Raw genomic sequence first — 56,553 nt, 5'->3', positions numbered from 1 at the left:
CGGACTCCGGCTCCGGCCCGGCCGGACAACCGTGACCGAAGCGTCATGCGCCGCGGCCCTGTGCAGGCGGGCCGCCCTTGCTACCGTCCTGCCGTCACAGGAGCCGTAGGAGGGCACCCATGCACGTCAGACCCCGTCTGCTGATCGCCTCGGCGGTACTGGCGGCGCTGTCGGCCGTTCTGACGGCCTGCTCCGGTCACCCGGACACCCCGGCCGCCCCCACCCGGCCGTCGGGCGCCTCGCCCTCGGGCTCGGCGTCGCCGACGGCGACCGGGTCGGCGACCCCGGCCGTGTCCTCACCCGCGCCCACGCCCACCTCCACTCCCACGTCCCCGGCGACGCCCGCGAAGACGCCGACCGCATCGGCGGCCCCCGCCCCCGCGACCCGGCTGTCCCTGACCGCGGCCGCCGCGGGCGGCCGGCTGAACCTGGTCCGCGGCGGCCCCGCGCAGGAGTTCACGGTCACCGTCCGCAACGGCAACTCCCAGGCCTACCGGCACCTGCTGATCGCCTTCCAGATGGAGCCCCTGGCCGGCGAGCCCGGCGACCTGCCCGGTCCCGCGTCCCCGTACGTACTGGAACGGCGCGACCCGGCCACCGGCACCTGGCGCGCCGTGGACCTGCGCATGGCCACCGACGCCAAGCCGGCCCACTTCTACGAGGGCGGCGCCCCCCTCGCCCGCGACGCCGTCCGCACCGAGCGCTACCGGCTCCGCGCCACCGCCACGGGCCCCAGCGGCAGCAGCCCGCTCATGGTGTACGCGCTCGACACGGACGCAGCCGAGAGCGCCCCGCTCGACTCGGGACGCCCGGGGTACTTCTCGCTGCCGCACACCGCCCGGCGCGTGCTGTAACTCCCGTTCCCACTCCCGTACGCGTCGCGGCGAGCGCGCGTGCCGGGCCCCGTCGGCCGGACGGTACCTTGACGACACGGCCCGAGCGGCCTCCCCGAGGCGGCCCGGCCGCAGGGGCGGTGCGTACCCGACGGAAGGAGCAGTGCCATGACCGGCGGCGACGAGGTCCGGCTCCTGCGCGCGGGCGACCGCGCGGCCGTCGCGTGGAAGAACGGCGGCGGGGTGACCCGGGAGATCGCGGCCTGGCCCGAGGGCGCCGGCATGGCCGGCTTCGGGTGGCGGGTCAGCCTCGCCGAGGTGGCCGCGGACGGGCCCTTCTCGGGCTTCCCCGGCGTCGACCGCACACTGACCCTGGCCGAGGGGGCGGGCATGGACCTCACGGTGGGCGGCGCCCGCCGCCTCGTCGACGAGCGCTACGCGCCGCAGGACTTCCCCGGCGACGCCCCCACCGAGTGCCGTCTCCTCGACGGGCCCGTCGTGAACTTCAACGTGATGTACCGCCGCGACCGCGTGCACGCCGACACCGCGGTCGTACGGGGCGCCCTCGCGCTCACCGCCGCGCCGGGGGAGACCCTGCTGGTGGTCGCGCTCCAGGGCCCGGCAGAACTCGAAGCCGGACCCGCAGCAGGCCCCGTCGCCCTCGGCCCGTACGACGCCGTCCGGATCACCGGCGCCGACACCTGCCGCCTGCGTACCCCGGGGAGGGCGGCGGTGGTCAGGCTGGCAGACCGCCCCGGGCGATGACGTCGGCGTACCAGCGGGCGCTGTCCTTCAGCGTGCGCCGCTGGGTCGCGAAGTCGACGTGGACGAGGCCGAACCGCTTGCTGTAGCCGTACGCCCACTCGAAGTTGTCGAGCAGTGACCATACGAAGTACCCGCGCACATCGACCCCGTCCGCGATCGCCCGGTGCACCGCGGCCAGATGGCCGTGCAGGTAGTCGATCCGCTCCGGGTCGTGCACATCGCCCTCGGGGTCGGCGTAGTCCACGTACGCCGCGCCGTTCTCCGTGATCAGCAGCGGTACGCCGGGCAGTTCGCCACGCAGCCGGATCAGCAGCTCGTGCAGGCCGCCCGCGTCCACGGGCCAGTCCATGGCCGTCCGCGGCCCCGGCGCGGGCAGCAGGCGCACGTGTGCTTCGGCGCCCACCCATGGCGAGGGCCCGGCGGAGGGCTCCGGATCCCCCGGCTCGGCGGCCGCGACCACCGTCGGGGAGTAGTAGTTGAGGCCCAGCCAGTCGATCGGCGCTGCGGCGGAGGCCAGATCGCCGTCCCGGACGAAGGACCAGTCGGTCACCCCCGCGGTGTCGCGGACCAGGTCCTCCGGGAGGCGCCCGTGGAAGACCGGGTCGAGGAAGATCCTGTTGCCCACCGCGTCGATCCGGCGCACCGCGTCCAGATCGGCGGCGGAGCGCGTCAGCGGCCGCAGCGCGTGCAGGTTCAGCGTCAGCGAGACCTCGGCCGACCGGGGGAGGACGGCGCGCAGCGCCGCCACGCCCAGGCCGTGGGCCAGGTTGAAGTGGTGCGCTGCCCGCAGCGCGGACGCCGGCTCGGTGCGGCCCGGGGCGTGCACCCCGGACGCGTAGCCGAGGAAGGCCGCGCACCAGGGCTCGTTGAACGTGGTCCAGTCGGCGACCCGGTCGCCGAGGGCCCCGGCCACGAGGCCCGCGTACTCGGCGAACCGCTCGGCGGTCTCCCGCCGTGGCCAGCCCCCCAGGTCTTCGAGCTCCTGCGGCAGGTCCCAGTGGTAGAGGGTGGCGACCGGCCGGATCCCGGCCGCCAGCAGCTCGTCGACGAGCCGCCGGTAGAAGTCCAGGCCCTGCTGGACGGCGGGTCCCCGGCCGGTGGGCTGGACCCGCGGCCAGGCCACCGAGAAGCGGTAGTCGCTCACGCCGAGCCGTCGGAGCAGGGCCACGTCCTCGGTCATGCGGTGGTAGTGGTCGGCGGCCGTGTCCCCGGTGTCGCCGTTGCGGACCTTGCCGGGGGTGCGGCTGAAGGTGTCCCAGATGGAGGGCGTCCGGCCGTACAGGGCGGCCGCGCCCTCGATCTGGTACGCGGCGGTGGCCGTGCCCCAGCGAAAGCCGGCCGGGAAGGAGAGGTCCGTCTTCGTGACGGGAGACGCGTCGAGCGTGGTCATGGGAAGACTCCAGGAAGGTGAGGGGAAGGCCGGGCGGCCGCGTCAGCCCTTGACCGCGCCCTGCATGATGCCGCCGACGATCTGCCGGCCGAGCAGTCCGAAGACGAGCAGCACGGGCAGCGTGCCGAGCAGGGTGCCCGCCATGATCACGGACTGGTCGTGGACGTACCCGCCGCCCAGCTGGCGCAGCGCGACCTGGACGGTCGGCTCCTGCGAGGACAGTGCGACGATCGGCCAGAAGAAGTCGTTCCAGGCCGTCATGAAGGTGAGCAGGCCCAGGACCGCCATGGCCGGGCGGGCGATCGGCACGACGATCGACCAGAAGATCCGGGCGTGCGAGGCCCCGTCCACGCGGGCCGCCTCGATCAGCTCGTCCGGAAGCGACTGCACCAGGAACTGCCGCATGAAGAACACGCCGAACGCCGAGACCAGCCCGGGCAGCACGACGGCCTGCAGCTCGTTCACCCAGTGCAGTCTGACGATCAGCATGAACAGCGGGATCACCCCGAGCTGCGGTGGGATCATCATCGAGGCGACCACGGCGCCGAGCAGCGCCCCGCGGCCCCGGAACCGCAGTTTGGCGAAGGCGAACCCGGCCAGCGTGGAGCACAGCACCGTGCCGACGGTGATCGCCCCCGAGACGATGAGCGAGTTCAGCAGCGCCGTGCCGATCGCCGCCTCGTCCAGGACGGCCTGCAGGTTGTCCAGGAGCCGCGGGCCGGGCAGCAACGCCGGTACGGGTTGCGCCAGTTCGGCGTTGGATCGGCTCGCGGCGACGAGGGTCCAGTACAGCGGGAAGGCCGAGACCAGCACCGCGCAGATCAGGACCGCGTACGTCAGCCTTCCGCCGCGCCGGGCGGAGACGTGCGCGCTCATCGGCCGGCCTCCTTGAGGGAACGGCGGCGCACGGCCAGGGCGTTGGCCCCGACCAGCACCACGATCAGCAGGAACATCACCCAGGCGATGGCCGCCGCCCGGCCCAGGTGGAAGAAGCCCCAGCCCTGCTCGTACATGTACAGGCCGAGGGTCTGGTACTGGTGCGAGATGCCGCCGGACGTCGACCCCTCGAACAGCAGCGGCTCGCCGAACAGCTGGGTGGCGCCGATCGTCGAGACGATCGAGGTGAAGACGATCGTGGGCCGCAGCCCCGGCAGTGTCACGTGCAGGAACTGCCGCAGGCGGGAGGCCCCGTCGACCTCGGCCGCCTCGTACAGCTCGGTCGGGATCGTCTGCATGCCCGCCAGGTAGATCAGCGCGTTGTAGCCGGTCCAGCGCCAGACCACGATGGACGAGACGGCGAACTGGGAGGCCGCCGTACCGTTCTGCCAGTCGACCGGGTGGATGCCCACCAGATCCAACAGGCGGTTCACGAGCCCGAAATCGTGCCCGAAGAGCTGCGCGAAGATCAGCGACGCCGCGGCGACCGAGGTCGCGTACGGCAGCAGCAACGCGGTGCGGAAGAACGTGCGGGCGCGGAGCCGGTAGTTGAGCAGGTGGGCCAGGCCCAGCGCCATCAGCAGCTGGGGCACCGTGGACAGGAGGCCGATGGTGAACGTGTTGCGCAGCGCCGTCCAGAAGAACGGGTCGGTGAGCAGCGCCGTGTAGTTGCCGAGACCGCGCCACTCCAGTTCGCCGGGGGCCTGCAGTTCGGCGCGGTAGAGGGAGACGTACGCCGTGTAGAGCAGCGGGAAGATCCCGAACGCGGCGAACAGGGTGAAGAAGGGGGCGAGGAAGGCGTACGGGGACAGCGCGGCCGGCCGGGCGCGCCGCCGGGGCGGCGGGGCCGGCGGCGCCGGCGGTGCGAGGGGCGCGGGCGCGGGCGGCGCCGGCGTCGCGAGCGGCTCAGCCGAGGGCATTCTTGACGGCCTTCTTCGCGTTCGACCAGGCCGTCTCGGGAGCCGTGCCCTTCCGCTCGACCTCGCTGAGCGCGTTGTTGATCTGGTCGGCGATGTCCTTGTCGTGGAGGCCGAGCACCTGGACGGGGGCCTGCCCGGCGGCGTCACCGAAGATCCGGCCGATCGGCGCGTCGGAGAAGTAGGGGTCCTTGGCGTCGGCTATCTGGCTGATGGACTTGGTGGCGGAGGGGAAGTTGCCCTGCTTGCGGAAGACCTTGGTCTGCTGCTCGGGCGCGGTGAGCCATTTGATCAGCTCGTACGCCTCCTTCTTGTGCTTGGCGGCGCTCGGGACCGCCAGGTAGGAGCCGCCCCAGTTGCCCGCGCCGCCGGGCAGCTTCGCGACGTCCCACTTGCCCTGGCCCGCGTCCCCGGCCTGGCCCTTGATGTAGCCGAGCATCCAGGCGGGGCAGGGCAGGGTGGCGAAGGAGCCGGAGGCGAACGCCTGGTTCCACGGCGGCGACCACTGGTCCAGCTTGGCGCTGAGCCCGTCCGCGGCGGCCTTGACCGAGGCGTCCCAGGCGGCCTTCACGGCGGGGCTGTTCTCGTAGACCAGAGCGCCCGAGGCGTCGTAGTAGCGCTCCTTCTGCTGGCCGACCATGATCGCGTTCAGGCTGCCCACGCTGTCGAGCCAGGCGCTGCCGGCCGGCGCCTTCTCCTTGTACTGGCGGCCGAGTTCGAGGTATCCGTCCCAGGTGGCCCACCGCGCTGCCAGTTCGGTGCGGTCGGTGGGCAGCCCGGCGGCCTGGAACAGGTCGCGGCGATAACACATGGCCTCGGGGCCGACATCGGTGCCCAGGCCCAGCACCTTGCCCTCCTTGGTGGTCGCGCCGGACCACTTGGCGGGGGCGAACTCCTCCTTGAGCGCCCCGGCCCCGTACTGGTTCAGGTCCACGAACTTGCCTGCCTGCTGCTGGGTGACCGAGGCGATGCGGCCCACCTCGACGGCCTGGACGTCGGCCAGGCCGCCGCCGCCCGCGAGGCGGGTCTGGAGCGACTTCCAGTAGTCCTGCTCGTCCTCGGTGTCGGTCTGCTTGATCTTGACGTTGGGGTGGAGCTGCTCGTACTCGGCGTAGAGCCCGGACTCCTGGTAGCCGAACGCGCCGAACAGGTCGACGGCGAGCGTGACCTCGCCTCCTGCGGCGTTGCCGGAGGAGGTACCGCCCGACCCGGACCCGGATCCGCAGGCGGCCAGGAGGACGCCCGTGAGCGCGACGGCGCCGAGTCGGATCACGGCTCTGGGGGCGGTTCGGGGGATGGACATGGGGCAGCCTCCTTGGCCTGGACGGGCAGGGTGCGGGGGTGGGAGTGCGCCAGCGTTGAGAGCGCTCTCAGAGCGCGACTGGAGCGTGCACCCGCAGCCCATGCCCCGTCAAGAGTTGTACGCACAACAGCACGTCTTCGTCCACAATCACCCCTGCAGCACGACGAGTTCACGCCGCATCGGCCCGGCGGATCGGGCGGACGGGGAGATCGCGCGGATCGCGCGGATCACGCGGATCACGCGGAGGCGCGCCGTACCAGCGCCGTCGCAGTGACCACCGAGGCGGGCACGCTGTGCTCGCCCTGGACCTTGTTCAGGGTGCGCAACAGCAACCGGGCCATCAGACGCCCCATGCCCTCGATGTCCTGGCGCACGGTCGTCAGCGGCGGATCGGCGGTCTCCGCCACCAGTTCGGCATCGTCGAAGCCGACCAGCGCCACGTCCCCGGGCACGGCGAGGCCGCGCTCCCGCAGCACCCGCAGGGCGCCCGTCGCCAGCAGGTCGTTCGCCGCGAACACCGCGTCGAGGTCCGGGCAGCGCTCCAGCAGGCTGGCCATCGCGCGGGCCCCGCCCTCCGCGGTGAAATCCCCCTCCTCGATCAGCGCCGGATCGGCGTCGAGCAGCACGTCCCGGTAGCCGTCGAGCCGGTCCACCGCCGAGGTCTGGTCCAGCGGGCCCGCGATGTGCGCGATCCGCTGCCGGCCCTGTTCCAGCAGGTACCGTACGGCCTCGCGGGCGCCGCCGCGGTTGTCCGCGTCGACGTACGCGACACCGCCGTGCTCCCCGGACCCGGCGGTCCAGCCCGGCCGGCCGCCGTAGACCGTGGGCATCCCGATGCGGCGGGTGATCGCGGGCAGCGGGTCGTCGGTGTGCAGCGAGAAGGCGAGCGCCCCGTCCACGTGACCGCCGGCCAGGTAGCGCTCGATACGGTCGTAGTCCCCCCGGTCCTCCACCAGAAGCAGAACCAACTGTGTGTCGTGCGCGGTCAGTTCCTTGCTGATGCCGCGGATCTGCCGGGAGAAGAAGGGGTCGGAGAAGATCCGGATCTCCGGCTCGGCGATGATCACCGCGACGGCCCCGGTACGCCGCGTCACGAGGGTGCGGGCCGCGGGATTCGGCACGTACCCGAGCTCCCGTACGGCCTCGCGGACCTTCTCCACCAGATGGGCGCGGACGCCCTCGCCGCCGTTGACGACGCGGGACGCGGTGGCCCGGGACACCCCGGCGCGCTCCGCCACGGCCTCCAGGGTGGGCCGGTGACCGGGAAGCTGTTCGGGCACGGGCGCTCCTCCTGCGTGTCCGGGGGCTGTTGGCTCGCCGAACAGCAGGGTAACCCGTGCCGCCGGGAGCCAGAGAGCGCTCCCGGCGGCACGGGTGGCGGTCACCAGCCGATGCCGAGGGTCAGCCCGGTCGGCGGCGCGGCGTTACCGAGGATCTGGACGGAGGACTGGTCGTTGACGTCGTCGTAGGGGAACCCGTAGGCCCGCTTGTTCAGGCCGACGGTGTGGAAGAAGCCGGCGTAGTCGTTCTTCGCCGTCCCGCCGTAGTACGCGGCCGGGGCGTACCAGGCGGTGGTGTCGAGGGCGACACCCCGGTTGAACGCGGCGCAGAACTCCGCGCCGAGCTGCTTCTCGGTGTCGTTGCCCGAGGCCAGCGCCCCCGCACAGGCCATGACGTCCGGCGAAGTGGGCTTGCGGAGCGTGAAGGGGCCCGCGCCGTTCTTGCTGAAGGTCAGGGCGGAGCCGGAGACCCGCCCCGAGAAGGTCTCGCCGAGCCGGGTCAGGGTGAACGGGTGGGCGGTGTAGTAGGACCAGGCCTGGTCGATGGCGGCGGTGAGGTGGTTCTGCTGCGAGCCTCCCGCGAGGAACAGGTTCGAGGAGCGTGGCGCCACGATGCGGTAGCCGTTCTGCAGTGGCTTGAAGGCGGCCCCGACGGAGGCCGCGTACTGCTGCATGACCTCGGCACGGGTCCGGGTGATGCCCCGGGTGGTGTCGTAGCCGCTGGAGGTCTGGCGCAGCCGCGAGGTCATCGGGAAGCCGAACTGGTCGACCTGGGTGGTGTTCCCGCCGAAGGCGACCTGGCCCTGCACGTAGGTGTACTCGTACCAGTCGTAGTACACATCGCTGTTCGGGTCGCTGGGATTGCGCAGGTCGGGGCCGCCCCAGCCCTGGTCGTCTGGGGAGACCGGGAGGTAGAGGGGCGAGCCGAGGGAGATGTAGATCCGGCCCCCGCGGATCGATGCCGGGGAGGGCACCGTCCCGCCCGCCTGGGCCAGCGTGAAGGACATGTTGGGGTAGTTGACGCCCTTCTTGACCAGATGGCCCGGCGCGGTGGCGTCGAGGTGGTTGATGTGGGCCATGGAGCCGTCCGGCTTCATGTACGACCACTGGCCCGGGATCACCTGGCCGAGCACGGTGACGAAGATCTGTGAATCGGCGTAGGTGCCGCGGGTGTTGTTCTGGAAGGTGATCGGGAAGCTCCCGGGCCCGGCCTGCACGTGGTTCGCCACGGCTCGGGCCGGGGCCGGGGCCGGCAGGACGAACCCCAGCAGGGCGATCAGCGCGGCCAGCGCGGTCAGCGGGAGCCGTTGTCGGGTGTTCATGGGCGTCTCCTCGGTCAGCTCGGTCCGGTCAGTGGCCGAAGCCGAACCAGTTGACGTTCACGTAGTCGGCGCCCTGGCCACTGGTGAAGGTCAGGTAGACGTCGTGCGTGCCGGTGACGGCGCTGATGTTCGCCGGGACGGTCCTCCAGCTCTGCCAGCCGCCGGTGTTCGCGACCGAGAAGCTGCCGATCGGCGGGCTGGTACGGCTGTCCAGCCGGACCTCGACCAGCCCGCTGACCCCGCCGGGCGCCCCGCCGGCGACCCTTCCGTAGAACTGCCTCGCCGCGCTGGAGCCGAAATCGACGCCCTTGTACAGGGCCCAGTCGCCGTTGGCGATCGTGCTCAGGTTCTGGCCGCCACCGGTGTCGCTGGTGGTCTCCTTGGCCAGCCCGGCCTGGCCGTCGTACGACTCGGCCTCGATGGTGCCGTACGCGTCGCGGTGGCCGGACGGGGGTGTGGTGGGCGGCGTCGTCGGGGGTGTGGTGGGGGGTGTGGTCGGCGGGGTCGTGCCGCCCGCCGACTGCAGTACGGACACGTAGTCGACGACCATCGGGTAGCCGGGCTGGGTGCCCGCGTCGGGTCCGCCGCCGAAGGCGTCCGGGAAGCCGCCGCCCATGGCGACGTTCAGGATGATGAAGTAGCCGTGGTTCGTGGCGTTGGTCCAGGTGGCGGCGTCGACCTGGTTCGCCCGTACGGTGTGGAAGGTGTTCCCGTCGACGGAGAAACGTATCTCCTCAACGGCGGTGGACCGGTCCCACTCCGCGGCGTACGTGTGGAAGCCGCCCTGGCAGCTGGTGCCCGGGCAGACGCGCTGGCCGCCGATGCCGGAGGTCTCGTTGCACGGGCCGCCGGGGCTGGTGCCGCAGTGCAGCGTGGCCCAGACGTTGTTGATGCCTTGGACGTTCTCCATGATGTCGATCTCACCGATGCCCGGCCAGTTCCACCAGTTGCCGCGGTAGGGAGCGCCCAGCATCCAGAACGCCGGCCAGTAGCCCTTCGCCGCTGCTCCCGTGACGTTCGGCATCTGTATCCGGGCCTCGGTGCGCAGCTTCCCGCCCGCCGGGGGCTGGAAATCGGTGCGCCGGGTCTCGATGCGGCCGGAGGTCCAGTTGCCGGCGGCGTCCCGGCGCGGGGTGATCCGCAGGTTCCCGGCGCCGTCGAGGGAGACGTTCGCGGTGCTCGAGGTCATCGTCTCGACCTCGCCCGTACCGAAGTTGGCGGGCCCGCCGGGGTAGCTGGTCCCGGTGGTGTACTGCCAGTCGGCGGTGTTCACGCCGGAGCCCGCGGCCCCGTTGAAATCGTCCAGGAACACCTGGGACCAGCCCGCCGGGGGCGGGGGAGCGGCGGCGTTGGCGGGCAGGGTGATCACGGCGGCGGCCGCCGCGGCCACGCCCATCGCGCTGAGCGCGGCGACGACGGCCCGGCGGACGGACGACCGTTTTCTACCGGATGTGTGACGCATGGGTGTGCCTCTCTTCGGGGGGAGCGGCCCGCTGTGTGAGAGCGCTCTCAAGCGGAGCCGCTGGCCACTGTGCTCCCAGCGTCCACGGGCGTCAAGACTTCGAACCGTGAACGGCTATATGGGCGAAGGGAGTTCAATGCTTGAAGGGCGGTGCGGACACGGGCCGCGCGAGTGCGGCGCCGCCCTTCGTACGGGCCCCGTCAGGTGGGCAGCCCCACCGCCCGCTCCCCGGCACGCCGCTTCTGGATCACGACGGCCACCACGAGCAGGGCGCCCTGGGCGACGTTCTGCCAGAACGGGTTGACGCCCTGCACGGTCAGCCCGTTGTCCAGCGCCCCGAGCAGCGTGATGGCGAGCAGGGTCCCGCCGACCCCGCCCTTTCCGCCCGCCAGGAGGCATCCGCCCAGGGCGGCTGCCGTGATCGCCTTCAGCTCGAGGCCCTCGCTGCCGGAGACGGGGTGGCCGAATCCGGTCCGGGCGGTCAGCAGGACGCCGGCGACCGCGGCGACCACCCCCGCGAGGCCGTAGACGGCGATCAGGTACTTGTTGATGTGGATCCCGGCCAGCCGGGCGGCGGTGTCGTTGCCGCCGATGGCGTAGATGTTGCGGCCGATGTCGGTCGACTTGAGCAGCAGGTGGATGGCGACGGTGACCACGGCAAGCACCCACAGCAGCACGGGGATTCCGGCGATCGAACCGTTCGCGAGGAAGACGAAGACCTCGTCGTTGCTGACGTACCCCTGCGCCGCGCCCTTGGACAGCAGCTGCGCGACCCCCTTGTACGCGGCGAGGGTGGCCAGTGTCGCGATGACCGGGTTGACCCGGCCGAAGACGACGACGGCGCCGTTGAGGAGCCCGGCCAGCAGGCCCGCGCCGAGCGCGGCGGCGATGCCGGGCAGGGCGCTCCCGCCGGTGGAGGTGAAGACCATGGCGGAGACCACGGAGGCCACGCCGACCTGCGAGCCGACGGAGATGTCCAGCGCACCGCAGATGATCACCACGGTCTGAACGAGGGCGAGCAGCCCGGAGATGGTCACCGCGTCGCCGATGACCTTGATGTTGGCCCAGGTGAGATAGGCGGGGTTGAGCCAGCCGAAGAGGGCCAGCACCAGCACCAGGGCGCCGATCAGGCTGAGGTTCTGGCCGCCGACGGAGCCGAGGAGCGAGCCGATCCGCTGCCCGCGGCCCGTCGCCGGCCCGCCGCCCTGGTCGGTGGCGGCCGGGGTGGCGCCCGTAGCGGCCGTCCTGTCGGCCGTCCCGTCGGACATGCCGCCTCCTGCGGTCGCCGTGTTCGCCGTGTTCGCCGTGTCCGCGTTCACTTCGCTCCTCCGTTGCCCGTCGCCGTCGTGGTCAGGTCGTCGGCCATCGCCAGGGCGAGGACGGCCTCCTCGGTGGCCTCGGACCGGTCGAGCTCGCCGGTGATGCGGCCGCCCTGCATCACCAGCACCCGGTCGGCCAGCCCCAACACCTCGGGCAGCTCCGAGGAGATGACCAGGAGCGCCACCCCGGCCTCGGCGAGGTCCGCGATGATCCGGTGGATCTCGGCCTTCGCCCCGACGTCGATGCCGCGGGTGGGCTCGTCGAGGATCAGCACCGCCGGCCGTCGGGCCAGCCAGCGGGCGAGCACCACCTTCTGCTGGTTGCCGCCCGAGAGCGTGCGTACCTCCCGTTCCACGGACGGGGTCCGCACGCGCAGCCGGCCGGTGTACTCGCGGGCGAGCTCCTGCTCGGCAGCCCGGCGCACGAAGCGCAGGCGGCGCAGCCGGTCCAGCACGACCAGCGCGATGTTGTCGCGGACCGACCGGTCGAGGAACAGCGCCTGCGCCTTGCGCTCCTCGGGGGCGAGGCCGATGCCCGCGCGGATCGCGTCGGACGGCCGGCGCAGCCGCAGTTCCGCGCCGTGCACCGAGACCGTTCCGCCGCGCAGCGGGAGGTCGCCGATCAGCGCGCGGGCCAGCTCGGAGCGCCCGGCGCCGACCAGCCCGGCCAGGGCCACCACCTCACCCGCCCGGACCCGGAGGCTGATCCCGCGCACGTCGTCGGTGGTCACTCCGCGTACGTCGAGGACGACCCGGTCGGTGGCCACGTGCGGGCGGGCGGAGCCCCTCCGGGTGGCGGACAGGTCCCGGCCGACCATCATCCGTACGATCTCCCCCTCGTCCGTGGCGCCGGCGGCCTTGACGCCCACCAGCGCCCCGTCGCGCAGGACGGCCACCCGGTCGGCCAGCCGGAAGATCTCCTGCATGCGGTGGGACACGTAGACGACGGCGAGGCCCTGCGCGCGCAGTCTGCGGATCAGTGTGAACAGGGCCTCCACCTCGTGCTCGGAGAGGGAGGAGGTGGGTTCGTCGAAGGCCACCACCTTCGCCTCGCCGGTCAACGCCCGTAGGATCTCGACCAGTTGGCGCTGGGCCGGGGTGAGGTGGATGCCGGGGGTGTCCGCGTCGAGGACGTGTCCGAATCCGATCCGGACCAGGTCCTCCCGGAGCCGGCGGCGCAGGGCCGCCCGGTCGAAGCGGCGGCCGGCGCGGGTGGGCAGGGCGCCGAGGTAGACGTTCTCGGCGACCGTGAGGTGCGGGACGATCTCCGGCTCCTGGGGGATGAGCCGGATGCCGGCGTCCCGGGCGTCGGCCGGGGAGCGCAGCCGCACCTCGGCGCCGTCGACGTGGACCGTGCCCGCATCGGCCGGGTGGTCACCGCAGACGATCTTCAGCAGGGTGGACTTGCCGGCGCCGTTCTCGCCCATCAGCGCGGTGACGGAACCGGCGGGGAAGTCCAGGCTGATGTCGCGCAGGGCCGGGATCCCGGCGAAGCTCTTGGCGACCCCGGCCACGCGCAGTCCGGCGGCCATCCCGGTGGCGGGGGCCATCACTTGCAGCCGAATCCGGCGTCCCGCCAGGTGCCCGCGTCGACCATCCTGGTCGGGGCGAACGCCTCGGGGGCGAACTCCGTACCGTTCTTGAGCCGGTCGTACATGGCCTGGACGGCCAGCTTGCCGACCTCGTCGCCGGGGATGTAGAGCGCGGCCTTCATCCCGTTGTCGGCGCCCGCCTGCCAGTCCTTGCAGGCCAGATAGGCGCCCAGGCCGACACCGACGATGTCCGCGCCCTTGACGCCCGCGTTGTTCAGGCCCTTCACCCCGCCGGAGACGTTCTCGTCGTTGCAGCCCATGACCACCCAGTGCCTGACCCCCTGGTTGGCCGTCACCGTCGCCTCGACCTTGGTCTGGGCGCCCGCCGGGGTGTTGTCCGTTCCGAGCTCGACCGTCTGGACCCCGGGGCCGCCGGCCTCCTTCCAGGCGGCCTTGGCGCCGTTGATCCGGTCGGTGCATACGGTGGTGTCCTGCTTCCAGGCGTAGACGATCCGCGTGTCCGCGGGGCTCCAGCCCGTCTTCGCGAACTCGGCCGCGGCCCGCTTGCCGACCTCGCCGCCCATCTGGACCCCCGAGAAGCCCACGCGCGCCACCAGATCGGAGCTGCCGCACGCCGCGGGCTTGGGCCCGCTGACGCACACCTGGTCGTCGGAGGTGAGCAGCGGGATCCCCGCCTTCGCGGCCTCGGCGGCGACCTGCGGGCCGACCGCCGACTCCGGCACGACGATGATGATCCCCGAGTTCTTCTGCGCGATCGCCGACTTGACCTCGGTGATGGTCTTCGAGGCGTCGTTGCCGAGGTTGACCACGGTGAGCTTGATGCCCAGCTCGTCGGCCTTCTTCTTGGCGCCCGCGGCCTCGGAGACGAAGTACTCCTGGTCGCCCTGCTTCTGGAGGTAGGCGATGGATATCGGGCCGTCCGCCTTCTTGCCGGCGCCCGCTCCCTGGGCAGGGGTGGGCTTGCCGGAGGAGCAGGCCCCCAGGGCGAGCGCCAGCGCGAGGGCGCCGGTCAGGGCGGCGCCGCGGCGATACCGGATCTTGGACATGTGCGAGTGCTCCCTCATCGGGCCGGGTCGGTGGATCGGCGGATCAGTAAGTCGTCAATCGCCAAGTCGGCGGGCCGGCAGGTCAGTTGCAGGTGAGTCGGGGCGCCGCCCAGTCCGCGTGGTCGTAGTCGATGCCGTTGCCGCCGTCGGTGACGACGAGCCTCAGCGTCTGGCCGCCGGTCAGGTCGGCAGTGAGCTTGCGGGCCGCGTCCGCCGTGGTGACAACCCCGCTGTCGGCGACCTTCGTGGTGTCGCGGTAGATCTGGAAGGCGACCGCGCCGGTGCGCCAACTCTCGTCGTCGACACCGACGTCCACCGTCAGGGCGGTGCACCTGCCCCCGAGGTGGTAGGTCAGGGTGCTGGCCGCGTGGACGCCCAGGCCCTTGGCGTACGTGGCGCCGCCCAGGGTCAGCGTCCTGCCGTCCCCGGCAGCCTGCTCCCCGTTGCTCCGGTCCTTCTCCGCCGGGCCCCAGCCGCTGCTCACGCCTGTCCAGGGGAGGTCCGACAGGTGGGAGGTGCCGGCCGGAGGAAGCGGCGCCGGTCCCGGGGTGATCCGGTAGACGACGGTGGCGTGCGGGGCGACCGATGCGCTGATGGTGCCGCTGGTGTTGGTCGAGTTGGCCTTCGTCCACAGCTCCTTGAGGGCGTAGGGGGCGCGGTTGCCGATGCCGAGGGCGTCCGTCCCGGCGGAGATCGTGGCGGTGGAACCGGTCTCGTTGGTCAGGGAGAGCGCCCGGTCGCCGTTCGCCAGCTCCTTGGCCATCACCACCAGGCCGCCCGAGCTGGAGACCACCGTGCCCTGCTTGCCGAGGGCGTCCTGGTCCAGGGCGATGACATCCGGGTTGGAGAGGATGTCGAAGGTCTCGGCCGTCGCCTTGCGCAGGTCGCTGCCGATCAGCAGCGGCGCCGACATCATCGACCAGAGGGTGAAGTGGGTGCGGTACTCGGTGGCGGTCATCCCGCCGTTGCCGACCTCCAGCATGTCCGGGTCGTTCCACTGGCCGGGGCCCGCGTACGGCGCGAGCGGCTGGTTCTGGTGCGCGATGGAGATCATCGAGGACCAGCTGTCGCCGATGTCCCCGGTGGTGCGCCACAGATGGCCGACGCTCGACGCCCAGGTCCACGGCTGGTTCTGGCCCCACTCGCAGACCGAGAAGACGATGGGACGGCCGGTCCTCTTCAGGGCGCCCGCCATGTCCGTGTACCGCTTCCTCGCGTCCACGCCCCAGTTGTTGCAGTTGTCGTACTTGAGGTAGTCGACCCCGAAGGAGGCGAAGAGGTCGGCGTCCTGCTGCTCGTGGCCGAGACCGCCGGGGAAGCCCGCGGTGTCGCAGGTCTTGGTGCCGGCGCTGGTGTAGATGCCGAACTTCAGGCCCTTGGCGTGCACGTAGTCCGCCAGGGCCTTGATCCCGCCGGGGAAGCGGACGGGGTCGGCCACCAGGTTGCCCGAGGCGTCGCGGTTCGGCAGGGCCCAGCAGTCGTCGAGGTTGACGTACTGGTAGCCGGCGGCCTTGAGGCCCTTGGCGACGAAGAGGTCGGCGATGCCCTTGACCATCGCCTCGTTGAACTCGGCCCTGCAGTGGGTGGAGTTCCAGTTGTTGAAGCCCATGGGCGGGGTCAGCGCCTGGCCGTCGGGGACGGCGGCGGCGGGGGAGGCGCCCGCGACCACGGCGGTACCGGCCAGCGCGGCGGCCCCCGCCGCCGGGACCAGTAAGGGCAGGGCCGCGAGCGCTGCGGTCAGGCGGCGGGCGACGGCGCTTCGTAACGTGTGCACAGACGGCTCCTGGGAGGGAGTGGGGCCCGGGGAAACCGGGAGAGCGTGTGCGGAAATGCGCCCTGACGGTGCGTCGGTCCCGCAGAAGTCCTCAGGAACGAACGGACTCCAACGGGAAGGCCCACATCACACTGCCGCTGCAGGGACATGTCAAGACGGCGGACTGTGCCGATCCGCCGCAGTATCAGCGGCCGATGGGCCCCAACTGCGCCTTTGTCTGAGTCTGTTGACTTCTGTTGGATCCGTCAGGATGCTTCTGTCGACCGGGGACGCGGGTACCCCAGTGCCCCAGTGCCCCAGTGCCCCAGTGCCCCAGGAGAGGAACCGCCGCATGGCCGATCCCGGCAGTCTGCTGGCCCATCAGCGCCGTGCCCTCATCCTCGACGAGGTCCGCCGGCGCGGCGGGGTGCGCGTGAACGAGCTGACCCGCTCCCTGAACGTCTCCGACATGACCATCCGCCGCGACCTGGACGTCCTCGACCGCGAGGGCCTGCTGCGCAAGGTGCACGGCGGCGCGGTGCTCGGCGACGAGGCCAGCAGCCACGAGCCCGGGTTCGAGGCCAAGTCGGAATGGGAGACGGCGGCGAAGCACGCGATCGCCAAGGCGGCGGCCGCCCTCGTGGCACCGGGTTCGGCCATCGCCCTGTCCGCCGGGACCACGACCCACGCGCTGGCCCGGGAGCTCACCGAGGTCGCCGACCTGACGGTGGTCACCAACTCGGTCCGCACGGCCGAGGTCTTCGAGGCCGCCCGCCGGACCGGAAGCGCCGGGAGCACCGCCACCGTGATCCTCACCGGCGGAATCCGCACCCCGTCGGACGCCCTCGTCGGGCCCATCGCCGACCAGGCCATCCGGTCCCTGCACGTCGACCTGCTCTTCCTCGGCTGCCACGGACTGGGCACCGACACCGGGCTGACCACGCCCAACCTCGCCGAGGCGGAGACCAACCGGGCCTTCCTCCGCTCCTCGCGGCGCACTGCGCTGCTGGCCGACCACACCAAGTGGTCGACCGTGGGGCTCACCACCTTCGCGGCCCTGGAGGAGGTCGACGTACTGGTCACCGACTCCCTTCCACCGGAGGAGGCCGCGGCGGTCACCGAGCGGGTCGGCGAAGTGCTGCTGGCCGCCGGTCCCGCGCAGGAGCGCCCATGGTGAGGAAGACCCGTACGACCCTGTCCGACGGGCGCGAGCTGATCTACTACGACGCCGAGGCCGCTGCCGGGACTGCTGCCGGGGGACGCGTACGCGACCACGCCGACGCCCGCGGCCTGCCCCCCACTGCAACGCTCTCCGAGCGGCGCCACGACCGGCTCCTCGACGAGTGGGTGGTGATCGCCTCACACCGCCAGGGCCGTATCCACCTGCCGCCCGCGGACCAGTGCCCGCTCTGTCCGTCGGCCCCGGGCCGGCCCACCGAGATACCGGCTCCCGATTACCAGGTCGCCGTCTTCGAGAACCGTTTCCCCGCCCTGTCCGGACCGGGCGGCGGCCGCTGCGAGGTCGTCTGCTTCAGCCCCGGCCACGAGGCCTCGTACGCCGACCTCGGGCCGGCGCAGGTCCGTACGGTCCTCGCGGCCCTGGCCGACCGCACCGCCGAGCTCGCCGGACTCCCCGGTGTGGAACAGGTCTACTGCTTCGAGAACCGGGGCCCCGAGATCGGCGTCACGCTCGCCCACCCGCACGGCCAGGTCTACGCACTGCCCGTCCTCACCCCGCGCACCCGGCGCATGCTGGACACCGTCTCCCGCCACCACGCGGCGACCGGGCGCAACCTGTTCGACGAGGTCCGCGACGAGGCGCTGGCCGACGGCCGTCGAGTGGTGGTCGTGGGGGAGCACTGGAGCGCGTTCGTACCCGAGGCCGCGCGCTGGCCGTACGAGGTACACCTCTACCCGCACCGGCGCGTCCCCGACCTGCCCGCCCTGACCGAGGCAGAGCAGGCCGAGCTCGCCGGCCTCCACCTGGATCTGCTGGGCCGTTTCGACCGGCTCTTCCCCACGCCGGCCCCGTACATCTCGGCCTGGCACCAGGCCCCCGTACGCACCGGCCGGGACCTGTACGCACTCCACCTGGAGCTGTTCACCACCCGGCGGGCCGCCGACAAGCTCAAGTACCTGGCCGGGACCGAGTCGGGGATGGGCCAGTTCATCAACGACGTCACCCCCGAGCGCGCGGCCGCGACACTGCGCGAGGTCTGACGCCCGCAGGGCGTGCCCGCGCGCTGGGCGCCTGTCTCAGGCGTCCTTCTCCATGGTCGGGCGCAGGCGTTCCAGCAGGGCGTAGAGCGTCGCGCTCTCGGTCGCGTCGAGGGTGTCGAGCGCGCCGCGCGTGGCCTGCATCTCCTCGCGGACGCGCCGGATGATCTCGCGGCCCGCGTCCGTCGCCACGACGTTCTTGACGCGGCGGTCGGCGGGGTCGGGCTCGCGGCGCACCAGCTCGCGGGCCTCCAGCCGGTCCACGATCCCGGTGACGTTCGATGCGTCACAGACCAGAAGGGTGGCGAGGCCTCGCATCGGCAGCGGGCCGTCGAGCTGGGCGAGGACGCGGGCCTGCGTGGAGGTCAGGCCGTAGTGGGCCGCCGCGGCCGCGAAATCGCGCCACTGGGCGGTTCCGATGGCGGCGAGCAGTTCCAGGAGCTGGAGCTTGGTGGGGGCGTGGGGGGTGGTGGCGCTCATGCCGTCGAGCGTACTCGGGTGGTTGACATTGTCAATTGTTTACTTGACCTCCTTAACTATCGACGTTTACCGTCTACGGAGTTACTTGACGACATCAAACATCTGCGATCTGAAGCACTAAGAAGGTCCTGCCAGACATGAGCACCGCCGCCCCCATCCCCGCCGAGGCCAAGACCAGGAACGAGACGGTCATCGTCTTCGCCCTGAGCCTTGCCGCCATGGTCGTGTCGATGATGCAGACCCTGCCGGTCCCGATCCTGGGCCTCATCCGAACCGACCTGGGCACCTCGACCGCCAACGTGAGCTGGGTGACCACCGCCACGCTGCTGTCCGCCGCCGTCTTCACCCCGCTGCTCGGCCGCTTCGGCGACCAGCACGGCAAGAAGCCCACGCTGGTGGCCGTGCTCGGCGTCATGGTCGTCGGCTCCGTCATCGCCGCCATCGCGACCTCGCTCCCGCTGCTGATCCTGGGCCGTGTCCTCCAGGGCGCCGCCACCGCGATCTTCCCGCTCGCCCTCTCGGTGCTGCGCGAGGAAGTCCGCCCGCAGAAGCTCCCCGGCGCGATGGCCCTGGTCAGCGGCACCCTCGCCTTCGGCAGCGGCCTGGCGCTCGTCGCCACCGGCCTGCTCACGTCCGGCTCCGACGCCGACTACCGCAACGCCTTCTGGATGGCGACCGGCTTCGCGACCCTCGCCCTGCTCGCCGTCGCCTTCCTGGTCCCCGCGACCCGGCACAAGACCGGCGGCCGCACCGACTTCCTCGGCGCGCTGACCCTGGGCATCACCCTCCTGCTGCTCCTGCTGCCCATCTCGCAGGGCCACGAGTGGGGCTGGACCTCCGGCCGCACGCTGGGCAGCTTCGCCGGCGCCGCCGTCATGACCGCCGTCTGGGTCTTCACGGAGCTCAAGGTCAGCGAGCCGCTCGTGGACATGCGGATGTTCGTCCACCGCCCGGTGCTCATGGCGAACCTCGCCGGCATCCTCGTCGGCTTCGGCATGTTCGCGAACTTCCTGGGCGTCTCCTACCTCGTCCAGATGCCGGAGAAGCTCACCGGCTACGGGTTCGACGCGTCGATCCTGCGCGCCTCCGTGCAGTTCCTGCTGCCCGGCGCGATCGTCTCGCTGCTCGCCTCGCCCGTCGGCGGCCAGCTGGTCCGCCACCGCGGCCCGCGCGTGGCCCTCGGCCTGGCCGCCGCACTCGGCGCCGTGGGCTTCGGCTGGCTCGCGCTCGACCACCAGCACAGCTTCTCGGTGATCGGCGCAGGCCTCGTCGTCGGCGCGGCCGTCAGCTTCGGCTACGCGGCCATGCCCGCCGTCATCATGGCGAGCGTCCCGCACCACCAGAGCGGCATCGCCAACGGCATCAACTCGATCTCCCGTTCCACCGGCAGCGCGATCGGCAGCGCCATCGTCACCACGATCCTGGCGTCGAAGACCATCGAGCACCTGCCCGCCGGCGTCCCGGCCCTGCCCGCCGAGTCCGGGTTCACCCTCACCTTCTGGATCGGGGCCGTCGCCTTCGCCCTGGTCGCGGTCATCAGCTGGATCGGCCTGCGCGGAGCGCACGGCCCGCGCACCGTCGAGGTGAGCACGCCCGCCGCCGCGAAGACGGCGGAGAAGGAGTCGCAGCCGGAGCCGGCCGAAACCGTCTGACCCGGTCCTTCGAGGGGACGGCGCCGCTTGCGGACGCCGTCCCCTCGTATGCGTGGCGGTCATCGGCTAAGAAGCCGAAGCGGCAGTTCCCTTCGCGAACTTCGCCCACTGCCCGGCGACGATCTCCTGCGGCACTCCGCCGAAGTCCTTGGTGTCGATGACGTCGGACCGGAACGCGAGCGTGACCGACCCGGAGCGGACCAGCGTGAGGTACTTGTACAGCGAGATGCCCGGGTCCTTCACGTCCTGCGTCACGATGCGGTACGCGCGTGCCTCGTCGCCCAGCGCCGGAGCCTGGACCGGCTCCACCTTGAGCACCTTCGCCTCGGCGAGCGCACGGTCCTCCGTATAGCCGCCGGCGCACCGGCCGCCCGCGTCCGCCAGCGACTTCACGGCGGCGGCCGCGGCGCCGGCGTCCCGGTACGAGCGCAGCAGGATCTCGGTGCCCACCGCCTGGAACTGCCCCGGGACGCTCGCCTTGGCGTAGGCCTGGGCCGTGTGGCCCGCCTTGCCGAGACTGGTCAGCGGCTGGCAGGCCGCCGGCCGTGCCTCGTAGAGCTCGCTCATCGGCTCGTCGAGCAGCGGATCGGTGACCTCGTACGGGCCGAACTTCTCGCCCTCCGCGACGGCGAGTTCCTTGAGCCGCTCCACGCCCGGTCCCGGCGTACCGCCCGGGCTCGCGACGGCGCTGCCGGTCGGCGCACCGGCCGCGGCCTCCTCGGTTGCGGGGCCGCCGCATCCGGCCGTGCCCGCCAGCAGAGCGGCGGCGCCGATGACGGCTCCTGCCGCGCGCCTGAACCGCTGCCCGTTCCCCACCCCGCACATGTGCTGCCGTCCCCCGCGATCGTGTAGAAAACACGATTGTCGCAGGCCGCAGTGGTGTCTCGGGCGGGTCGGACGCCTCCGGGGCGAAGCCCGGGACCGCCGTACGGGTGAACCCCGCGCGCGTCACGAGGCCGGGCGGGGATGCACGCGGTACGACGGAGTCCCGGCTGATCGGCGCAGGGCCGTCGGCCGCTGCGCGAAGGGGAGAACGGTGCCGGCTCCGAAGACGTTCGATCACCAAGCCCGCGACTACAGCCCGCAGCTCGCGTACTGGATGGCGCGGGCGGCCGCGCTGGCCTACCAGGACGAGGCCCGGATCGAGGCCGAGGCGCGCGCGTGGGGCTTCGGCCAGGTACGGCACCACCACACCCGGTTCACCCCGCCCTTCCCGCTGGAGGACACCCAGGCCTTCACGATGGCCGGCGACCACATGATCGTCGTCGCGTTCCGTGGCACCGAACCCGCGCAGCTGAAGGACTGGCTCTCCGACGCCACCACCCCGCCGTGGCCCGGCCCGGCCGGGACGGGGTACGTCCACTACGGCTTCGCCCAGGCCCTGCAGTCCGTCTTCCCCGAGGTCGCGAAGGGGATCACCGAGTTCCGGGACCGCGGACAGACCGTCTTCCTCTGCGGCCACAGCCTCGGCGGCGCACTGGCCATGCTCACCGGAGCCCGCCTCCACCTCGAGGACCCGAGGCTGCGCGCCGACGGCGTCTACACGTACGGCCAGCCCCGCACCTGCGACCGGATGCTGGCCAAGGCGTACAACACCGCGTTCAGCAAGCGCATGTACCGCTTCGTCAACAACAACGACATCGTGCCGCAGCTCCCGCCGGAGCCGGTCTTCCACCACGTCGACGCCCTGCGCCACATCGATGCGGACGGCAGGCTGCGGGAGGCGATGCCGATGCTGCAGGCGCTGGGCGACCGGGCCAAGGGGATGACCGCCGATCTGTTCGCCCCCGCGAGCGACGGGGTGAAGGACCACTCCATCGCCCGCTACGTCGGCGCACTGGAGAAGAACATCCCCTGACGGTTCAGGCGTTGCCGCGGGCGGCCGCCTGGCGCTGGCGCTTGCTCAGCGGGGCCAGCGAGAGGTCCTGGGCCCGGGAGGTGAGGCGCTTGAAGCCGTAGCCGCGCTCGCCGAGCCAGCTCTCGGCCGCCAGCTCGGCACGGGCCGTCGCGTCGAGGATGTCCTCCTCGGCCTCGCCCGAATCGAGGAAGCGGAAGGTGAAGAACGGGCCGAAGGCCAGGTCGTACGCGAGGTGGCCCTCGGGGGTGTAGGCCGCGTGCAGGACCTCGTGCTCCGGTGCGGCGGCGAGCAGCTCGGCGTGCTGGTCGGCGGTGAGGGCGTCGAAGGAGCCGCGGACGGTGATCCGGAAGGTGCGGGTGCTCATCCCGGCAGCGTAGGCACGGGGGACCGGCCGGCGCACCGGGATTTCCGCGGGCAGGCGGGGGCGCATGCGCCGGAGTGAACGGCGACGAGCGCGCTGCCCCGTGCGCCGCTGCACCCCCGTGGTGCGGGTCGTCGGACACCGCAGACGGAGGGTGCCGTTCCGGCCCGGCCCGTCCGCTGCGCAGGGCGTTCCGCTTGGTGGCCGCCGGCCCGGGCCGGCCGCCGTGACCTGCGGGAGCCGCCCGCCTTGCGCGGACCGCCGCCCCACGGCCCCGGGGCTACCGGAAAGTCACATCGGAGACCGCCCCGACCATCCCGCCGCATCCGGCGCGCAGAGAATTTCACGGTTCCGCATCTGCTAGTTCATTCAGTGAAACACCTAGGTAGATGCCGGGCTCGGACCCTGTTAGAGTCCGCATGCGCGACTCCGAGACGAGGGTGGCGATATGGCCGGTCCGCACCCGTGACCTGCCCCTGAGCGGCCTACATCCGCGAAGCAGGCAGCCGTTGTGATGCCGTGGCACTTCCGCACCGACGACGTCGGCGCCCCCGTCACCCCGGGGCGCATCCGTCGTGGCGATCAGCACGTCGTAGAAGTCCGGTTCTCAGCCGCCGGACACCGAGCCATGCCGCCTTCATCGCCTATCAGATGGGGAGAACACAAGTGAAAACGGGACTTCTGCGGCGTCACGCCGCAGGCAAGGCGCTGGTCATGGGTGCCGTACTCGCCCTGGCCGTACCCGGCACCGCATATGCGAACACCGTCAGCGTCACCGTGAAGACCCCCGGGGCCACTGCCGGACCCGCGGCGACCTTCGCCGAGATCTCCACCCACGCGGACTGCAGCAGCGGCCTCATCTCCGGAGGCGGGATCAACCAGGCCATCGGCACCGGAACCTCGTCGAACGGCAACAAGGTCAACGGCACCTCGCCGAGCCCCGACGGCAGCACCGAGTACCTGGGCACGACCGGGGTCGTCGGCACCGACGTGACCCACTGGCTCGGCATCGGCGGCAGCGGCGGAGCGGTCAACGCCTCGTTCTCCAGCACCCTGTACGCGATGTGCTTCACGAGCAACCTGATCAACCACACCCAGGTGGTCATGAACAAGATCGCCGGACCCACCACCAGCGGAACGGTGGGCCTGGTCGTCGCGACCTGTCCGGCCAACACGCGCCTGATCGGCGGCGGCGCCCGGATCACCCCGGCCAGCGTCGGCAGCCTCAAGCCGATCGCCAGCTACCCCACCTTCAACGACTCCGGACACGCCTTCGGCCAGAAGGCCGCGGCCGACGGTCAGACCAACCCCGACTCCTGGGCCGCGGTCGGCTGGAACGGCGGCGGAGGCGACAGCAGCAACACGACGTACGCCTACGCCATCTGCAGCGGCAACAACATCGACATCAGCGGCACCACCGTGAAGGTCCGCTTCAGCGAGGCGAGCGGCCCGACCTCGGCGACCACCGGCCAGACCCTGACGGTCGGCTGCGGCCAGAACGACGGAAAGCTGGTCAGCGGGGGCGCCGCCATCAGCGGCGGCAGTGTGACGACCACCAACTTCACGGGCCCGGGCTCCGTCGGCGACCACCTCAACGGCAGCTACCCCAGCGACTCCGGCGGCACCCCCGTCGGTGACGGGACCACCACCGCCTCGTACTGGACGGCGTTCACCCACACCGGGGGCGGCAGCTCGCCGAGCACGTACTCCGACGTCTGGGCCCTCTGCGCCAACGACGGCGTCTGACAGATCGCCTGACACGGCGTCCGGTACGGCGTCCGATACGGCGCGTCCGGTACGGCGTCCGATACGGCATCGACCCCGATCGGCGGGCGGGCACGGCATGCACCCTGCCCGCCCGCCGGTCACCCCATCCCACCTCGGTCACCCCTCAGCGGGCCCGGAGAGGCAGCGTCACTTCCCATGAACCGCCGTTTGACCCCAGGCTCCACCCCGCGCGCCACACCTCGTACGCGCATATCCACATCGAAGACGGCGATCGTGCTCAGCGCGACCGGCCTGCTCGCCGCCGTACTCGTACCCTTCGCCGCCGCAGACCCGGCGGCTGCGTCCTCGCCCTGCGGCTCCGGCGGGGTCTTCACCGCCTCGCCGCCCACCTGTACGTACGCCACCGCCGGGACGGACACCTTCACGGTGCCGGACGGGGTCGGCGAGATCAGGGTCGAGCTGTCCGGCGCCGAGGGCGGCAGCGCGGCCGGCTTCGTCTCCCCGAACCCGCCGAACACCGGAGCCCCGGGCGGACTCGGCGGCGAGACCCGCGCGACCCTGGCCGTGAGCGCCGGGCAGAGCCTCCAGATCACCGTCGGCTCGCTCGGCAGCTCCGGCACCTCCCGGCACGGCGAGTACGCCCGGCCCGGCGGCACCGGCCACGGAGCCGGCGGCGGCGGCGCGCACGGCGGCGGCGGCTCCGGCGGCGGCGGTTCCGACGTACGGGCCGGCTCCTTCGGCCCCACCGACCGGATCCTGGTCGCGGGCGGTGGCGGAGGCGCGGGCAACGGCGGCCCGCTGCTGCACGGCGGCAACGGCGGCGGCCCCGAAGCGCAGGACGGCGGCGAGGGCGGCGGCCCGGCCGGCTCCGGTGCCGCCGGCCGCGGCGGCACCCAGACGGCCCACGGCGCCCGCAACCCGAACTCCGCCCAGGGCGGCCCGGGAGTCGCCGGCGGCGACATAGACCCCAACACCGGGCAGCCCAACCCCGGAAGCGGCGGCCCCGGCGGCAACGGCGGGCAGGGCGGCAACGGCGGCGGCGGCGGGGGCGGCGGCTACTTCGCCGGCTCGGGCGGCTCCGGCGGCGGCAACATCGGCAACCTCTACGGCGCCGGCGGCGGCGGGGGCAGCAGCTTCGCGGCGCCGTCCGCGACCGACGTCTCCCTCCTCCAGGGCGTGAACCGCGGCAACGGCAAGGCGGTGGTGTCCTTTCGATACGGGACGACGCTCTCGCTCACCGCGGACACGAACACCCCGTTGTTCGGGCATGCGGTCACGCTCACCGCGGCCGTCGACCCGGCGAACCCCGCCGCGGGAACCCCGGGCGGGACGGTCACCTTCTCCGAAGGGACGAAGCAGCTGGCGACGGTGCCGCTGACGGGCGGCCGGGCCGAGTTCAGGACCAGCGCGCTGCGCCCCGGCGCCCATGCGTTCACCGCCACCTACAGTGGTGACCCGGCGAACGCAGCGAGCGCCACGGCGGGAGCCACGAACGTCACGGTCGGCTTCAGCCGGCCGTGCATCACGACGGCCCACCGCGGCCCGCTGACCGTGGCCACCGGCGAGTCGCTCTGCATCGCGCCCGGCGGCAGCCAGAGCGGTCCGGTCACGGTCCGCTCCGGCGGGGCGCTGGCCGTGACGGACGCCGAGATCACCGGCCCCGTCTCCGCCGACGGCGCCCTGGCCGTGGCGTTCTGCGGGTCCGAGCTCACCGGCCCGGTCACCGTCGGCCGGACCACCGGCTCCGTGCTGATCGGCTCGGACGACGCCACCGCGGGCTGCGCGGGCAACACGGTCCGGGGCCCGGTGAGCCTGAACGCCAACACCGGAGGCGTCGAGCTCTCGGCCAACACGCTCGTCGGCCCGCTGCACTGCGACGCCAACGTCCCGGCCCCGCAGCAGAGCAACAACACGGTGGAGGGCCCGCGCTCCGGCCAGTGCCGGCAGCCGTGAGCCGCTGACCCGGCAGGACGGGGCCGCCCCGAATGGGGTGGCCCCGTCCCGTCTCGGACTCAGATGTCGATGTGCCCCATCAGGCCGCGCTGGTAGTCCAGCTGCGCCTGGCGGATCTCGGCGGCGGTGTTCATGACGAACGGGCCGCTGCGGGCCACGGGCTCACCGATCGGCTCGCCGGCCAGGACCAGCACCTCGGCCGCATCGCCGGGCGCCTCGACCGTGAAGCGCTCCGCGTCCCGGCCGAGGATCGCGAGGTGGCCGTCGGGAAGCTGGGCGTCGGGGGTCGCGGCGGTGCCGGACAGCACGTACAGCATGGCGTTGTGCCCGGCCGGGACGGTGAACTCGGCGCGGCCGCCGGCCCTGAGGCGGGCGTGAACGACGAGCACCGGGGTGTGGGTCTCGAACGGACCGCTCACTCCGTGCGTGGTGCCCGTGATCACGGTGAGCTCGGCACCGCCGTCCTCGGTCACGACCGTGGGGATGTCACCGGGGGCGGAGCCGTACTGGACCCGCGGGGGCGTCGCCTTGAGCCGGGCCGGCAGGTTCACCCAGATCTGGAGCAGGTGCTGCGGGCCGCCCTCGGCGAGCAGTTCGGGGGTGGGGCGGGCGAGGTGGACGAGCCCCGACCCGGCGGTGAGCCACTGCACCTCGCCGGGGTTCATGACCCGCTTGTGCCCCTCGGAGTCGATGTCCTCCATCGCGCCTTCGATGACGTACTGGATCGTCTCGAAGCCGCGGTGCGGGTGCGGCGGCGCGCCCTTGGCCTCGCCCGGGCCGAGCACGTGCGGGCCGACCTGGTCGACCATCAGGAAGGGGTCGAGGAGCGGCAGTTCCGGCTGCGGGAACGGGCGGCGGACCGGGAAGCCCTCGCCCTCGAAGGTGTGGAAGGGGCGGACGACGCGGGTGGTGGAGCGCACGGCGGCGGTGGTGATGTCCATGCACCGAATGAACGGCACGGCGAATTCCACTGTCAACGCGGACCTGTTTGGTTGTCAGGTCGTACCGGCGGCTCCAGCCACCCGTCTCCCGCCCCCGCTCTCTCGTCGCCCCTTTCCCGTGGACCTCAGCGCCTGCGGGCCCGGGCGCGCCGCAGCAGCACACCGGCGGCGGCGCCGGCCAGGGCGATCACGGCCACACCCGCCGTGGTCCACCAGACGGCGCTGTCCCCGCCTTCGCCGGCCGGGGCCGCGGACGGACCGCTCGCGGGCGACGAGCTCTGCGCCTGCCCGGGGGCCGGCGACGCGGACGACGCGGACGACGAGGAGGACACGGGCGGGACCGGCCCAGTGGACGGGGCGGCTGCGCTCGGCGTGCCCGCAGACGGCGCCGGGTCGACCACCGGAACGGCGATCTCCTTCTCTCCGTGGCCGAGCGAGGGGAACCCCACGTCGACGGTGACCTTCCAGGTGCCGGGCGGCAGCACCTCGGCCGTGCTCCAGCCGCTGCGCGAGCCCGCGTCGCGGACCAGCCGCCAGGGTCCCATCGTGCGGGAGCCGTCGGGGCTGGTCGAGTTCACCGTGGCGGCGACCGCCTCGTCGATGGCGTCCCCGTCGTTCTCCCAGGTGATCTCGGTGGTGACATGGCCCTCCCGCTGACCGGTGACCACGACCTTGACGGTGTCGCCGTGGGCGTGGGCGGCGGTGGGTACGGCCAGGGCCTGGGCGAGGAACAGGGACAGGAAGCCGAGTCCGGTGCGGACCGGGAAGGCGGGGCGTGTACGCATCGTTGGGTGCTCCTGGTGCGGTGGGATGCGATGAGCTGTGGTGCGGGAGATGAGGGGGCCGGTGGACGGCCGCGCAGGGCGGCCGTCCACCGGCGGGAGGCGTCGATCCGGGAGGTCAGCCGACCTTCTGGACCGTCCACACCTGGGACGCGCGGCCGTCCGCGCGCTGGAGGTCGAGCAGCCAGGCGCCGTAGTACGGGCGGTTGCTCACGGTCAGGGCGTAGCCGCCGCTGGAGTCCGTGACGGTCACACCGCCGCCGCGGGACGACAGCTTCCACTGCTGTGCGGAGCTGTTGCCGCACGGCTGCTGCGCGATCCACATGCCGGCGGCCGGGGCGCCGCCCGTCTGCAGGCACTTGCCGGAGACCGCGGACTTGATGCGGACGAGCCCGCCGCCCGCGTCGTCGAAGAGCCACTGCTGCTGGGCGTAGCCGTTGGAGCGGCCTCCGACGAGCACCGTGCCGTCGGCGCTGCGGCCGCCCCACAGCTCGGCGGCCATGCCGGTGCTGCCGTTGCCGAGGGTGTAGCGGGTACCGGGGGTGGTGGTGCCGCCGCCCGCGCCGGTGGTACGGAAGGCCGTGGTCGGGCCGGCTCCGCTGTCACGGCCGGAGCCGTCGCGGACCGAGACGGCGACCTTGTACTCCGTACCGGGCTGGAGGTTGTAGATGCGCAGGGCCTGGGACTGGACCCAGGTCAGGTGCTTGCCGTTCAGCAGGACCTGGTACCAGGCGGCACCGTCGACCTTCGGCCAGCTCACCACGGCGGAGTCCGACTGGATCTGCGCCGCCGTCACCTTCGGGCCGCCCGTGGGCTTCTTGGTCGGCGTCGGGGTCGGCTTCTGAGTGGGGCTCGGCGTGGGCTTCGGGTCGGGGTTCGTGCCACCGCCGCCGCCGTTGGCCTTCATCAGGAACTGGTTGTTGGCGATGTTCCAGTGCGTGGCGAGGTAGCTGCCCGCCTTGGGACTGGTGTGGAAGTAGTCGTCGTGGTTGCAGTCCAGGATGTTCTCGGCGGCCTGGTTGGTGCACACGTTGCGCATCTGCGGGTAGTACGGCGTGTCCGAGTAGCACATGACGTCCCACTCGTCCGTGCAGTGGGCGCCTCGGCTGGTGTTGGGGGCGCTGTTGTTCACCGCGCCGAGGTTGTGGCCGAGTTCGTGCGCCGCGGTGTGGCCGCCCCAGCAGCCGGAGTCCGTACGTCCGTAGGAGGGGCCGAAGTTGCTCTGGTTGTCCTGGCCGGGCCGCTCGTCGCCCGCGAAGGTACCGATGCCGCAGTAGATCTGGGTGTCCGCGAAGATCATGTACTTGCGGTCGCGGCGGTCGAGGCCCTTGCCGGCGAGCGCGTTGTTGGTCGCGCTGAACTCGGAGAGCGCGGACGCCGGGAGCTCGATGTTGAGCACCGTCGGCGTGCAGTCCGCGGCCGTCACGTAGCGGATGTGGCGGATGCCGCCGGTCTCCTGGGCGCTCGTCGAGTAGATGAGGTCGGCGTCGGCCGCCCACTTGCGGAACGAGGCGAGGTACTCGGAGTAGCGGTCGCGGTCGGAGCCGTGGACGTACACGACCTGGACGCGGTTGCCGGTGCTGCCGTCACCGTCGCACTGGACGGTCTGGCCGGCGGGACCGGCGGCGACGGCCTGGCTGCCGCCGGACGCGGCGGGCGCGGGCGCAGCGGCGGGAGCCCCCTTGGCGGAGCCGGCGTCGGCGGCGGGCGCGTCCTGAGGACGCCCGCTGCCTTCCGCGGCGGCCGCTTCGCCGGCCTCCGGCTTCGCCGGGTCGGCGGCCGGGGCCTTCGTCTTCACCACGGGGGCGACGTCGGCCTTGATGTCGACGTCCTTCGGCGGGGCGTCGGGGCCGTGCGTGCAGAGCCCGGCCTCCGTGCGGTAGACGCCGACGCAACGGTCGCCCTTCGGCGCAGCCTTGAGGCCGTCGAAGACCATGCCCTTGGCGGTCTCGTTGGCGGGCTCGCCCACGATGGGCGCCGGCTCCGCGTCGCGGGCCGGTGCGGCGGCCGGTGTGAGGGAGTCCGCGGCCGCGTCGGCCAGTACGGGCGTCCCTGCCTGAGCGTCGTCGCCGAGCCCGGAGTAGGCGATGCCGCCCGCTATCACCGCCGCCGTGGCCATGGCGGCGGTGAGGAGTATCAACCGGCGCGGTTTGCGCCGGTGTTCGCGCTGCTTCCTGCGATGTCTAGTCATGCGCACCTCAAATCCTTGGTCGGAGGAGTGGGTTCGCGGAAGCCTGCCAGATGGGCGCGGTGGAGAATTCGGACAAACGGGAATGGGCCCCGAGATATCAGACTGTTACCTGCTGGTTGTATTTGATGAACCGTCAATTCGCTTAAAAAATAGGTAAGTTACGCGCGTAGGGCGTTATTGGTCCAGGCCATTTTAAGGATCTCGTTATCAAATCGAGATATGGGCTCAACCCTTATTGACGGTAATTCAGTCGGGGATTCACCTAATTACTACCTGCCGAATTCCTCCCGTCACGAGCGGTGAGGAATCCCCTCCTCCGCTCTAGGAGCATGCCCGTCAGGGTCAGCAGGAGGCCGCAGATCTGTCGGAGTGTGAGTGTTTCTCCGGCGATCGCCGTGCCCAACAGCACGCCCGTGACCGGGTTCAGCAGCCCGAGCAGCCCGGCCGTCGCGGCCGGCAGCAGCCGCAGCCCCGTGAACCACGTGGCGAAGGCCACCGCCGTCGCGACGGCCGAGGCATGGGTGAATCCGAACAGCTCGGGAGGCCCGCCGCCCGGCAGTTGCCACGCCGTTCGACGCGAGGACGCCGACCTCCGTGCTCCACCGCGGGCCAGTCGCTGCGCGGCGACGTGGATCAGGGCGGAGAACGCGCTCGTGTGCGGGTGACGCAGCGGTCCGTACCCCATGCGAACGGCGCGATCGCCGTGACCGGCGACCACCGGCCAAACGGATCGACCGGGACGGCCTCGTCGCACGCCGCCGTTCCGCGACCGGGCGTTCACCGAGCACATGGACACGAGCGGACCCTGCTCGAGGGCCTCACCCCGCAGCAGACCGCACAGCTAGTGCTGTGACCGCAAAGGTTCGCCGGGTCGAGCCGCCGCCCGCGCCCTGAGACCGGTCCTGCCCGCTATCTGCGGCCGCCGAGCTTGACCCACTTCGCCGTGCTCGGCACTCCCTTCCCGTCGAGCAGGAACAGCATGTAGTACCCCGGCGGGGCGTCGGCCGCACTCGGCGGTGTGCGCAGCCCGATCGCGGTGCCGCGTACGCCGCTGACCGGGAGTTCCAGATGGCGCTGGCTGGTGTTCACCGCATGGGTGACGGTGGTCGGCGCCAGGAGGACGGCCCGGGTGACCCGGGCGGCGGTGGAACTGTGCACCTCGAAGTCCGCCCCGTAGCCCAGCTCGCCCCCGGGCGCCCGGTCGAGGGCCGGCCGGCTGCCCCGGTGCAGGTACGCGGGCTCGTAGAGCTCGATGCTGCCGTCCATCTCGTCCCCGATGGCGGGGTCGTTGGCGATCTGCTGGAGCTCGTCGCCGGTGACCATCATCCGGCCGTCCGGCAGCACGAGGGCGTTGGAGTGGTAGCCGCGGGGCAGCCGCTGCGCCGGCCCGAGCCGCCAGCGGCCCTGCGCATCGCGCAGTTCGATCTGCCGGTAGGAGAGGTCGGCCTGCGGATTGAACGGCCCGTGCCCGTAATCCCGGGTGTCCAGGGCGCCGTTGACCGTCAGCAGCGTCCCGTCCGGCAGGATCAGCGTGTCGTCCTGGGTGCGGCCGAAGGCCCGCGGCTTCTCGGTGGTCCACCGGCCGCCGGACAGCCGGTAGGTGTTCGGGTCGTGCGGATCGCCGCCGAGCACGAGTACGGAGTCGGGGCCGCGGAACCCGGCCGGCAGCGGTACCGCCGAGCCGTAGCCGCGGAAGTCGGCGGGCCGCCGCGGCAGATCGGTGCGGGTCTCCTTCACCGGGTCGAACAGCCACTGCTGGTCGGCGTCCCGGCCGAGGCCGTAGATCTTGCCGTCGCGCAGCGAGAACAGGTGCGGATAGTCGTTGCGGAACGGGGCGTCCGCCCGCAGCCGCTCCGAGGCCAGGTCGATGGGGATGTCGTACGGCCCCCAGGGCACGGGATGCCGCAGCGCGGGGAAGCGCTCCACGACCGGGGTGGGCGTGCCCGTGCCCCGCTCGGACTGGCCGGACATGATGATCTGGCGCCCGTCCGGTCCCGTCACGACCGAGGGGTACCAGCGGCCGACGGACATGTCCTGGTTGCGGAACCACTTTTCGGTCCACGGGTCGAACACGAAGGACAGCTTGGCGCCGCTGCCGCCCTTGCCGCCGGTGTTGCCGCCGAAGACCCCGACCATGCCGTTGGGCAGGAAGGCGTGCCCCGCGCAGAAGAACGGCGCCGGGCGGGGGATGTACGTACCGTCGGGCATCAGGACGGTCGGGGGCTGCACCTTCTTGAACGCCCGGGCCCCGGTGCCCCGGGCCGGGTCCCACAGGAAGGCGCGGCCCGCGTTCGTCCGGCCGATGCGGTCGGTGGGCCCCGTCTCCTTGGTGGGGTTGACCTCCACGCGCTCGAAGGAGAACAGCAGCACCTTGCCGGTGGGCAGCAGGGCGGTGTGCACGCCGAAATCGGGGGAGGGGAAGAACTCCGTGAACCGGCCGAACCGTGCCGCGGAGAAGGCGGTGTTGGCCTTCTGCTGGGAGGCTTTGAGGGCGGCGAGACTCTTGGTGCGCTTCTCCTGGGGGTACTCCTTGGGGCCCCCGACCGCGCTCCGCCGCTGGGCGTGCGCCCGGGCGTGCTCCTCGCCGATTACGGCCGCCTCGTCGGGGTCCGCCTCGACCCGGGCGACGCCGTCGTCGGCCTGGTGCCGCCCCGGAGGGGACGCGTGCCCGACCGGCGCGGCGGAGGCGGGCGGTGCGGGCGCGGTCAGGGATGCGAGAGCGGCGGCGGTGGCCACGCATGCGGACAGCACGGCGGACCGCCGTACGAGCGGACCGGGCATGGGCTCTCCTCCGTCGACGGGATGTCCATCATAGAAAAAATGCCGCATTTGGTATGGAAAGGCGCGGGTGAGGCGGGTGAAGGTGTGTCACGTGGGCCATTCGGCCTCCCGGTCCGGATTGCTGAAACGTTTCTCCGGTGAACCGGGCCGTCCGACCGGGTGATGCTGCGTACCCGGCCGGGCTCGGGGACCACGTGCGGCGGCTATTCATGGCGGCGTGATCAAGTCGCTTCGCACCGCCCGCACCGCACTGACCGCCGTCGCCGTGACCGGATGCCTCGTCACGCTCACCCCCTCGGCCGGGGCCACTGCCACGACCGCCACCGCACCCCCCGGCCGGGTGGCCGTCGACGTCGCCTCGGTCAACGGCTCGGGCTGCCGCCCCGGCAGCGCCGCCGTCGCCGTGGCCCCCGACAACTCGGCCTTCACCGTCACCTACAGCGAATACCTGGCCTCGGCCGGCGGGGGCGTCGCCGCCACCGAAGGCCGCAAGAACTGCCTGCTCTCCCTCCTCGTGCACGTCCCGCAGGGCTACACGTACGCGGTGTCCCACGTCGACTACCGGGGCTACGGCAAGCTGGAGCCGGGCGCGACCGGTACCCAGAAGGCCAGCTACTACTTCCAGGGCATGAGCCAGACCGCCAACCGGACCCACCAGTTCCATGGCGAACTCGACGACAACTGGCAGGTGACCGACACCACCGGCATCGAGGCCCTCGTCTTCGCCCCCTGTGGCGAGCAGCGCAACTTCAACATCAACACCGAGCTGCGCGCGGACGTCGGGACCTCCGACAAGAACAAAACGAGCTACATGACCGTCGACTCCACGGACGGCAGCATCAACAGCGTGTACCACTTCTCCTGGAAGCAGTGCCCGGTCCGGCGCTGAGCCGGCCGGTTCTCTGGACCCCTTGAGCGGCGGTGGCGGCGATCCGTCTCCGCCGCTCAAGGGCGTCCGGCAGCCCGGCAGCCCGGCAGCCCGGCAGCCCGGGCGCCTACGAGGCCTTCGCCGCCGCGTCCCGATAGCGGCCCGGTGTGGTCCCGAACTCCCTGCTGAAGGCGTGGGAGAAGGCGTACGGCGTGCCGTACCCGACCCGTCGCGCGATCGCGGCCAGCGGGTCCGGGGTGTCCCGGAGCAGGGTGGCGGCGTACGTCATCCGCCACCACGTCAGGTACGCCATCGGCGGCCGGCCGACCAGTGAGGTGAACCGGCGCGCCAGCGTGGGGCGGGAGACGCCCGCCTCGGCCGCCAGCCGGTCGTTGGTCCAGGGCGCGGCCGGATCCGAGTGCAGCGCCCGCAGGGCGGCGGCGGTGACCGGGTCGCCCAGGACGGCCGACCAGGCTCCGCCCGGGCCCTCGGCCATCCAGGAGCGGATCATGTAGACGAGCAGGAGGTCGAGCAGGCTGGGCACCGCCATGCAGGCGCCCGGCCGCTGCTCGCCGCCGAGCTCGCCGCCCAACAGGGAGATCGCCGCCCGCAGTTCGGGGTGCACTCCGACCCGGTTCGGCAGGTGGACCACCTTCGGCAGCTCCAGCATGAGCGGGTGGACCCGGCTGCGGTCGAGCCGGTACTTGCCGCACAGCATCTCCACCCCGCCCGAGGCGGCAGCCGGGGCGCGGCCCGGCAGAGACCCGTCGGGCCACAGCTCGAACGGCACCGCCCCCGCCACGGCCGCCGCATCGGCGGGGGAGTCGGCGATCACATGCCCCGTGCCGTGCGGCAGCAGTACCGCGTCGCCGGGGCCGAGGGAGACCGGCGGGCCGCCGCCGTCGGGCAGCAGCCAACAGCTGCCCTCCAGCACCACATGGAAGCCCGCGCCCGCGTACGGGGCGAAACGCGTGCACCAACTCCCGCTCACCCGAACCCGGTTGGAGGAGGGCCGTCCGATCCGTACGGCCGCGATGGCGTCGCTCACCACATCCATGGGTCCAGGGTAGCCGTAGGCCTCAGGTGTGAGCCGACCACGTATTCACATGAGCCGGGCGGGCATTGAGCGGCTCAGCCGCGCTTTCTAGACTCGACGGTATGAAGAAGGAGAGCAGGCAGAGCATCATGCTGGGCGAGGTCGAGATCACCCGGGTCATCGAATGGGCAGGGCCGCTCGGGCCGGCACACGACCTCGTGCCGGGGGCCGGGGCAGAGGTGTGGAAGGAGAACGAGGACTGGCTGTCACCGGACCACTGGGACACGGACGGCGACCGGGCGGTTCTCGCCCTGCAGACCTGGGTCCTGCGCAGTGCCGGGAAGACCGTCCTGGTCGACACGGGCGTGGGCAACGGGCGGGAGCGGCCCGGCTCGCCGCTCTTCCACCACCGGCAGGGCGATTTCCTCGGGGAGCTGGCGCGGGCCGGAGTCCGGCCGCAGGACGTCGACATCGTCGTGAACACCCACGTGCACGGCGACCACGTCGGCTGGAACACCGTTGCCGCGGACGGGGGGTGGGTGCCGGCCTTCCCCAACGCCCAGTACCTCGTCCCGGCCGCGGACGACCACCACTTCGGGCCCGGCAACGCGTACGGCGGCGGCCTCCGGGAGGACGACCGGCTGATCTACGAGGACAGCATCGCGCCCGTCCACCGCGCCGGACAGGCCCTGCTCTGGGACGGATCGCACCGTATCGACGAGCACCTCACCCTCGAGTCCGCGCCCGGACACACCCCCGGATCCGCCGTCCTGCGGCTCACCTCGGGGACCGACCGGGCCGTCTTCGTCGGCGACCTGCTGCACAGCCCGGTGCAGATCCTGGAGCCCGCCTGCAACAGCTGCTTCTGCCTGGACGCAGGGCAGGCCGCCGCCAGCCGTCGCCGGATCCTCGAACGCGCTGCAGACGAGGCCGAGTTGCTCGTACCCGCCCACTTCGGCGGAACGGGAGCCGTCGAAGTCCGTCGCCAGGGGCAGAAGTTCGCCCTCGGGGAGTGGGCGGGCTACGTCGAGGTCGGTTAAGGAGAGGGGGGAAGCGGCGACTTCGGGGCCGGACGGGGCCGGGCCGCCGTCACCCGCAGGATCCGCAGGGCGAGCTGGATCTCCAGCGCCCCGGCCGGGGTGTTCCAGTCCTCGCCGAGGATCTGCCGGACCCGGTCGAGGCGCTGCACCACGGTGTTGACGTGGACGTGGAGCGCGTCCTTGGTCCGGGCCAGGCTGGCCCCGTGGGCGAAGTACGCCTCCAGGGTGCGGACGAGTTCCGTCCCGCGCTGCGTGTCGTACGCGACGACCGGTCCCAGTACCTGCTCGACGTACGAGCCCACGTCCGCCCGGTCGCCCAGGAGCACCCCGAGGAAGCCGAGGTCGGGCAGGCCGGCCCCGTCGCCGCTGTGGCCGAGGGCGTGCAGGGCCTCGAGGCAGCGCAGCGCCTCGGCGTACACGCCCGGCAGCCCCTCCGGTCCGGCCGCGGGCCCGGCGGAGCCCGCGGTGACCGGGCTGCCCAGGGCCTGGCCCAGCTCGGCGGCGAGCGAGCGGGCGAGCGGGCCCGGGCTGTCGGTCGGCGCGAGGAGGACGACGCAGCCCTGGTGCAGCCCGGCCAGGCCGTCGCGGGCGCGTGCGTGGCGGGCGGCCTCCGCCGCCAGCCGGGGCCGCAGCGCGGCGTCGCAGTGCAGCACCACGAGGGCGTGCGGGCGGGCGAGGTCGACCCCCAGTTTGCGGGCCCGCAGGGTCTGGCTGTCGGCGTCACGGACACGGCCGGGAGCCGCCGGAGCCAGCAGGTCGCCGAGCAGTTCGCCGCGGACCCGGTCCTCCGCCTGGGCGACGGTCCGGCGCAGCAGGAGCAGGAGCGCCGTCACCAGGCCGGCCCGCTCGAACAGCCGCCGCTCGGTGTCGGGCAGGTCGCCGCGTCCGCCGAGGGTGATGCTGCCCAGCAGCTCCGGCCCGGCCAGGACCGCGCAGACCCATACCCCGTCCACCGCGACGGCCCGGCCGCCGGAGCGCGACGCGGCCAGGCCGCGGGCCGGCGGGCCGACCGGATCCGTGCCGACCCGCGCGAGCTCGGCGCCATCGGCGTCGTGCACGACCAGGCTGCCGCCCAGCAGGGCGGCGACCTCCTGGGCGACGTCGGCCACGTCGCCGCCGCGCAGGACGAGGCGGGTGAGACGGTCGTGGGTCTCGGCGGCGAGCCGCATCGCCTCGCTCTGGGCGCGGGCGGTCTCGGTGGCGACCCCGAGCTCGACGAGGGCGGCTCGGGTCTCTTCGAGCAGCCGGGCGCCGTCGATGGCCACGGCGGCATGGTCGGCGAGGGAGGAGAGGAGCGCGACCGCGTCGGGGGCGAAGTCGCGCACCGCCCGGTCGGCCGCGTACAGGACTCCGATCACGCGGGTGCCGACGCGCAGCGGGACGCCGAGGATGCCGCGCAGGCCCTCCTCGCGGACCCCGTTGTCGATGGTGTCCGTGTGCCGGAAGCGGTCGTCGGTGCGGTAGTCGGCGCTGGCGTACGGACGGGCTGTCTGGGCGACCAGACCGCCGAGCCCCTCGCCCATGCCGAGCCGCAGCTGCTGGAACGCGGCCGACACCGAGCCGTCGGTAACGCGCATGAACGTGTCGCCGACGACCGGGTCGTTGAGGGTCATGTACGCGATGTCGGTGCCCAGCAGCATGCGGGCCCGGTGGACGATGGCCCGGAGCACCGCGTCGAGGTCGCGCAGGGCGGCGAGGTCGCCGGCCGTGTCGAACAGAGCCGTGAGCTCGGCCTCGCGCCGCCGGTGCTGGTCGAGCGTACGCCGGATGTCCAGTGCCACCCGCGTGGCCTCGTCCACGAGGGCCTGCTCGGCAGGGCCCGCCCCGGCGCTGCGTGCGTCCGCCGCGGGGCGGTCGAACTGCTCGACCGGCGCGCCGCGGCGCAGCAGACCGAGCAGTTCGAGCAGGGCGGATTCGTGTCCGGAGGTCATGGGGGCATTCTTCCGTGGCCGGCCGGACCGTATCAGGCGGGGTCGGCGGCGGCCGGAAGCGGAGCCGCCCGCCCGCCGGAGGCAGCGGCGGGCCCGGTGCCTGCCTGTGCCAGATCACGGCCGCGGGTCTCCCGGGCGAAGGCGACGGTGAGGGTGGTCACCACGGCGGCCGCACAGAGATAGACGGAGACGGGAACGGAGGAGCCGTAGTCCTTGAGGAGTTCGACGGCGATGAGCGGGGCCAGCGCTCCGGCGACGATCGAGGCGAGCTGCGAGCCCATCGAGGCACCGGAGTAGCGCACCTCGGTGTCGAACATCTCGGAGATGAAGGCCGCTTGGGGCCCGTACATGGCACCGTGCAGGAGCAGCCCGGCGGTGACGGCCACGGTGATGACGGCGAAGGACTTCGAGTCGACGAGTGCGAAGAACCCGAAGGCCCACAGGGCCATGCCGACCGAGCCGATCAGGGTCACCGGGCGCCGGCCGATCCGGTCCGATAGCGCGCCCCAGGCCGGGATGGTGACGAAGTGGACGGCCGAGCCGATCAGCACGGCGTTCAGCGCGGTGCTCTTGGGCAGTCCCAAGTGCACGGTGACGTAGACCAGCAGAAAGGAGGTCAGGACGTAGTAGGAGATGTTCTCGCCGAACCGGGTGCCGATGGCGGTCAGCACCTGGCGCACGCTCTTGCGGAACACCTGGACGACGGGGGCCTCGTCCTTGCGCCCCTGCCGGGCGGCCTGCGCGGCGAGGAAGACGGGGGACTCGGAGACGGACAGCCGGATCCACAGTCCGACCACGACCAGGACACCGGAGAGCAGGAAGGGGACGCGCCAGCCCCATGCCAGGAACGCGGCATCGGACTGCACACCGGCGAGCAGCGCGAGCACCCCGGTGGCCAGCAGGTTCCCGCCCGGCGCGCCGGACTGCGGCCAGGAGGCCCAGAACCCGCGGTGCTCGGCCCCGCCGTGCTCGGACACGATCAGCACCGCCCCGCCCCACTCGCCGCCGAGGGCGAAGCCCTGCACCAGCCGCAGGACGGTGAGCAGCACGGGTGCCCCGACGCCGATGCTCGCGTACGTGGGCAGCAGCCCCATCGCGAAGGTGGCCCCGCCCATCATGAGCAGGCTCAGCACCAGCAGCTTCTTGCGCCCGACCTTGTCCCCGAAGTGCCCGAAGACCACCCCGCCGAGCGGCCGGGCCAGGAACCCGATGGCGTAGGTGATGAAGGCGATCAGGGTCCCGGTCAGCGGATCGGTGGTGGGAAAGAACAGCTTGTTGAACACCAGCGCGGCAGCGGTGCCGTACAGAAAGAAGTCGTACCACTCGATGGTGGTCCCGATGAGACTGGCGGCGACGATTCTCTTGATGGATCCGGCGGTCGGGGGAGCGGTCTCGGGGGAGGCCATGAACACCACTTCCAGGGGGTCTGCGGGGACGATCGGTGTCGCCACAACGTAGAAGTCCCCAGGTCAGCGGCATATGTGGTGGGCCATCACAATCAGGCGTCGTTCTATGTATCCGACCGCCACACCGCCGGCGCAGGTGCCGCCCGCGGCCCCGGACCCGATGGCGACGACCCCTGCCGGAATTGCAGAGTTGCGCCCGTTCTGGAGGGCGGGTGCTGACTCCCGTGCCGGTTTGGCGCTGACCCAAAACCCTACGTCAGCACCCTTCGCGACCCACCCCGTGCTGGTTCGGTGCTGGTTACGCTGCGTTGAGCGTGACCCGTTTACGGCCGAGGCGGCACAAATCGGAACCGCACGAAACGGGAGGTCGCTACGTCTCCCCGGTCTGCTTCGTGCCGCCGCATGCCGTCATCGACTGACCGATGCAGCCGTCGTGTCCGAACGGAGCGTGCGACCTGAGGTCTCCGCTGCGGGGACCGGTGATGAGCGGAGCGGATGCCCCCCCAGGAGTACGGGGGTGCCATTCGGGCTGGGGGAGTCGGTCCATAGGCATTGGGCCTGCTCCTGTCACGAGGTTCTTCGTCTCATGGTGGTATGGCAGCCGAGTGCCGTTGACCAGCGCAGACGTTGGTCTTGGAGCCCCCAGGTTCGCAGTCTGGTCCGGGAAGGTCCGAATCTTGGCGGTGTCGGCTCCTGGAGGCTCTCGCCATGTCGTGGATGGCGGATTGCAGCGATGAGCGCTGGCGAATGCGTCTATCGCTTCCGTCAGGGACAGACTTCCTGCAGTCAGGGGGTGCTCGGCGGGGACGGGCACGCTAGCCCTGCTGCGCGCCCATGCCTTGGTCGCTCGCTCACGCTGCTACGCCGTTGGAGCGAATCCACAAGCCGACGGGATTCCGGGCCCGGCCCGGAGGGGGAGACCCAGCATTGTGACAGGCCAGGTAGCAGGACACGTAATTCCGTATGAGGTACAGGGCAACGGTCCGGAGCGGGTTCTCGCACTCCACCACTGGCTGAGCGACAGGTCGAGTTTCGGCCAGCTGCGGCAGCACCTGGACGGGAGCGCGTTCAGTTACGCGTTCGTGGACTGCCGTGGGTACGGCGAGGCGATGGACACCCCCGGCACGTACACGATGGAGGAGGTCGCGGCGGACGCCCTCGCCGTGGCCGACGACCTCGGCTGGGACACCTTCTCGGTCATCGGTCACTCCATGGGCGGCAAGGCGGCCCAGCAGCTGTTGCTGGACGCCCCCTCGCGGGTCCGCTCGATCATCGGCATCTCACCGGTACCCGCGTCCGGGTTCCCGCTCGAAGGGGAGATGTGGGAGCTGTTCGTCGGGGCCGTGGAGGATTCCGGCAACCGCAGGACGATCTTTGACGTCACCACCGGCGGTCGGCACAACGATGCATGGCTGGATGCCAGGGTGAGCGGCTCGGAACGCTCCTCGCCGGTTGCCCTGCGCTCCTACCTCGAATCCTGGACTCGCGGCTCCGACATCCACGAGCGGCTCGAGGGAAATCCGACCCCGGTGCTTGTCGTGGCTGGTGCGAACGACCCGGCGATGGGCCCTGACACCATGCGGTCCACCTGGCTGCAGTGGTATCCGAACGCCGAGCTCGAGGTTCTCAACGACGCCGGCCACTTCGCCCCGGATGAGAGCCCCGAGACACTGGCGACAGTGGTCGAAGGATTCCTCGGCCGCTAGTCACCGCCTTTCACGTGCGGCGGCGTCCGGATCCCGAGCGGAACGCGAAGGTGCCTCCTGGGCCTGGGATGATGAGGCTTGTCCGGGGCTGTCACCACAGCAAGAAGGAACTCTCTGCGTGCACCTACCGGGTTGCGTCCCAAGCTCGTCGTCTCGGCCGACGGCCGCGGGGTGGTCAGCCACGCCGGGTCCCGCCTGCTGGCCGATCTCGCCGATGTCACTGGCCTGACTGGCGTATTCACGGACGCGCTGCTCAGGCTGTGACCGCGTGGCACCGGGCACGACCCCGGCCGGAGCGCGGTCGATGGCAGGCTTTCGGAGCGAGGGCTCGGGTCTGAGGAGTTGCGACCCGTTTCCGCACAGGCTGGCGCGGAGGTGGATGGCGCTTCCGATTCCCCGATCCACGAGGCATTGGAGCGGTTGTGCTCCAGCGGGACCGGAACTGCCCCGGCGCCGCCCGGGCCCTTTGCATGCGAGGAATCTCTTCGGCCGGGGTGACATCCGTCCGTGCTGAGGCCGGGGGCGGATCCGGCCGTGGCGGACGTGCGGCCCGCATTTGCTCTCGTCTTGACCGGTGCGCCCGGCCGAGCTGCGAGCGGGTGGGGTCCCGGGCATGCTGGTTCGAGGCGGTAGGTGTCGGGCCCGCCGGGCCCCGGCCGTCCGGGATGAGGGTGAACGCCGGTGTGGGGCGAAGGGGAAGCGTACGAGCCGTACATCGGGCGGTGGAGCCGGCAGGTGGCGGTGGAGTGCGTCCGCCGGCTGGGCGTTGCGGAGGGCAGTGACTGGCGGGACATCGGCTGTGGGACGGGTGCCGTCACGCGGGCGGTCCTGGACGTGGCCGGTCCCCGGCGGGTGGTGGGAGTCGAGCCGTCGGACGGCTACGTCCGGTACGCCCGGCAGCACGTCACGGATTCCCGGGCCCAGTTCGTACGCGGCGATGCGATGAGGCTGCCGTTCCCGGATGGCCGGGCGTCGGTGGCGGTCAGCGGCCTGGTCCTCAACTTCGTCCCCGCTCCTGAGCGGGCGGTCGCCGAGATGGCCCGCATCGTGTGCCCCGGCGGCACGGTCGCCGCGTACCTCTGGGACTACACCCAGGGGGGCATGGAACTGATCCGCTACTTTTGGAAAGCCGCCGTCTCCCTGGACGAGGGCAGCCGGGAGCTGGACGAGGCCCTCCGGTTCCCCCTGTGCGCGCCGGGCCCGTTGGACGGACTGCTGCGATCGGCCGGCCTGGCGGACGTGGAGGTCGACGAGATTAACATCCCAACACGCTTCACGGATTTCGACGACTACTGGGCCCCGTTCCTGGGCGGGCAAGGGCCCGCCCCGTCGTACCTCGCTTCACTGCCGCGGAAGGGGCAGGACGCGTTGCGTGAGCGTCTGCGAGCCGACGTCCCCACCGAGGCCGACGGCTCGATCGCCCTCACAGCACGCGCCTGGAACGGCCGGGGAAGACGTCCGACCGCTGAAGTCAGGCCATAGCGCCCTCGCCGGCCGCACGCAGGCATCGGGCGGGTGACGCCCGCGAGCAGAGGCTGCCGTATCCGTGGCGTATCCCGGGGGGAGTCTCATGCGTTGATCACAGCATGGCGGCCGAGGGCTCCGTCGGCGCTGGACGGGCCGGTTTCTGGTTGGGCACCGGCTGGTCTGCCGCCCCTCTCGGCGGGGCCGCAAGCCGGGCGGCCGTGTGGCTGCGTCAGCGCGTGTGGTGAGGTCGCGGTGGCACGGGGGCGGCCCGTGGCGACAGTCCTCTGTCTGGTGGGCCCCGCTCCGGTTACGGGCCTCACAAACCCCTCGGGGAAGGGGTGGCAGAAAGGCCGGGGCAGACGATCCGGCCATACCTAGGGCGGAGCGGTTTGGGAAGTACCCCGAACCGCTCCGTACGCGCCGTGCCAGTCGGCGGCGACGGGGTACCAACTGACGTTCCCGCTGCGTGCGCGGGCCTGGACCGTACGGGGCAGGCGCGGAGCATGAGCGGGTCGGGTCAGCCCTGTGCCTTGATGTGGTCGAGGACGGTGGTGAAGGCATCGGTGGGTGAGAAGTCCACGTATTCGCAGTCCTCGAGTGCCACGGGGGCGTGCCCGGGCGGCCAGTAGAAGGCCTGGCCCGCTTCGTAGATCTCCTCCCCGTCCTTCGTCACCATCTTCAGCCTCCCTTTGAGCATGTAGCCCCAGTGAGGGCAGGCGCAGAGGCCGTCGGGCAGGCCGGTCAGGGCCGGCCTCATATCGGCGCCTTGCGGGAACCGGACGAAGGCCACGGACAGGTCTTCTCCGATCGCTTGGGTACGGAGTTCGACGCCTCCGCCTTCGATCACGACCGGTGTGTCATCCCGCGTCGTCGCCGTCATGGCCGTCTCCATTCGCTGCGCTACGGGGAGTTTCCTTCCTCCAGGCTGGCCCCGGCGGCCGGATCGTGCCACGTGGGCGTGGTGGGTCGGTCCGGGCGGCGGTCGGCCCAGGGACGGGCGTGTTCGAGCTGGGCTGCGAGGTGCAGGAGGGTCGCCTCGTCGCCGACGCGGCCGAGGAAGTGGACGCCGATGGGCAGGCCGCTGCCGGACCAGTACAGGGGTACGGACATGGCCGGGGCGCCGGTGATGTTGGCGACGATGGCGGGGAAGGCGACGAAGGGGGCGCTCCGCTCGGCGGCGCGCAGTGGTTCTTCCTCTGTGGAGGTCATCTCGCCCAGGAGGAGCGGTGGTTGGGCCAGCGTCGGAGTGAGCCAGGTGTCGAAGCGGCTGAGGAAGCGGGCAACGGTGCGGGCGAAGTGCTGGAGTGTGGTGACGGCGAGGAGGTAGTCGCCGCCGGTGACGCGCAGGCCCTCTTTCCAGTACGCCCGGGTGAGAGGTTCGAGCTCGTCGGGGCCGGGTTCGCGGCCGAGTTCACGGATCCAGTAGGCGAGGATCCAGGACACGGAGGCGCCGTACACGGTGCCGATGGCGTCGCCGACGTCCGGTGTGAGGCCTGGCAGGTCGGCTTCGACGAGTTCGTGGCCCAGGGCAGTGAGGAGCCCGAGGGCGTCGTCCAGGGCCGCGAGGCAGTCGGCGTGCACGGGGTGGCCGTCCGCCGGGCGCCTGCTGAACGCGATCCGCAGTCGCCCCGGTTCTTGGCGGACCTGGTCGGTGAACGGCCCCGGCGCCTTCGGGGCCGGGTAGGGGTCGCCAGGCTCGGGCCCGGCGACGGCGTCCAGGAGTGCGGCGGAGTCCCGTACCGAGCGGGTCAGGGTGTGTTCGCAGGCCCAGCCGCCGAAGGCGTCCCCGTACGCGGCGCCGAGCGGCACCCGGGCCCGGTTGGGTTTGAGGCCGAACAGCCCGCAGCAGGAGGCGGGGAACCGGATGGAGCCGCCCACGTCGTTGCCGTGTGCTGCGGGGACCATCCGGGCGGCGACGGCGGCCGCGGATCCGCCGCTGGAGCCGCCGGTGGTCCGGGTGGTGTCCCACGGATTGCGGGTCGGCCCGTACAGGACGGACTCGCAGGTGGGGCTCATGCCGAATTCCGGTGTGGCGGTCTTGCCGAGTATGACGAGTCCGGCGGCGCGCAGCCTTCGTACGAGCTCCTGGTCGTGCTGTGAGACGTGGTCGCGCAGGAAGACCGATCCCTCGTGGAAGGGGATGCCCTCCTGCTCGGTGATGAGGTCCTTGAGCAGGTAGGGGACTCCGGTGAACGGGCCCTCCGGGAGACCGGCCTTGACCTGGTTCAGGGCCTTCTCGAACACCGGTGTGACGACGGCGTTGAGCTGCGGGTCGAGGGCTTCGATGCGGGTGATGGCCGCCGTGACGAGGTCCTCGGCGGTGGCTTCTCCAGTACGGACGAGCTGCGCCTGGGCGGTGGCGTCGAGCGCGGTCAGGGCTTCCACGTCTCCGGGGCTGAGGGCCGTCATGGCCTTGGGGCGATGGCGCGGGCCGCTGCCGCCAGCGCCGCCTCGGCTTCCCTTACGGTCCGGCGGACGATCTCGCCGGCGGGCAGGATCTCGTGCACGAGGGCGGTCGACTGGCCGGTCAAGGGGAGGTACTCCTCGCCGCCGCCGGCCCGGATCGCGGCCATCACACGGGGCACGATCTCCGCGGGGTCCACCTGTTCGGGGTGCTCGCGCAGCGCGTCCACCAGGGGGGTGCGAAGGCAGCGCGGCACCCCCGCACTGCCGGGGAGGTTGAACGGCGGCAGGATCCGCTCACTGCCCACGGCCTTCACCGCGTCCGAGGCGGCGGACTCGACGATCCGGCTCTTCCACGCCTGCGACACGCCCATCTCCTCCGACGCGAGGAAGCGTGTCCCCATCAGCACCCCCTGCGCCCCCAGGGTCAGCGCCGCGGCCAGGCCACGGCCGTCGGCGATCCCGCCGGCCGCGAGGACGGGTACCCCACCCGCCATGTCGACGACATCGGGGACCATCACCATCGTGCCGACATCCCCGCCCTGCCCGCCGGCCTCGCCGCCCTGCGCGACGATCACATCCGCTCCGGCCCGGAGAGCCTCGTCGGCCTGACCGCTGCTGGAGACCTGCTGGATCCAGAGGATGCCGGCATCGTGCGCCCGGGCGATCAGGCCGGGCGGCACCGCCACGTGGAAGGAGATCGCTGCCGGGCGCTCCTCGATCGTGGCCTGGAACGCCTCCTCGTCGAAGGGGCGGCTCGTGTGATTGATCGCGAAAGGACGGTCCGTCAGCCGCCGCAGCCGAGCCCACTGCTCCCGCAGTTCCGGGAGGGGCCGCACCGCCGTGCCGAGGCTGCCGAGGCCGCCGGCTCCGCACACTGCGGCCGCGAGATCGACCTCGTCCCAGGGGCCGAAGGGCGCGCAGACGATCGGGGCATCGATACCGAGAAGGCGGCATACGGGGGTGGTCAGCATCAGGACCTCCAGGGAGCTTGCGATGGTCATGCGGCGAGCGGCCGTGGCACGTGCTTCTCCGTCCCATCATCGCGTACGCCGCGCTCCCGGGCCTCGTGAAGGAACCCGTCATGCTCGGCCGGACGGATCGGGAGCAGCCGCCGCGCGCCGTCCCCGCGGGCCGGGCGCCCGGGATCCGACCGTGGCCCGGATCATGACCCTGGGGTTCAGCAGTACCGACGGGGGTGCTGCCCGCATCGCGAACGCCGCGAGCCGATGGGAGATGTCCGGGTCGGACACGGCTGCCGTGCGGATCGCCCGCTGGAGCGAGCTGGGTGGCCTGGCGAGTGCTTCCCGCCGGCCCAGGGCGTCGTACGTGTCGATGAACCGGTGTGCCCGGCGGTAGCCGCGCAGCGCACGGTGCAGGTCCCGGCCCTGGGCCAAGGGCTCGGCGGTCGCGTCGGCCAGCCACGCGGCACTGCGGAACGCCCAGCCGCAGCCCACAGCCGGAACCGGGTCCGAAGCGGTGGCCGCGTCGCCGATCAGGGCCAGCCCGGGCCGCGGTACGGGGTCTCGGCGTATGCACGGGTAGTCGGTGGTGCCGATGAGGTTCGACACCCGCCGGGCGCCGACGAGGGAGGGCCCGTCCGGCAGGCCCCCCACGAACCGGTCGAACGCGCCTTGGCGCTCAGCGGTGAACTCGGGCAGCCGGTCCTTCGCCGGGAAGACACCCACCTGGGTGAGCCCGTCGTCGACACGGATACAGACGGCGACGTCCCGGCCCACGGGCCAGACCTGGCCGTCGCCGGGGCCGTTCATCGTCGCGCCCTCGTAGTAGGTCCAGAACAGGAAGCGCTCGTTCGGGGCCTGGTCCTCGGGGACCTCCGCGAGTCGGGCGACGGTGGAGTGGTGGCCGTCCGCGCCGACGACCAGACGGGCCCGGAATTCGGTGCGCCCGGCCTCGCGCCCGGGCTCGCCGCTCACGGTGACCACACCCCGTATGCCGCCGGCATCGTCCTGGAGGAGATCGACGACGCGGTGTCCCGGCATGATGTCCACGCCCGGGGTCGTAGCGGCGATCTCCCGCAGCAGCGGGTCCAGCTTGCCGCGGCGCAGGCTGATCGCCGGCGGAAGCGCACTGTCCGGCCGGGGAACGATCCAGCCGTGCTCCGTCCACATGCCCAGTCCGCTCGTCACGGCCGCACCGTGCGCGACCATGGGCTGCCAGAAATCGAGTCGCTGCAGGACGTCGTGCGTGCCGCCGAGCACGAAGTGGCCGCACAGCGTCTTGTGCGCTTGGGGGCTGCGCTGCCGTTCGACGAGTGCCACGCGCAGCCCGGCCCGGCCGTACGCCGTGGCCGCCGTGCAGCCCGCGATGCTCGCGCCGACAATGATCACGTCGTAGTCGTTCATGGCTGCCTCCGCCGCTGCGTTCCGTTTCTTCGGTCATGACGCAGCATGCGCAGCCGGGCCGGCCGCGGACATCGGTAGCCGCTACCCAACCTTGTGGCGGCAGCCTGCCTACCATGGACAAGGTGACGGTCGGCCCCTGCACGCTCGAGGAACGGGACGGCGAGATCGAGTCGCTGACCCGCTGGTGGCGTGAGGCATGCGTCGGCACCGGACGGCTCGTTCTCGTCGGCGGTGACGCAGGGGCGGGCAAGACCGTCCTGGTCGAGGAGTTCGGCCGGAGGCTGGGTGACGTGCGCCTGCTCCGTGGCAGCTGCGAACCCCTCACCACACCGCTTGCGCTCGGCCCGCTCCGCGACATGGCCCACAACCTGTCACCGCCGCTGCGCCGGAAACTCAGCGGCCCGGCCGATCCGGTGGAGGCACGCCGCCTGATGCTCGACGAGTTGCGGGCCGGCGGCGACCCCACCCTCGTGGTGCTCGACGACGCGCACTGGGCCGACGAGGCCACGCTGGACCTGCTGCGTTTCCTGGGCCGCCGCATCGAGGGCTGCCCGGCCATGCTCGTCGTGGTCTACCGGCAGGACGAAGTGGGGGCACGCCACCCCCTGCGCGTCCTGGCCGGGGACCTCGCGGCCCTTCCCGTCGTGCGCCGACTGACCGTGCCGATGCTGTCCGAGGCGGCCGTGGCACGGCTCGCCGAGGGAACGGACATCGACCCGGCCGAGCTGTACCGGCGCACGGGCGGCAACGCGTTCTTCGTGACCCAGGTCCTGGGGGACGGCCGGGCCACCGTTCCCCCCACGGTCCGGGACGCGGTGCTCGCCCGCGCCGCCCGGCTGGAGCCGGGTGCGCGGGAGGCACTCGATGCCCTCGCCTGTCTCGGGACCCGGGCAGCCCCATGGCTGGTGGAGGCGGTATCGGGCCGGGCGGCCGAGGACGTCGACGCCTGAGTGGACCGCGGGCTGGTCGCCGCCGATGACGGAGCGGTCGCATTCCGGCACGAGCTGGTCCGTGTCGCGGTCATGGAGGCGATCCCGCCGGGACGTGCGGCGGCCCTGCACCGGCGGGCGCTGGCCGTGCTCGGGGCGCGGCCACCCGGCGAAGTGGAACCGGCGCGGCTCGCCGATCACGCGGAGCGTGCCGACGACCGGGCCGCCGTGCTGGCCTACGCGCCCCTTGCGGCGCAGCGGGCATCCGGGCTGGGGGCTCACACGGAGGCCGCGGAACACCTTCGCCGCGCGCTCGCCGTCCTCCCGGGCAGGTTGGACGCGGACCGGGCCGGGCTCCTGGAGGAACTCGGCTGGCAGTGTCATCTCGCGGATGACCTCGACGGCGCCCTGCGCGCCCGGCAGGAGGCCGTCGAGGCGTGGCGGGAGGTCGGCGACGACCGTCGGCGGGGCGGGGCGCTGGTCGGGCTGGCGATCACCGCGGCGCACCTGGCCCGGGAGATCCCGCTCGGCGAGAAGGCCTGCGACGAGGCACTCGCGCTGCTGGCGGGGCAGCCACCGGGGCCCGAGTACGCACTCGCCTGCGCCATTCGCGCGAAGCTCTCCGCAATGGCGTTCCGCAACGCTGACGCGGTCACTTGGGGCGAGCGGCTCCTCGCCACGGCCGACGAGGGCACCGGACCGCTCGAACGGGCGCTCGCGCTGTTGGCGATCGGCATCGGCCGCGCCCAGGACGGCGACGTGGCCGGCCTCGACCTGATCGGGGAGAGCGTCCGACTGGCGCGCGAGGCATCCGCACACGATCAGGCCGGCCTCGGCTACTTCTGGCTCCAGCTGATCTGCGTGACCCGCCGCTGGTACCAGGAGGCCGAGCGGTGGTACGGGGAGGCCCTGTCCTTCACCGACGATCACGGGCAGGAGGTGTGGCGCCAGTGGCTGCGTGCCTTCCGGTCGCGGGCGCTGCTCGACCAGGGCCGGTGGGACGAGGCCGAGGCGCTCGCCTCGGAGGTGCTGCGCACGGCGGGCGTGGACGACGGGCGCAGGATGATCGCCATGGTGGTGCTGGGCCGGCTGCGCTCGCGCCGAGGTGACTCCGATCCCCGCCCCCTGCTGACCCGGGTGCGTTCGGTCATGGTCACCGCCGAGCCGGTCGTCGGCTGGATCATCGGCTCGACTCCGGCGCTGGCGGAAGCCGCGGCGTACACCGGCGACCTCGATCAGGTACGCGCGGTGGTCACCCCGGCCCTGGCCGCCGCCGAGGAGCAGGGCGAGCCATGGCTGCTCGGCGAGCTGGCCTACTGGCTCTCGCGCGCCGACGGACCGGCCGCAGTCCGGGCGCGGGCCGCAGACCCCTACCGGCTCCAGCTGTCGGGCCGATCGCGCGAGTCGGCAGAGCGTTGGCAAGAGATCGGCTGCCCCTACGAGGCCGCGCTCGCGCTCGCCGACACTGCTGACGAGGGGATGCTGCGCGAGGCACTCGCGGCCTTCGACCGCCTGGGAGCACGCCCGATGCGCGACATCACAGCCCGCCGCCTGCGTCGGCTCGGGGTGCGCGACATCCCCAGACGCCCGTCCCGCGGTGCCGGCCCAGACGGACTGAGCACCCGCGAGCGGGAGGTGCTCGCCCTCTTGGCCGACGGACTCCGCAATGCCGAGATCGCCGACGAGCTGTTCCTGTCGCGGCGCACCGTGGAGCACCACGTCGCCGCCGTGCTGCGCAAGCTCGGCATGGCGAACCGGTCGGAGGCCGCTCGATACGCCCGGCGAAACGACGTGACCGCTCGCCGACCTATCGTGCCCCCGTCGCCCCTGACACCGTGATCGTCTTCCACCGGAACGCCGACGTCACCCCCGTCGCAGCCTGACATGCCGTCACGCGTGAGGCCCCGGCTACCTCTCGGTGGCCGAGGGGTTTCGTCCGTTCACTGCTCGCCGAGTGGGTCCGGTCGGTCAAGGCCCACGGTGTCCTGGCGAAGGCGCCGCCGTGGGAGAGGGGGTGACCCCGGCCCCAGCCCCGGCAAGTGCCGCAGCGGCAACACCATCAGGTCGGCCACGTCGGTCCCCGGTGCTGATCCCGAATGCGGCGAGGCCCTGTGCCGGGACCTACTCTGCCGCGCGGGCTGCGTCCCGCTGCGGCATCAGCGGGTCAGGAGCGGTGCCATGAGGTCGTGGGCGAAGTCGGCCACGGGCCGTGGGTCCTGCCCGGTCAGTTGGCGCACGGAGTCGGTGGTGTCGGCAGTGATGCCTTCCCTGAGCATCTGGAAGATGCCCATCACCCCCTTGGCGAGCCACGGCGGCAGGCCCGCCCCGAGCATGCCGGCCAGGGCTGCCTCGTCGGGTACGGCGACGTACTCGACTGTCCGTCCGAGGGCGGTGGAGAGCTGGCGGGCGACCTCGGTGAAGGTGATGGCCTCCGGCCCGGTGATCAGGTGGGTCTCTCCGTCCCCGCTCTGCCCGCAGAGCACCGCGACCGCGCAGGCGGCCACGTCACGGGGGTCGATCATGGCGACGCGGGCGTCGTCGGCGGGCAGGAAGATCCGCCCGGCCTGCCCGATCGTCGGCAGTGAACCGAGGAGGTTCGACATCAGGAAGCCGGACCGGAGAATCACGAAAGGGATCCCCGCCGAGCGCAGGCGCTGCTCGATGCGGCCGTGCTGATCGGCGAACGTCTGCGCCGCCCCGACCTCGGCGCCGACCGTGGACAGCAGGACGATCTGCGGGACACCGGCCGTCGCTGCGGCCTCGATCGCGTTTGCCGCGTTCTCGACCTGCCGCGGGTCGTTGGCGCAGCTCAGGAAGGCCTGCTCGGCGCCCGCGAAGGCGGCACGGAGCGAATCGCGATCGCTGAAGTCCCCCTGCGCAAGGTCGGCGCCGGGGCCGAGTACGGCAGTGGCTCGTTCCAGGTTGCGGGTGAGCGCGCGGCAGGGGATGCCGCGCCGGCCCAGTTCGCTCACCACGTGTCGTCCGACGTTCCCGGTCGCGCCGGTCACCACTACGGTCGTCATCTCGTCGCGTCCTCACGCCGGTACGGGGCCTTCCACCCACGTTGTGCGCCACGACCGTCCTGAGCCCCTCAGGACACGCGCGGGTTCACCCGTAGGACCCCAGGGCGGGCTACCCCGCCGGAATGGGAGGCCATGGTGCTGCACCAAGTGCGGCGGCCACGCCGCGCTCCGTTCCAGGACTGGCTGCTGCCCGGCCTGGAGAACGCTCCCCCCGATGGAGGACATGAACCGTATGACGGGCCTGCTCTGAGCGGCGGCGCTGGGCGTGGCCCCGCCGCCGCCCGCCAACCGGCGCGCCGACAGCTGAAGAATCCGGCGCTGGAGACGCAGAACGGCACCAGGAAATTGACTGCCACGCGTACGGCCGTGGCCGTGGCCGTGTCGGCGTCGCCGGACGCGAGGACGGAACCCTGGTTGACCAGGGACAGCACGACGCCGACGAGGATCGCGATCGGTACACAGCGGGACAGTGACGTGCGATAGAACACGGTGGGCAGCGGGCGTGGTTCCACCGGCGTGGTTCCACCGGCGTGGGAGGAGACATCGACCGCCCTCCTCCCGTGTACTGCTCGCCGTACTGCGGCTCGAAGGACAGGCCGAAGGCACTCGACGTTCCCGTCGTACGCCCCGGGGTGAACTCGGGGGAGAACCGAACATCGCGTTCCTCATCGTCGTGGGCCCGCCATCGGGACCGCGAAGAGCTTCGAACGCGAGCTTCGTCTTCCCACCGACGCTGAGCAGGGGCCGCTCCCCGTCCGTCAGGGAGACGCTCGCCCTCTCCACGCCGAGGTACTCGCCGTAGAACTGCGACAGTTCACCGAACGGACCGCCCTCGCGCCCGGAAAGGATGCGCTCCAGAGCGTCGACCTGCTCGTCACTCGCACCCTCGTCGACGACGATGCCCACCTTCCAGTCACCGGCCGTCAGGTTGGAGGGGAAGTGGTTGCAGAAGGCGAAGGTCACCCCGGACAGGTCAACGTCGTCCAAGCGCCCGTCCGCCACATGGAAGGCGGCGCACCCGAGGCATTCTTCGCGTCCTTGCGGGTCGTGCGGCTTCGCGTCGACGGCACACCCGCAGACCAGCGCGCATGTGCAACCAGCCAGGCAGTTGCCCGAGATGCTCCACGTCATGACTGCTCCCGCTCGCTCGATGATGTCCACCGTCCGGCGTTGCGGAGGACGCCGGCGTCGAGAGCGGCGGGTGGGGAGCGCGCGAACCGCAAGACCGGCCCGCGGCAGGCCATGGAGCCGGAGCAGCCCCTCACAGCGGCGGCATGCGTTACCCCACTGGCCGAGTCAGGGACCTTGTCCGGCGCGATGGCAGCGTACATCTTCGGCTCACCCCTGGGGACACCGTTGGCCTGAGGAGCCAGCCCTTCCCTTCCAGGCTGGGCGCGACTGCCTCGGGTGTACGTTCCGGTCTGGTTCGGGTCCGCGCTGAATCCGCCGGCTTCGCCCTCGAGGAAGCGGCGCAAGGACATCCAGCCACGGAAGGATCTCGTCCTATGGTGCGGTCGGCCAATCCGGGGGGACCATGGAACCCGAAGCGCCCCGCAGACGCAGGAGTCAGGCCAGGGCCGGCGTCAGCGGACGGCCCGCGCGATGCCGGCAGGTGGAAGGAGAGCCTGCGATGAGCCCAGCCGAGGGGCGGCGGGCCGATGCCGGTCAGGCGGAGGAGGGTGCGCCGCAGCCGAGCGCGCTGATGGACCTCCTCGGTGTCGCCGCCGTGCTGCTCGATGCTGATGGGCGGATCGTCCTGTGGAGCCCGCAGGCCGAGGACCTGTACGGCTACTCCGCTGAGGAGGCGCTCGGGCAGTACGCGGCGCCCCTGCTCGTCCATGAGCAGCACTGGGAGCTGATGGGCAAGCTGTTCGCCCATGTCATGGGGACCGGTGAGAGCTGGGCCGGAGCGTTCCCCGTTCGGCACAAGGACGGCAGCACTCGGCTGGTGGAGTTCCGCAATATGCGGCTGCTGGACGACCGCGGTGACTTCTACGCCCTCGGGCTCGCCGCGGACGAGTCGACGTTGCGCGAGCTGGAGCGGGACGTCGCGCTGTCCACGCGGCTGATCTCGCAGTCGCCCATCGGGCTGGCCATCCTCGACACCGATCTGCGGTACGTGGCCGTCAACCCCGCCCTGGAGCGGATGCACGGCATGCCCGTGGCGGATCACCTCGGCCGGTACTACCGCGAGGTCATGACCGCCGCGAAGTTCGGGGTGCCCGAGGCCGCGATGAGGGAAGTCCTGAAGACCGGGATTGCGATGGTTGACCAGTCCACCATCGTCGGCCACACACCAGGTGACCCGGATCAGCACGCCTGGTCGATCTCCCTGTACCGGCTGGAGGACCCCCAGGGCCGGGTCCTCGGGGTGGCCGACCTGGTGGTCGACGTCACCGACCGGTACCAGGCGGCCATGGAGGCCGCGGAGGCCCGGCGGCGCCTGGCCCTGATCGCCGACGGCTCCGCCCGGATCGGCACCACCCTGGACGTGGAACAGACCGCCCGTGAGCTGGCCGAGGTCATCGTTCCCGAGCTCGCCGACGTCGTCGCGGTCGATGTGCTCGACTCCGTTCTGGACGAGCACCGCCCGGGCCGGGCTCCCCGGGACGGCCCGGCGCTCTTCCGCGCGCTCGCGGTGAAGGCCGCCTATCCCACGGAAGCGGTCGAGGCCGCCGACCCGCCCGGCGAGATCGCCGCGTACGCCGCCGACCGCGTGGCCACCGAGACCGTACGCACCGGGCGGCCACAGCTCATCGCCCACGCCGACGACACCGACCTGGCACGCATCGCCCGGGACAGCGACGCCGCCGCCCTGCTGGCCCGCGCCGGCGTGCACTCCTACCTGTCGGTCCCGCTCATCGCACGCGGCCACGTCCTCGGCTTCCTCGGGCTCACGCGGGCCCGCAACCCGGCGCCCTTCGGTGAGGACGACCTCTCCCTCGCCGCCGAACTGGCCGCCCGCGCCGCCGTGTGCATCGACAACGCCCGCGCACACCAGAGGATGCGCAACGCCGCCGAGACCCTGCAGCGCAGCCTGCTCCCCAGCCACCCGCCGCACCTTCCCGGACTGCGGATCGCCTCGCGGTACCGGCCCGCGCAGGCCACGTACGAGATCGGCGGCGACTGGTACGACGTCTTCCCCCTCGACGGCGACAGGACCGCACTCGTCGTGGGCGACGTGATGGGCAGCGGCATCGACGCCGCCGCCGCCATGGGCCGCCTGCGCACTGCCACCAGCGCCTTCGCCGACCTCAACCTCGACCCCGACCAGCTCCTCAAGCACCTCGACAAGATCACCTCGGGGCTGGAGCACTACATCGCCACCTGCCTCTACGCTGTCTACGATCCCCACCGTGCCGAATGCCACATCGCCAACGCCGGCCACCTACCGCCCGCCCTCGTGCGCAGCGGCAAGCGCCCCGAACTACTCGACCTGCCCACCGGCACCCCGCTCGGAGTCGGTGGAGCCCTCTTCGAGACCACCGCCTTCGGCCTCGGCCCCGGGGACCAACTGGTCCTGTACACCGACGGACTGGTCGAAACCCGCAACCATCCCATCGATGAACGACTCGACACCCTTCTCGCCCTGCTCGCCGTGCCCGACCAGTCCCTGGAGGAGACCTGCGACCGGCTCCTACGCGAACTCCGACGTCCCGACGACCCCGATGACGTCGCCCTGCTCATCTGCCGCACGCAACCCTTCACACTCGACTCTGATCCCCCACAAAGCTGATTGGATCCACATCCTGCGCGGCGGACATCGAAGCGATCGGCCGGCTCGTCGCCGCCGTCGAGCACTCCCAGCAGAACAAGGACCCCGAGGAGTTCCTCGCCCTCTTTCACCGGGACGCGATCTGGACGACGGCCCACGGCAAGGTCCTCATCGGCCTCGACGCGATCTCGGAGTTCACCCGCAAGGTCCTCCCCGCCGCCGATGGCCGCTGACCGCCTGCCAGAACACCGGGGTCGTCATCGGCTAAAGGGCGTTGGGAGTGGTGCGGGAGCTCGCCCCGTCGGTCGGGATCTCCCCGGCCGGCGGGACGGCTTCGTCGCGCGCGAAGCCTGCCAGTCTGCACCGCCGAGAGATCCGGTGCCCGATTTCGGGACGGGCTGATCCGGCGGGCCACCGTAAGCGTCGGGGCATGCCCAGCGCTTACGGTGGCCCTGGGCTTTGACCGTGCGGCCTACACGACCCGGCACGCGCTCGCGGTCCGTATCGAGGCACCGTCTCCACCGCCGCGATCAACGTACGGCTGTGACGTCCGTGGGCGTAGTACCAAGGTCGGCAACGGAGAATCGCAACTCCGGGCGCGCCCATGTCACCTTCGGTGGTGAGGGAGGAACGGTGCCCACCGGCTCGGCACCCATGCGCCGGTAGAACTGCTCGGCAGGCGGGTGCGACACCACACGCACCTGGGTCAGGCCCGCTCTTCCGGCCCGGTCGATCATGTGCTCCACGAGGAGTCGGCCGACTCCCATCCCCTGTGCGTCGTCCGAGACGAACGCCAGGTCCAGTTCGGCAGGTTCCACCACCAGGGCATAGAGGCCCAGCAACTGGCCCGTCGTGCCGACCGCCACGAAGACCTCATGCCGGTCGATGTAATCAGGCGTGACCCGGTAGCCGGAGATCACCGTGGCGTACTGGCCCTGGTAGGCGCTCGACTCCTGCACCAGCGCGGTGAGGCCTTCGGCGTCCTGCTCCGTGGCACGCCTGATCTTCATGAGCTGCACGTCTCGAAGTATAGGATCATGAGCGGCTTAAGACCCTTACGATGCACGCTATCGGGCGAGGAACGGACCGAGTACCGCGCAGAGTTCGGTCGGCGCGTTCATGGCGATGAGGTGGGCGGCCGTGGCGAAGTCGACCAGGGTGGCATCGGGGATCTCGGTGGCGTACCGGTGGGCGATGTCCTGGAAGTCGGCGACGTCGAGCTTGCCGATGCCCACCACCGTGGGGACGGAGATGGCGGCGATGTCGCCGGTTGCGGGCCCTGGGAATGCTGCCCCACGACGCCTGGTTCACCAGCGATGTGCGCAGCGGGCTGCGGAGTTGGTCGGACAGACCGTCGGCCACGTCATCCCAGCTGCGGTAGGGCCCGCGCAGCCAGATGTCCAGGTTGATGCGTACGGTGGCGTCCAGGTCGCCCGCGTCCAAGGCCTCCGTCTCGGCCTCGTCGTAGGCGATCATGTCCGGGGACCAGTGGTATCGCGGCCATGGTGCGCTGAGCACGGCCAGGGAGTGCACCCGTTCCGGGTGGGTGAGTGTGAAGTCCGCGGCCACACGGCCACCCCAGGACGCGCCCACGAGCCGGACCCGTTCGTGACCGAGGTGGTCCAGGAGGCGGCGCAGGTCGTCGGTCTCCCGGAGCGGCCCCGTCGGGAGCGCTGACTCACCGAAGCCGCGCAGGTCGTACCGGATGACGGTGTGCCGTTCCGCTAGGGCGGCACGACCGCGTCCCACATGCGGTGATCGGCGATACCGGCGTGCACGAGCACGACGGGCGGGCCGTCACCGGCCATCTCGTAGGAAAGGTGTCCAAGGTCATCGTTGA

General features: G+C 72.0%; 45 protein-coding genes and 3 pseudogenes. 17 read left to right on the top strand and 31 right to left on the bottom strand.

The genetic code is table 11. The features are described from left to right. Positions 1-119: 119 nt before the first annotated feature. Positions 120-854 carry a hypothetical protein gene (locus ACZ5WG_RS14835; RefSeq protein ID WP_468723247.1) on the top strand — a complete coding sequence of 245 codons (735 nt, stop codon included), beginning with the start codon at positions 120-122 and terminating at the stop codon, positions 852-854. Between the two features lie 147 nt (positions 855-1,001). After that, positions 1,002-1,598: a HutD/Ves family protein gene (locus ACZ5WG_RS14830; protein WP_468723246.1), complete on the top strand. Its 597-nt coding sequence runs from the start codon at positions 1,002-1,004 to the stop codon at positions 1,596-1,598. On the opposite strand, the gene ACZ5WG_RS14825 is transcribed toward ACZ5WG_RS14830, so the two are convergent. From ACZ5WG_RS14825 to ACZ5WG_RS14775, 11 genes are all read right to left on the bottom strand, one after another. Continuing rightward, positions 1,570-2,988, bottom strand: coding sequence for a GH1 family beta-glucosidase (locus tag ACZ5WG_RS14825; protein ID WP_468723245.1), 1,419 nt, complete (start codon positions 2,986-2,988; stop codon positions 1,570-1,572). The two genes, ACZ5WG_RS14830 and ACZ5WG_RS14825, sit on opposite strands and share 29 nt — an antisense overlap. 42 nt (positions 2,989-3,030) lie before the next feature. Further along, the gene (locus ACZ5WG_RS14820; RefSeq protein WP_468723243.1) at positions 3,031-3,864 is read right to left on the bottom strand and encodes a carbohydrate ABC transporter permease; all 834 of its coding nucleotides are present in this window, start codon (positions 3,862-3,864) and stop codon (positions 3,031-3,033) included. Next, a complete protein-coding gene (locus tag ACZ5WG_RS14815; protein ID WP_468723242.1) occupies positions 3,861-4,844 on the bottom strand; it encodes a carbohydrate ABC transporter permease in 984 nt (327 codons plus the stop codon). The genes ACZ5WG_RS14820 and ACZ5WG_RS14815 overlap by 4 nt, the downstream gene beginning before the upstream one ends. Then, positions 4,831-6,144 carry an ABC transporter substrate-binding protein gene (locus ACZ5WG_RS14810; protein WP_468723241.1) on the bottom strand — a complete coding sequence of 438 codons (1,314 nt, stop codon included), beginning with the start codon at positions 6,142-6,144 and terminating at the stop codon, positions 4,831-4,833. The genes ACZ5WG_RS14815 and ACZ5WG_RS14810 overlap by 14 nt, the downstream gene beginning before the upstream one ends. Positions 6,145-6,380: 236 nt before the next feature. Continuing rightward, positions 6,381-7,424, bottom strand: a complete 1,044-nt coding sequence (locus ACZ5WG_RS14805) for a LacI family DNA-binding transcriptional regulator (RefSeq protein WP_468723240.1) — start codon at positions 7,422-7,424, stop codon at positions 6,381-6,383. 101 nt (positions 7,425-7,525) lie between these two features. Then, positions 7,526-8,746, bottom strand: a complete 1,221-nt coding sequence (locus ACZ5WG_RS14800; RefSeq protein ID WP_468723238.1) for a glycoside hydrolase family 64 protein — start codon at positions 8,744-8,746, stop codon at positions 7,526-7,528. A 28-nt stretch (positions 8,747-8,774) separates the two neighbouring features. Further along, entirely contained in the window at positions 8,775-10,208 is a 1,434-nt protein-coding gene (locus ACZ5WG_RS14795) for a glycoside hydrolase family 16 protein (RefSeq protein ID WP_468723237.1), read from the bottom strand. 200 nt (positions 10,209-10,408) lie between these two features. Continuing rightward, positions 10,409-11,527: an ABC transporter permease gene (locus ACZ5WG_RS14790; RefSeq protein WP_468723235.1), complete on the bottom strand. Its 1,119-nt coding sequence runs from the start codon at positions 11,525-11,527 to the stop codon at positions 10,409-10,411. Beyond that, the gene (locus tag ACZ5WG_RS14785; RefSeq protein WP_468723233.1) at positions 11,524-13,077 is read right to left on the bottom strand and encodes a sugar ABC transporter ATP-binding protein; all 1,554 of its coding nucleotides are present in this window, start codon (positions 13,075-13,077) and stop codon (positions 11,524-11,526) included. The genes ACZ5WG_RS14790 and ACZ5WG_RS14785 overlap by 4 nt, the downstream gene beginning before the upstream one ends. Next, on the bottom strand, positions 13,077-14,126 hold the full coding sequence (locus ACZ5WG_RS14780) for a substrate-binding domain-containing protein (protein ID WP_468723232.1): 1,050 nt from the start codon (positions 14,124-14,126) through the stop codon (positions 13,077-13,079). The genes ACZ5WG_RS14785 and ACZ5WG_RS14780 overlap by 1 nt, the downstream gene beginning before the upstream one ends. 82 nt (positions 14,127-14,208) lie before the next feature. After that, entirely contained in the window at positions 14,209-15,735 is a 1,527-nt protein-coding gene (locus ACZ5WG_RS14775) for an NPCBM/NEW2 domain-containing protein (RefSeq protein WP_468723905.1), read from the bottom strand. Between the two features lie 496 nt (positions 15,736-16,231). Between ACZ5WG_RS14775 and ACZ5WG_RS14770 the strand changes: the two genes are divergently transcribed. After that, a complete protein-coding gene (locus ACZ5WG_RS14770) occupies positions 16,232-17,056 on the top strand; it encodes a DeoR/GlpR family DNA-binding transcription regulator (protein ID WP_468723231.1) in 825 nt (274 codons plus the stop codon). Further along, positions 17,053-18,099, top strand: coding sequence for a galactose-1-phosphate uridylyltransferase (gene galT / locus ACZ5WG_RS14765; RefSeq protein WP_468723903.1), 1,047 nt, complete (start codon positions 17,053-17,055; stop codon positions 18,097-18,099). The genes ACZ5WG_RS14770 and galT overlap by 4 nt, the downstream gene beginning before the upstream one ends. Before the next feature lie 36 nt (positions 18,100-18,135). Here galT and ACZ5WG_RS14760 read toward each other — a convergent pair whose 3' ends face one another. Then, complete coding sequence (locus ACZ5WG_RS14760; protein WP_468723230.1) at positions 18,136-18,576, bottom strand: MarR family winged helix-turn-helix transcriptional regulator; 441 nt, start codon at positions 18,574-18,576, stop codon at positions 18,136-18,138. 137 nt (positions 18,577-18,713) lie between these two features. Between ACZ5WG_RS14760 and ACZ5WG_RS14755 the strand changes: the two genes are divergently transcribed. Then, positions 18,714-20,228 (top strand): MFS transporter, encoded by a 1,515-nt coding sequence (locus ACZ5WG_RS14755; protein WP_468723229.1) that lies wholly within the window; start codon positions 18,714-18,716, stop codon positions 20,226-20,228. A gap of 66 nt (positions 20,229-20,294) precedes the next feature. Here the strand turns inward: ACZ5WG_RS14755 and ACZ5WG_RS14750 are convergent, their stop codons facing one another. After that, positions 20,295-21,053, bottom strand: a complete 759-nt coding sequence (locus tag ACZ5WG_RS14750) for a hypothetical protein (protein ID WP_468723227.1) — start codon at positions 21,051-21,053, stop codon at positions 20,295-20,297. Positions 21,054-21,264: 211 nt separating this feature from the next. Here ACZ5WG_RS14750 and ACZ5WG_RS14745 point away from each other — a divergent pair, with 211 nt between their 5' ends. Then, positions 21,265-22,086 carry a lipase family protein gene (locus tag ACZ5WG_RS14745; RefSeq protein WP_468723226.1) on the top strand — a complete coding sequence of 274 codons (822 nt, stop codon included), beginning with the start codon at positions 21,265-21,267 and terminating at the stop codon, positions 22,084-22,086. Between the two features lie 4 nt (positions 22,087-22,090). Here ACZ5WG_RS14745 and ACZ5WG_RS14740 read toward each other — a convergent pair whose 3' ends face one another. Then, the gene (locus ACZ5WG_RS14740) at positions 22,091-22,450 is read right to left on the bottom strand and encodes a DUF6204 family protein (protein WP_468723224.1); all 360 of its coding nucleotides are present in this window, start codon (positions 22,448-22,450) and stop codon (positions 22,091-22,093) included. Between the two features lie 663 nt (positions 22,451-23,113). On the opposite strand from ACZ5WG_RS14740, the gene ACZ5WG_RS14735 reads away from it, so the two are divergent. Together ACZ5WG_RS14735 and ACZ5WG_RS14730 are read left to right on the top strand one after the other, a co-directional pair. Continuing rightward, a complete protein-coding gene (locus tag ACZ5WG_RS14735) occupies positions 23,114-24,193 on the top strand; it encodes a hypothetical protein (protein ID WP_468723223.1) in 1,080 nt (359 codons plus the stop codon). 177 nt (positions 24,194-24,370) lie between these two features. Next, entirely contained in the window at positions 24,371-26,128 is a 1,758-nt protein-coding gene (locus ACZ5WG_RS14730; RefSeq protein WP_468723222.1) for an Ig-like domain-containing protein, read from the top strand. 59 nt (positions 26,129-26,187) lie between these two features. On the opposite strand, the gene ACZ5WG_RS14725 is transcribed toward ACZ5WG_RS14730, so the two are convergent. The 5 genes and pseudogenes from ACZ5WG_RS14725 to ACZ5WG_RS14705 form a co-directional block, all read right to left on the bottom strand. Next, complete coding sequence (locus ACZ5WG_RS14725; RefSeq protein ID WP_468723220.1) at positions 26,188-27,069, bottom strand: pirin family protein; 882 nt, start codon at positions 27,067-27,069, stop codon at positions 26,188-26,190. Positions 27,070-27,194: 125 nt separating this feature from the next. Next, positions 27,195-27,854, bottom strand: a complete 660-nt coding sequence (locus tag ACZ5WG_RS14720) for a hypothetical protein (protein ID WP_468723219.1) — start codon at positions 27,852-27,854, stop codon at positions 27,195-27,197. A gap of 115 nt (positions 27,855-27,969) precedes the next feature. Further along, on the bottom strand, positions 27,970-30,042 hold the full coding sequence (locus ACZ5WG_RS14715; protein ID WP_468723217.1) for an RICIN domain-containing protein: 2,073 nt from the start codon (positions 30,040-30,042) through the stop codon (positions 27,970-27,972). Positions 30,043-30,304: 262 nt separating this feature from the next. Next, positions 30,305-30,647, bottom strand: a pseudogene (locus ACZ5WG_RS14710) (EamA family transporter); the annotation flags it as partial. Between the two features lie 304 nt (positions 30,648-30,951). Beyond that, the gene (locus tag ACZ5WG_RS14705) at positions 30,952-32,823 is read right to left on the bottom strand and encodes a galactose oxidase-like domain-containing protein (protein WP_468723215.1); all 1,872 of its coding nucleotides are present in this window, start codon (positions 32,821-32,823) and stop codon (positions 30,952-30,954) included. A gap of 217 nt (positions 32,824-33,040) precedes the next feature. On the opposite strand from ACZ5WG_RS14705, the gene ACZ5WG_RS14700 reads away from it, so the two are divergent. Then, entirely contained in the window at positions 33,041-33,712 is a 672-nt protein-coding gene (locus ACZ5WG_RS14700; protein WP_468723214.1) for a DUF4360 domain-containing protein, read from the top strand. 106 nt (positions 33,713-33,818) lie between these two features. On the opposite strand, the gene ACZ5WG_RS14695 is transcribed toward ACZ5WG_RS14700, so the two are convergent. After that, the gene (locus tag ACZ5WG_RS14695) at positions 33,819-34,748 is read right to left on the bottom strand and encodes an AraC family transcriptional regulator (RefSeq protein ID WP_468723213.1); all 930 of its coding nucleotides are present in this window, start codon (positions 34,746-34,748) and stop codon (positions 33,819-33,821) included. Positions 34,749-34,849: 101 nt separating this feature from the next. On the opposite strand from ACZ5WG_RS14695, the gene ACZ5WG_RS14690 reads away from it, so the two are divergent. Continuing rightward, the gene (locus ACZ5WG_RS14690; RefSeq protein ID WP_468723211.1) at positions 34,850-35,767 is read left to right on the top strand and encodes an MBL fold metallo-hydrolase; all 918 of its coding nucleotides are present in this window, start codon (positions 34,850-34,852) and stop codon (positions 35,765-35,767) included. Here ACZ5WG_RS14690 and ACZ5WG_RS14685 read toward each other — a convergent pair. Together ACZ5WG_RS14685 and ACZ5WG_RS14680 are read right to left on the bottom strand one after the other, a co-directional pair. After that, a complete protein-coding gene (locus ACZ5WG_RS14685) occupies positions 35,764-37,698 on the bottom strand; it encodes a helix-turn-helix domain-containing protein (RefSeq protein ID WP_468723210.1) in 1,935 nt (644 codons plus the stop codon). The genes ACZ5WG_RS14690 and ACZ5WG_RS14685 overlap by 4 nt on opposite strands. A gap of 32 nt (positions 37,699-37,730) precedes the next feature. Further along, positions 37,731-39,104: an MFS transporter gene (locus ACZ5WG_RS14680; protein ID WP_468723901.1), complete on the bottom strand. Its 1,374-nt coding sequence runs from the start codon at positions 39,102-39,104 to the stop codon at positions 37,731-37,733. Between the two features lie 929 nt (positions 39,105-40,033). Between ACZ5WG_RS14680 and ACZ5WG_RS14675 the strand changes: the two genes are divergently transcribed. The 3 genes from ACZ5WG_RS14675 to ACZ5WG_RS14665 all read left to right on the top strand — a co-directional run bounded on the left by ACZ5WG_RS14675 (position 40,034) and on the right by ACZ5WG_RS14665 (position 42,292). Then, positions 40,034-40,810, top strand: a complete 777-nt coding sequence (locus tag ACZ5WG_RS14675) for an alpha/beta fold hydrolase (protein ID WP_468723209.1) — start codon at positions 40,034-40,036, stop codon at positions 40,808-40,810. A 132-nt stretch (positions 40,811-40,942) separates the two neighbouring features. Further along, entirely contained in the window at positions 40,943-41,074 is a 132-nt protein-coding gene (locus ACZ5WG_RS14670) for a hypothetical protein (protein ID WP_468723940.1), read from the top strand. A 417-nt stretch (positions 41,075-41,491) separates the two neighbouring features. After that, positions 41,492-42,292: a class I SAM-dependent methyltransferase gene (locus ACZ5WG_RS14665; RefSeq protein WP_468723207.1), complete on the top strand. Its 801-nt coding sequence runs from the start codon at positions 41,492-41,494 to the stop codon at positions 42,290-42,292. Between the two features lie 502 nt (positions 42,293-42,794). Here the strand turns inward: ACZ5WG_RS14665 and ACZ5WG_RS14660 are convergent. The 4 genes from ACZ5WG_RS14660 to ACZ5WG_RS14645 form a co-directional block, all read right to left on the bottom strand. Continuing rightward, positions 42,795-43,157, bottom strand: a complete 363-nt coding sequence (locus tag ACZ5WG_RS14660) for a cupin domain-containing protein (protein WP_468723205.1) — start codon at positions 43,155-43,157, stop codon at positions 42,795-42,797. Positions 43,158-43,177: 20 nt separating this feature from the next. Further along, complete coding sequence (locus tag ACZ5WG_RS14655; RefSeq protein ID WP_468723204.1) at positions 43,178-44,686, bottom strand: amidase; 1,509 nt, start codon at positions 44,684-44,686, stop codon at positions 43,178-43,180. After that, positions 44,683-45,684, bottom strand: a complete 1,002-nt coding sequence (locus ACZ5WG_RS14650; RefSeq protein WP_468723202.1) for an NAD(P)H-dependent flavin oxidoreductase — start codon at positions 45,682-45,684, stop codon at positions 44,683-44,685. Before ACZ5WG_RS14650 ends, ACZ5WG_RS14655 begins: the two co-directional genes overlap by 4 nt. Before the next feature lie 78 nt (positions 45,685-45,762). Beyond that, positions 45,763-47,046: an FAD-dependent oxidoreductase gene (locus tag ACZ5WG_RS14645; protein WP_468723201.1), complete on the bottom strand. Its 1,284-nt coding sequence runs from the start codon at positions 47,044-47,046 to the stop codon at positions 45,763-45,765. A 113-nt stretch (positions 47,047-47,159) separates the two neighbouring features. On the opposite strand from ACZ5WG_RS14645, the gene ACZ5WG_RS14640 reads away from it, so the two are divergent. Both ACZ5WG_RS14640 and ACZ5WG_RS14635 read left to right on the top strand, forming a co-directional pair. Further along, positions 47,160-47,996 (top strand): AAA family ATPase, encoded by an 837-nt coding sequence (locus ACZ5WG_RS14640; protein WP_468723200.1) that lies wholly within the window; start codon positions 47,160-47,162, stop codon positions 47,994-47,996. After that, the gene (locus ACZ5WG_RS14635) at positions 47,997-49,814 is read left to right on the top strand and encodes a helix-turn-helix transcriptional regulator (protein ID WP_468723199.1); all 1,818 of its coding nucleotides are present in this window, start codon (positions 47,997-47,999) and stop codon (positions 49,812-49,814) included. Between the two features lie 317 nt (positions 49,815-50,131). Here the strand turns inward: ACZ5WG_RS14635 and ACZ5WG_RS14630 are convergent, their stop codons facing one another. Together ACZ5WG_RS14630 and ACZ5WG_RS14625 are read right to left on the bottom strand one after the other, a co-directional pair. After that, the gene (locus ACZ5WG_RS14630; protein WP_468723197.1) at positions 50,132-50,998 is read right to left on the bottom strand and encodes an SDR family oxidoreductase; all 867 of its coding nucleotides are present in this window, start codon (positions 50,996-50,998) and stop codon (positions 50,132-50,134) included. A gap of 12 nt (positions 50,999-51,010) precedes the next feature. Continuing rightward, entirely contained in the window at positions 51,011-52,129 is a 1,119-nt protein-coding gene (locus tag ACZ5WG_RS14625; protein WP_468723899.1) for a DUF1326 domain-containing protein, read from the bottom strand. 499 nt (positions 52,130-52,628) lie between these two features. Here ACZ5WG_RS14625 and ACZ5WG_RS14620 point away from each other — a divergent pair, with 499 nt between their 5' ends. Then, complete coding sequence (locus ACZ5WG_RS14620) at positions 52,629-54,734, top strand: SpoIIE family protein phosphatase (RefSeq protein WP_468723196.1); 2,106 nt, start codon at positions 52,629-52,631, stop codon at positions 54,732-54,734. After that, positions 54,731-54,937: pseudogene (locus tag ACZ5WG_RS14615) on the top strand (SgcJ/EcaC family oxidoreductase); the annotation flags it as partial. The gene ACZ5WG_RS14620 and the pseudogene ACZ5WG_RS14615, both read left to right, overlap by 4 nt. Before the next feature lie 306 nt (positions 54,938-55,243). On the opposite strand, the gene ACZ5WG_RS14610 reads toward ACZ5WG_RS14615, so the two are convergent. From ACZ5WG_RS14610 to ACZ5WG_RS14600, 3 genes and pseudogenes are all read right to left on the bottom strand, one after another. Then, positions 55,244-55,723 carry a GNAT family N-acetyltransferase gene (locus ACZ5WG_RS14610; RefSeq protein ID WP_468723897.1) on the bottom strand — a complete coding sequence of 160 codons (480 nt, stop codon included), beginning with the start codon at positions 55,721-55,723 and terminating at the stop codon, positions 55,244-55,246. Positions 55,724-55,780: 57 nt separating this feature from the next. Next, entirely contained in the window at positions 55,781-55,951 is a 171-nt protein-coding gene (locus ACZ5WG_RS14605; RefSeq protein ID WP_468723938.1) for an alpha/beta fold hydrolase, read from the bottom strand. A gap of 97 nt (positions 55,952-56,048) precedes the next feature. Continuing rightward, positions 56,049-56,462 (bottom strand): annotated as a pseudogene (locus ACZ5WG_RS14600) (alpha/beta fold hydrolase); the annotation flags it as partial. Positions 56,463-56,553: the final 91 nt, after the last annotated feature.

This window comes from Streptomyces sp. NPDC032745, assembly GCF_055579465.1.
This window is presented reverse-complemented; position numbering and strand designations above follow the sequence as displayed.

Coding starts and splice junctions, on each gene's coding strand:
- ACZ5WG_RS14815 (WP_468723242.1), bottom strand. CDS start 4,844: ATGCCCTCGGCTGAGCCGCTCGCGACGCCGGCGCCGCCCGCGCCCGCG.
- ACZ5WG_RS14795 (WP_468723237.1), bottom strand. CDS start 10,208: ATGCGTCACACATCCGGTAGAAAACGGTCGTCCGTCCGCCGGGCCGTC.
- ACZ5WG_RS14660 (WP_468723205.1), bottom strand. CDS start 43,157: ATGACGGCGACGACGCGGGATGACACACCGGTCGTGATCGAAGGCGGA.
- ACZ5WG_RS14835 (WP_468723247.1), top strand. CDS start 120: ATGCACGTCAGACCCCGTCTGCTGATCGCCTCGGCGGTACTGGCGGCG.
- ACZ5WG_RS14640 (WP_468723200.1), top strand. CDS start 47,160: ATGGACAAGGTGACGGTCGGCCCCTGCACGCTCGAGGAACGGGACGGC.
- ACZ5WG_RS14740 (WP_468723224.1), bottom strand. CDS start 22,450: ATGAGCACCCGCACCTTCCGGATCACCGTCCGCGGCTCCTTCGACGCC.
- ACZ5WG_RS14680 (WP_468723901.1), bottom strand. CDS start 39,104: ATGGCCTCCCCCGAGACCGCTCCCCCGACCGCCGGATCCATCAAGAGA.
- ACZ5WG_RS14785 (WP_468723233.1), bottom strand. CDS start 13,077: ATGGCCCCCGCCACCGGGATGGCCGCCGGACTGCGCGTGGCCGGGGTC.
- ACZ5WG_RS14750 (WP_468723227.1), bottom strand. CDS start 21,053: ATGTGCGGGGTGGGGAACGGGCAGCGGTTCAGGCGCGCGGCAGGAGCC.
- ACZ5WG_RS14820 (WP_468723243.1), bottom strand. CDS start 3,864: ATGAGCGCGCACGTCTCCGCCCGGCGCGGCGGAAGGCTGACGTACGCG.
- ACZ5WG_RS14650 (WP_468723202.1), bottom strand. CDS start 45,684: ATGACCATCGCAAGCTCCCTGGAGGTCCTGATGCTGACCACCCCCGTA.
- ACZ5WG_RS14755 (WP_468723229.1), top strand. CDS start 18,714: ATGAGCACCGCCGCCCCCATCCCCGCCGAGGCCAAGACCAGGAACGAG.
- ACZ5WG_RS14830 (WP_468723246.1), top strand. CDS start 1,002: ATGACCGGCGGCGACGAGGTCCGGCTCCTGCGCGCGGGCGACCGCGCG.
- ACZ5WG_RS14655 (WP_468723204.1), bottom strand. CDS start 44,686: ATGACGGCCCTCAGCCCCGGAGACGTGGAAGCCCTGACCGCGCTCGAC.
- ACZ5WG_RS14645 (WP_468723201.1), bottom strand. CDS start 47,046: ATGAACGACTACGACGTGATCATTGTCGGCGCGAGCATCGCGGGCTGC.
- ACZ5WG_RS14770 (WP_468723231.1), top strand. CDS start 16,232: ATGGCCGATCCCGGCAGTCTGCTGGCCCATCAGCGCCGTGCCCTCATC.
- ACZ5WG_RS14625 (WP_468723899.1), bottom strand. CDS start 52,129: ATGACGTGGAGCATCTCGGGCAACTGCCTGGCTGGTTGCACATGCGCG.
- ACZ5WG_RS14610 (WP_468723897.1), bottom strand. CDS start 55,723: ATGAAGATCAGGCGTGCCACGGAGCAGGACGCCGAAGGCCTCACCGCG.
- ACZ5WG_RS14810 (WP_468723241.1), bottom strand. CDS start 6,144: ATGTCCATCCCCCGAACCGCCCCCAGAGCCGTGATCCGACTCGGCGCC.
- ACZ5WG_RS14705 (WP_468723215.1), bottom strand. CDS start 32,823: ATGCCCGGTCCGCTCGTACGGCGGTCCGCCGTGCTGTCCGCATGCGTG.
- ACZ5WG_RS14760 (WP_468723230.1), bottom strand. CDS start 18,576: ATGAGCGCCACCACCCCCCACGCCCCCACCAAGCTCCAGCTCCTGGAA.
- ACZ5WG_RS14630 (WP_468723197.1), bottom strand. CDS start 50,998: ATGACGACCGTAGTGGTGACCGGCGCGACCGGGAACGTCGGACGACAC.
- ACZ5WG_RS14620 (WP_468723196.1), top strand. CDS start 52,629: ATGAGCCCAGCCGAGGGGCGGCGGGCCGATGCCGGTCAGGCGGAGGAG.
- ACZ5WG_RS14800 (WP_468723238.1), bottom strand. CDS start 8,746: ATGAACACCCGACAACGGCTCCCGCTGACCGCGCTGGCCGCGCTGATC.
- ACZ5WG_RS14695 (WP_468723213.1), bottom strand. CDS start 34,748: ATGGATGTGGTGAGCGACGCCATCGCGGCCGTACGGATCGGACGGCCC.
- ACZ5WG_RS14825 (WP_468723245.1), bottom strand. CDS start 2,988: ATGACCACGCTCGACGCGTCTCCCGTCACGAAGACGGACCTCTCCTTC.
- ACZ5WG_RS14780 (WP_468723232.1), bottom strand. CDS start 14,126: ATGTCCAAGATCCGGTATCGCCGCGGCGCCGCCCTGACCGGCGCCCTC.
- ACZ5WG_RS14775 (WP_468723905.1), bottom strand. CDS start 15,735: ATGGGCTTCAACAACTGGAACTCCACCCACTGCAGGGCCGAGTTCAAC.
- ACZ5WG_RS14725 (WP_468723220.1), bottom strand. CDS start 27,069: ATGGACATCACCACCGCCGCCGTGCGCTCCACCACCCGCGTCGTCCGC.
- ACZ5WG_RS14685 (WP_468723210.1), bottom strand. CDS start 37,698: ATGACCTCCGGACACGAATCCGCCCTGCTCGAACTGCTCGGTCTGCTG.
- ACZ5WG_RS14690 (WP_468723211.1), top strand. CDS start 34,850: ATGAAGAAGGAGAGCAGGCAGAGCATCATGCTGGGCGAGGTCGAGATC.
- ACZ5WG_RS14720 (WP_468723219.1), bottom strand. CDS start 27,854: ATGCGTACACGCCCCGCCTTCCCGGTCCGCACCGGACTCGGCTTCCTG.
- ACZ5WG_RS14730 (WP_468723222.1), top strand. CDS start 24,371: ATGAACCGCCGTTTGACCCCAGGCTCCACCCCGCGCGCCACACCTCGT.
- ACZ5WG_RS14715 (WP_468723217.1), bottom strand. CDS start 30,042: ATGACTAGACATCGCAGGAAGCAGCGCGAACACCGGCGCAAACCGCGC.